General features: G+C 68.5%; 50 protein-coding genes (1 of these 50 running past the window's edge). 26 read left to right on the top strand and 24 right to left on the bottom strand.

The genetic code is table 11. The annotated features are described in order from the left end of the window. Positions 1-576: the 5' portion of a sterol desaturase family protein gene (locus tag KEG57_RS34435; RefSeq protein ID WP_272459218.1), read on the bottom strand. Its footprint begins 312 nt before the window's first position; 576 of the gene's 888 nt are visible here — the first part of the coding sequence; it begins with the start codon at positions 574-576; its stop codon lies off the left edge, out of view. 169 nt (positions 577-745) lie between these two features. Continuing rightward, on the bottom strand, positions 746-3,376 hold the full coding sequence (locus KEG57_RS34430) for a tetratricopeptide repeat protein (RefSeq protein ID WP_272459217.1): 2,631 nt from the start codon (positions 3,374-3,376) through the stop codon (positions 746-748). A 301-nt stretch (positions 3,377-3,677) separates the two neighbouring features. On the opposite strand from KEG57_RS34430, the gene KEG57_RS34425 reads away from it, so the two are divergent. Further along, positions 3,678-3,932, top strand: a complete 255-nt coding sequence (locus KEG57_RS34425; protein WP_272421726.1) for a hypothetical protein — start codon at positions 3,678-3,680, stop codon at positions 3,930-3,932. Here KEG57_RS34425 and KEG57_RS56190 read toward each other — a convergent pair. The 4 genes from KEG57_RS56190 to KEG57_RS34405 form a co-directional block, all read right to left on the bottom strand. Then, positions 3,898-4,095 carry a transposase gene (locus KEG57_RS56190; protein WP_372518267.1) on the bottom strand — a complete coding sequence of 66 codons (198 nt, stop codon included), beginning with the start codon at positions 4,093-4,095 and terminating at the stop codon, positions 3,898-3,900. The two genes, KEG57_RS34425 and KEG57_RS56190, sit on opposite strands and share 35 nt — an antisense overlap. Positions 4,096-4,276: 181 nt before the next feature. After that, complete coding sequence (locus KEG57_RS34415; protein ID WP_272421727.1) at positions 4,277-4,780, bottom strand: hypothetical protein; 504 nt, start codon at positions 4,778-4,780, stop codon at positions 4,277-4,279. Between the two features lie 135 nt (positions 4,781-4,915). Continuing rightward, on the bottom strand, positions 4,916-5,839 hold the full coding sequence (locus tag KEG57_RS34410) for a hypothetical protein (RefSeq protein ID WP_272459216.1): 924 nt from the start codon (positions 5,837-5,839) through the stop codon (positions 4,916-4,918). Positions 5,840-5,929: 90 nt separating this feature from the next. After that, entirely contained in the window at positions 5,930-6,295 is a 366-nt protein-coding gene (locus KEG57_RS34405; protein ID WP_272459215.1) for a hypothetical protein, read from the bottom strand. A gap of 367 nt (positions 6,296-6,662) precedes the next feature. Between KEG57_RS34405 and KEG57_RS34400 the strand changes: the two genes are divergently transcribed. From KEG57_RS34400 to KEG57_RS34390, 3 genes are all read left to right on the top strand, one after another. Then, positions 6,663-7,703 (top strand): hypothetical protein, encoded by a 1,041-nt coding sequence (locus KEG57_RS34400; RefSeq protein WP_272459214.1) that lies wholly within the window; start codon positions 6,663-6,665, stop codon positions 7,701-7,703. A 630-nt stretch (positions 7,704-8,333) separates the two neighbouring features. Next, complete coding sequence (locus KEG57_RS34395) at positions 8,334-8,999, top strand: hypothetical protein (RefSeq protein ID WP_272459213.1); 666 nt, start codon at positions 8,334-8,336, stop codon at positions 8,997-8,999. A gap of 373 nt (positions 9,000-9,372) precedes the next feature. Beyond that, entirely contained in the window at positions 9,373-10,845 is a 1,473-nt protein-coding gene (locus tag KEG57_RS34390) for a S28 family serine protease (RefSeq protein ID WP_272459212.1), read from the top strand. Positions 10,846-11,242: 397 nt separating this feature from the next. Here the strand turns inward: KEG57_RS34390 and KEG57_RS34385 are convergent, their stop codons facing one another. The 7 genes from KEG57_RS34385 to KEG57_RS34355 form a co-directional block, all read right to left on the bottom strand. Next, positions 11,243-12,211, bottom strand: coding sequence for a YegS/Rv2252/BmrU family lipid kinase (locus KEG57_RS34385; protein ID WP_272421734.1), 969 nt, complete (start codon positions 12,209-12,211; stop codon positions 11,243-11,245). A 104-nt stretch (positions 12,212-12,315) separates the two neighbouring features. Beyond that, positions 12,316-12,540 (bottom strand): type II toxin-antitoxin system MqsA family antitoxin, encoded by a 225-nt coding sequence (locus KEG57_RS34380; RefSeq protein ID WP_272421735.1) that lies wholly within the window; start codon positions 12,538-12,540, stop codon positions 12,316-12,318. Continuing rightward, the gene (locus tag KEG57_RS34375; RefSeq protein ID WP_272421736.1) at positions 12,537-12,821 is read right to left on the bottom strand and encodes a DUF4258 domain-containing protein; all 285 of its coding nucleotides are present in this window, start codon (positions 12,819-12,821) and stop codon (positions 12,537-12,539) included. Before KEG57_RS34375 ends, KEG57_RS34380 begins: the two co-directional genes overlap by 4 nt. After that, the gene (locus tag KEG57_RS34370; RefSeq protein WP_272421737.1) at positions 12,818-13,033 is read right to left on the bottom strand and encodes a hypothetical protein; all 216 of its coding nucleotides are present in this window, start codon (positions 13,031-13,033) and stop codon (positions 12,818-12,820) included. Before KEG57_RS34370 ends, KEG57_RS34375 begins: the two co-directional genes overlap by 4 nt. 20 nt (positions 13,034-13,053) lie before the next feature. Further along, the gene (locus KEG57_RS34365; protein WP_272421739.1) at positions 13,054-14,010 is read right to left on the bottom strand and encodes a hypothetical protein; all 957 of its coding nucleotides are present in this window, start codon (positions 14,008-14,010) and stop codon (positions 13,054-13,056) included. Beyond that, on the bottom strand, positions 14,007-14,312 hold the full coding sequence (locus KEG57_RS34360; protein ID WP_272421740.1) for a PadR family transcriptional regulator: 306 nt from the start codon (positions 14,310-14,312) through the stop codon (positions 14,007-14,009). The genes KEG57_RS34365 and KEG57_RS34360 overlap by 4 nt, the downstream gene beginning before the upstream one ends. An 84-nt stretch (positions 14,313-14,396) precedes the next feature. Continuing rightward, on the bottom strand, positions 14,397-14,795 hold the full coding sequence (locus KEG57_RS34355; RefSeq protein WP_272421741.1) for a hypothetical protein: 399 nt from the start codon (positions 14,793-14,795) through the stop codon (positions 14,397-14,399). Positions 14,796-15,383: 588 nt separating this feature from the next. Between KEG57_RS34355 and KEG57_RS34350 the strand changes: the two genes are divergently transcribed. From KEG57_RS34350 to KEG57_RS34325, 6 genes are all read left to right on the top strand, one after another. Then, the gene (locus KEG57_RS34350) at positions 15,384-16,520 is read left to right on the top strand and encodes a hypothetical protein (RefSeq protein ID WP_272421744.1); all 1,137 of its coding nucleotides are present in this window, start codon (positions 15,384-15,386) and stop codon (positions 16,518-16,520) included. A 137-nt stretch (positions 16,521-16,657) separates the two neighbouring features. After that, positions 16,658-18,604, top strand: coding sequence for a YgiQ family radical SAM protein (locus KEG57_RS34345; protein ID WP_272421745.1), 1,947 nt, complete (start codon positions 16,658-16,660; stop codon positions 18,602-18,604). Between the two features lie 15 nt (positions 18,605-18,619). Then, positions 18,620-19,021 carry a hypothetical protein gene (locus KEG57_RS34340; RefSeq protein ID WP_272421746.1) on the top strand — a complete coding sequence of 134 codons (402 nt, stop codon included), beginning with the start codon at positions 18,620-18,622 and terminating at the stop codon, positions 19,019-19,021. A gap of 9 nt (positions 19,022-19,030) precedes the next feature. Continuing rightward, on the top strand, positions 19,031-20,665 hold the full coding sequence (locus KEG57_RS34335; protein WP_272421747.1) for an adenylate/guanylate cyclase domain-containing protein: 1,635 nt from the start codon (positions 19,031-19,033) through the stop codon (positions 20,663-20,665). A gap of 416 nt (positions 20,666-21,081) precedes the next feature. After that, positions 21,082-22,167, top strand: a complete 1,086-nt coding sequence (locus KEG57_RS34330; protein ID WP_272421748.1) for an SPFH domain-containing protein — start codon at positions 21,082-21,084, stop codon at positions 22,165-22,167. 42 nt (positions 22,168-22,209) lie between these two features. Continuing rightward, the gene (locus KEG57_RS34325; protein WP_272421750.1) at positions 22,210-22,860 is read left to right on the top strand and encodes an NUDIX hydrolase; all 651 of its coding nucleotides are present in this window, start codon (positions 22,210-22,212) and stop codon (positions 22,858-22,860) included. Positions 22,861-22,875: 15 nt separating this feature from the next. Here KEG57_RS34325 and KEG57_RS34320 read toward each other — a convergent pair whose 3' ends face one another. Continuing rightward, positions 22,876-23,817, bottom strand: a complete 942-nt coding sequence (locus KEG57_RS34320) for a tetratricopeptide repeat protein (RefSeq protein ID WP_272421752.1) — start codon at positions 23,815-23,817, stop codon at positions 22,876-22,878. A gap of 209 nt (positions 23,818-24,026) precedes the next feature. Between KEG57_RS34320 and KEG57_RS55795 the strand changes: the two genes are divergently transcribed. Both KEG57_RS55795 and KEG57_RS34310 read left to right on the top strand, forming a co-directional pair. After that, positions 24,027-25,517, top strand: a complete 1,491-nt coding sequence (locus tag KEG57_RS55795; RefSeq protein ID WP_272459211.1) for a sigma-54-dependent transcriptional regulator — start codon at positions 24,027-24,029, stop codon at positions 25,515-25,517. Continuing rightward, entirely contained in the window at positions 25,514-26,695 is a 1,182-nt protein-coding gene (locus tag KEG57_RS34310) for a formylglycine-generating enzyme family protein (protein ID WP_272421754.1), read from the top strand. The genes KEG57_RS55795 and KEG57_RS34310 overlap by 4 nt, the downstream gene beginning before the upstream one ends. A gap of 3 nt (positions 26,696-26,698) precedes the next feature. Here KEG57_RS34310 and KEG57_RS34305 read toward each other — a convergent pair whose 3' ends face one another. Next, positions 26,699-29,134 (bottom strand): hypothetical protein, encoded by a 2,436-nt coding sequence (locus KEG57_RS34305; RefSeq protein ID WP_272421755.1) that lies wholly within the window; start codon positions 29,132-29,134, stop codon positions 26,699-26,701. A gap of 225 nt (positions 29,135-29,359) precedes the next feature. Here KEG57_RS34305 and KEG57_RS34300 point away from each other — a divergent pair, with 225 nt between their 5' ends. The 4 genes from KEG57_RS34300 to KEG57_RS34285 are packed head-to-tail and all read left to right on the top strand — an operon-like array spanning position 29,360 to position 32,494. Beyond that, a complete protein-coding gene (locus KEG57_RS34300; RefSeq protein ID WP_272459210.1) occupies positions 29,360-30,016 on the top strand; it encodes a hypothetical protein in 657 nt (218 codons plus the stop codon). Next, entirely contained in the window at positions 30,013-31,221 is a 1,209-nt protein-coding gene (locus KEG57_RS34295; RefSeq protein ID WP_272421758.1) for an ATP-binding cassette domain-containing protein, read from the top strand. Before KEG57_RS34300 ends, KEG57_RS34295 begins: the two co-directional genes overlap by 4 nt. Further along, positions 31,218-31,952, top strand: coding sequence for a hypothetical protein (locus KEG57_RS34290; RefSeq protein WP_272421759.1), 735 nt, complete (start codon positions 31,218-31,220; stop codon positions 31,950-31,952). The genes KEG57_RS34295 and KEG57_RS34290 overlap by 4 nt, the downstream gene beginning before the upstream one ends. Continuing rightward, positions 31,949-32,494 (top strand): hypothetical protein, encoded by a 546-nt coding sequence (locus KEG57_RS34285; RefSeq protein WP_272421760.1) that lies wholly within the window; start codon positions 31,949-31,951, stop codon positions 32,492-32,494. Before KEG57_RS34290 ends, KEG57_RS34285 begins: the two co-directional genes overlap by 4 nt. On the opposite strand, the gene KEG57_RS34280 is transcribed toward KEG57_RS34285, so the two are convergent. From KEG57_RS34280 to smpB, 3 genes are all read right to left on the bottom strand, one after another. Then, positions 32,472-33,995, bottom strand: coding sequence for a DUF362 domain-containing protein (locus KEG57_RS34280; protein WP_272421761.1), 1,524 nt, complete (start codon positions 33,993-33,995; stop codon positions 32,472-32,474). The two genes, KEG57_RS34285 and KEG57_RS34280, sit on opposite strands and share 23 nt — an antisense overlap. Positions 33,996-34,190: 195 nt before the next feature. Further along, complete coding sequence (locus KEG57_RS34275; protein WP_272421762.1) at positions 34,191-34,478, bottom strand: hypothetical protein; 288 nt, start codon at positions 34,476-34,478, stop codon at positions 34,191-34,193. A 2-nt stretch (positions 34,479-34,480) separates the two neighbouring features. Then, positions 34,481-34,957 carry an SsrA-binding protein SmpB gene (gene smpB, locus KEG57_RS34270; protein WP_272421763.1) on the bottom strand — a complete coding sequence of 159 codons (477 nt, stop codon included), beginning with the start codon at positions 34,955-34,957 and terminating at the stop codon, positions 34,481-34,483. Positions 34,958-35,170: 213 nt separating this feature from the next. On the opposite strand from smpB, the gene uvrA reads away from it, so the two are divergent. Both uvrA and KEG57_RS34260 read left to right on the top strand, forming a co-directional pair. Continuing rightward, positions 35,171-40,555: an excinuclease ABC subunit UvrA gene (gene uvrA / locus KEG57_RS34265; protein WP_272421764.1), complete on the top strand. Its 5,385-nt coding sequence runs from the start codon at positions 35,171-35,173 to the stop codon at positions 40,553-40,555. 3 nt (positions 40,556-40,558) lie between these two features. Beyond that, positions 40,559-42,220, top strand: coding sequence for a hypothetical protein (locus KEG57_RS34260; protein ID WP_272421765.1), 1,662 nt, complete (start codon positions 40,559-40,561; stop codon positions 42,218-42,220). 18 nt (positions 42,221-42,238) lie between these two features. Here KEG57_RS34260 and KEG57_RS34255 read toward each other — a convergent pair whose 3' ends face one another. Next, positions 42,239-43,096 carry a hypothetical protein gene (locus KEG57_RS34255; RefSeq protein ID WP_272421766.1) on the bottom strand — a complete coding sequence of 286 codons (858 nt, stop codon included), beginning with the start codon at positions 43,094-43,096 and terminating at the stop codon, positions 42,239-42,241. Between the two features lie 215 nt (positions 43,097-43,311). Continuing rightward, positions 43,312-44,082 (bottom strand): hypothetical protein, encoded by a 771-nt coding sequence (locus tag KEG57_RS34250; protein WP_272421767.1) that lies wholly within the window; start codon positions 44,080-44,082, stop codon positions 43,312-43,314. 236 nt (positions 44,083-44,318) lie between these two features. On the opposite strand from KEG57_RS34250, the gene KEG57_RS34245 reads away from it, so the two are divergent. The 3 genes from KEG57_RS34245 (at position 44,319) to KEG57_RS34235 (ending at position 47,285) form a co-directional block, all read left to right on the top strand. After that, positions 44,319-44,867, top strand: a complete 549-nt coding sequence (locus KEG57_RS34245) for a hypothetical protein (RefSeq protein WP_272421769.1) — start codon at positions 44,319-44,321, stop codon at positions 44,865-44,867. Positions 44,868-44,869: 2 nt separating this feature from the next. Beyond that, positions 44,870-45,967, top strand: coding sequence for a matrixin family metalloprotease (locus KEG57_RS34240; protein ID WP_272421771.1), 1,098 nt, complete (start codon positions 44,870-44,872; stop codon positions 45,965-45,967). A gap of 70 nt (positions 45,968-46,037) precedes the next feature. Next, the gene (locus KEG57_RS34235) at positions 46,038-47,285 is read left to right on the top strand and encodes a hypothetical protein (protein WP_272421772.1); all 1,248 of its coding nucleotides are present in this window, start codon (positions 46,038-46,040) and stop codon (positions 47,283-47,285) included. Here KEG57_RS34235 and KEG57_RS34230 read toward each other — a convergent pair. Together KEG57_RS34230 and KEG57_RS34225 are read right to left on the bottom strand one after the other, a co-directional pair. Continuing rightward, the gene (locus KEG57_RS34230; protein WP_272421773.1) at positions 47,275-47,676 is read right to left on the bottom strand and encodes a hypothetical protein; all 402 of its coding nucleotides are present in this window, start codon (positions 47,674-47,676) and stop codon (positions 47,275-47,277) included. The genes KEG57_RS34235 and KEG57_RS34230 overlap by 11 nt on opposite strands. 19 nt (positions 47,677-47,695) lie before the next feature. Continuing rightward, on the bottom strand, positions 47,696-48,385 hold the full coding sequence (locus KEG57_RS34225) for a DUF8685 domain-containing protein (protein ID WP_272421774.1): 690 nt from the start codon (positions 48,383-48,385) through the stop codon (positions 47,696-47,698). An 86-nt stretch (positions 48,386-48,471) separates the two neighbouring features. Here KEG57_RS34225 and KEG57_RS34220 point away from each other — a divergent pair, with 86 nt between their 5' ends. Then, complete coding sequence (locus KEG57_RS34220) at positions 48,472-49,944, top strand: thioredoxin family protein (protein ID WP_272421776.1); 1,473 nt, start codon at positions 48,472-48,474, stop codon at positions 49,942-49,944. Between the two features lie 114 nt (positions 49,945-50,058). On the opposite strand, the gene KEG57_RS34215 is transcribed toward KEG57_RS34220, so the two are convergent. After that, entirely contained in the window at positions 50,059-50,946 is an 888-nt protein-coding gene (locus tag KEG57_RS34215; protein ID WP_272421778.1) for a hypothetical protein, read from the bottom strand. Between the two features lie 26 nt (positions 50,947-50,972). Beyond that, positions 50,973-54,248 carry a TonB-dependent receptor gene (locus KEG57_RS34210; protein ID WP_272459209.1) on the bottom strand — a complete coding sequence of 1,092 codons (3,276 nt, stop codon included), beginning with the start codon at positions 54,246-54,248 and terminating at the stop codon, positions 50,973-50,975. Positions 54,249-54,732: 484 nt separating this feature from the next. On the opposite strand from KEG57_RS34210, the gene KEG57_RS34205 reads away from it, so the two are divergent. The 4 genes from KEG57_RS34205 to KEG57_RS34190 all read left to right on the top strand — a co-directional run bounded on the left by KEG57_RS34205 (position 54,733) and on the right by KEG57_RS34190 (position 57,281). Next, positions 54,733-55,500 (top strand): energy transducer TonB, encoded by a 768-nt coding sequence (locus KEG57_RS34205; protein WP_272421781.1) that lies wholly within the window; start codon positions 54,733-54,735, stop codon positions 55,498-55,500. A 93-nt stretch (positions 55,501-55,593) separates the two neighbouring features. Continuing rightward, positions 55,594-56,307, top strand: coding sequence for a MotA/TolQ/ExbB proton channel family protein (locus KEG57_RS34200; protein WP_272421783.1), 714 nt, complete (start codon positions 55,594-55,596; stop codon positions 56,305-56,307). A 90-nt stretch (positions 56,308-56,397) separates the two neighbouring features. Beyond that, positions 56,398-56,811: an ExbD/TolR family protein gene (locus KEG57_RS34195; protein ID WP_272421784.1), complete on the top strand. Its 414-nt coding sequence runs from the start codon at positions 56,398-56,400 to the stop codon at positions 56,809-56,811. Between the two features lie 41 nt (positions 56,812-56,852). Beyond that, entirely contained in the window at positions 56,853-57,281 is a 429-nt protein-coding gene (locus KEG57_RS34190) for an ExbD/TolR family protein (RefSeq protein ID WP_272421785.1), read from the top strand. Positions 57,282-57,671 lie beyond the last annotated feature (390 nt).

The raw sequence follows: 57,671 nt of genomic DNA, 5'->3' as shown, positions 1-57,671 counted from the left end.
CGCCATCAGCGCGAGCGGCTCATCACCGACGCCGAGCAACGAAAGCGGCGTGAAGGCGGCGACCGCGCTAATCAGGTTGTCAAGCGGGTGGGTGCGGGCGAAGTTCCACCAATAGATCCGACGCGAGCTGTGGTGCACCGAGTGCACGCGCCACAAGGGGGCCCAGATATGCTCGAGTCGGTGGATCCAATACCAGGGCAGCTCGAACACCACCACGGCGAGCAGCGCTTGCAGCGGGAGGGGCCAACCGTGCGGCCAGAGACGTGTGCCGAGCCGAGATGAAAGCGCCTCTCCGAGCGGGGCAAACACGCCGATGGCGACAAGTGTGCCAACGTCGAAGGCGCGATTGGAGAAGACGAGGTGCCAGAAATCGGTGAGCCGGTCACCGTGCGGCTTCGCCCAAACCCGCGAATACGGGATGATCCACTCGAGCAAGGTCACGAGCACCGCGGCCACCACGACGACCACAACGCCGACAGCCCAGGCTGGCCAATGTCGCGCGATGGCCCAGAGGCCAAACGCGACCGCTCCGCCCGTCATCGCCGGATATGCGAGATACGAGAGCGAGAGCCGCAATGTGCTCGTGAGCGACATCTTCTCAGAACCCCTTCACCCGGAGGAAAGAAGCCCCGATGGCCGGCGCCCTTCAGCGACGCCCGTTTGAGCTGCCATATCCTGCGCAGCGAGTAGAACATCGCACGGGGAGTGCGTCAAGCAACCTCATTGGTATCATGTCACTGAGCCATCACTCGGCGAGGGGGGCATCGCTGCCGGAGACGATGAAGCTTGCCCAGTAGTAGGGATGGGCGCGGTCGGGCCGGTCGAGCATCTCGAGCTGCCCGAGGCGCATCGCTTCACTCCGGCCGCACCCGGCAAGAAGCCTGTCATAGTAGGCCTCCATCAGCTCGCGCGTCGCTGCATCGTCGACGCTCCACAAACTCATCACCTGGGTCTCCGCGCCTGCCATGACCATGGCGCGCCGCAGGCCGTAGACGCCGTCTCCGATACGAACCTTGCCTACCCCGGTCATGCACGCGGAAAGCACCACGAGCTTCGTTCCAACCAGGTCGAGCTGCGAAACCTCCAGCGCAGTCAGGAGGCCATCGCCCTCTTCATCATGACCGCGATTTGCGCCGGCGAGCGCGATACCCGAGCGCAAAAGAGCGTTCTCCATGATAGCCAGCTTGGGTAGAGGGTCGAGGTCACTGGAAGGGGACATGTGAAGCGCAGGCAAGTCCGGGAGAAAAAAACCGTGTGTTGCGATGTGCAGCACGCGCGGCCCGGCGAGAGCTTTCACGGCATCCGTGGTCGCTAGAGCGCCCGTCAGATACCTGGAGCCGGGTAGCTTCGTCGAAATGGTGCGGCCTTCGTTTGCGGCAAAGTGAAGCGGGGAGAACCGCATTCCTCTTGCGTCCGCAGAGCGCTGCCTGCGGGTACCGGCTTGGCCCGCGGGCGTGGCACCTCGCGCGGTGTCATAGTCCGGCGCCGCGACGACGACCGGACCTTGCCGCGAGGGCACGCTGGTCCCAAGGCGCAAGAGATCTCGACCGCTCGCCAGATACGTCAATGCGTAACGCTCGACGAGGTAATGCCCATCCTCGTCCACGAGGACGCCAAACGGTACGAGGTTGAGAAAACCATCTGGACTTAGCAGGATCCGGCGGCCCGAACCGAGGAGACGGCGGATCGGTTGCATCACCAGCGCGTCCAGGTCACGGGCAGCGGGCCGCGGGTCGACGAACGGCTCGGCATGCGAGAGGAATTCGCGCGCCGTACCACGGGCGCCGACGGGGCCCGGTCCGGCGGCCCTCCGCGAGAGCGCCTGCCGCAAGCGAGTGACCGCCGCATGGATGGGCGCGGCGGGGCCGAGATCGGCCCAGGCGATCTCACCATTCCGATGCAATACATACGCCACATAACGTGGCTCGCCAACGCGATAGCTCCACGTATCCGTGTCGAATGGGGCATACACAAAAAACTCGACGAGCGTGGCTCCTTCCGGGATGGCAGCGCGCACCTCGTCGATCGTGAGGGGCCGCAAATCGCCGCGGAGCTCGGCGCTACGACGGCTGATGTCGGCCTCGAGCTCATGGCGCTCCGCCGCGAGGCGCAAAAACCTCGCGCGATACTCACCACGGGTCATCCGCGCCGGCTTTCGGTACACGAGCGCGCTGTACTCGGCGCTGATGGACCTCAGCTCTTCGAGTCGCCCCCGATCCGACGGGGCAAGGCTATGGCGCAGCGCCGCGAAGCTGTCCGTCATGGCGTCGAGCACCCGTCCCTTGCGGTTCAGAATCACGCCGAGCGCAAGGCGTTTTGCCTCCTCGGCATGAGGCGCGGCCTGCACATGCGAAGAGATCGCCTGATCGGTGGAGCCGCGCAGCGTGGACATGTACGCCTGCTTCTGCTCGTCCGAGCCCGTGTTCAGCAAAATCGCAGCATTGCGATTTTGGATGGCGACCGCGCGGCCGAGCCTGTCCACGGCCTTCGCGTGTTGACCGAGCGCCTGATACACCCTGGCGAGCTGCTGGAGCGCGTCCGCCACGTCAGGGTGGTCCGGCCCGAGCGCCTTTTCTCTGATCGCCAATGCCCGCTGCTGAAGCGGCTCTGCCGCTACGTGGTCTCCTCTTTGGCTTCGAAGCGTCGCGAAACCGAGGAGCGAGCCCGCCAGGCGGGGGTGATGGGGTCCCAGTACTCGCTCCTCGATGGAAAGCACGCGCTGATAGAGCGGCTCTGCCTCGGTGTAGTCCCCCCTCGCTTTGTACACCAAGGCGAGGTGGCGAAGCGCGAGGGCTACGTATGGATGCGCCGGCCCCAGCGCCTTCTCCCAGATGGTGAGCGCGCGCTGAATGTATCGCTCCGCCGTCGCGTGGTCCTTCTTCGCCAAACAGATCGTCGCGAGGTTGTTGAGAGATTCGCCCACGTCGACGTGGTCTGGCCCCAGAGCCCTCTCTTGGATGGCGAGCGCGCGCCGGTGGAGCGATTCGCTCTTGGAAGAGTCCCCCTTCGAATGGTACACCCTCGCGAGGTTGTTGAGCGCGGTGGCCACATTGTGGTCCTCTGGCCCCAGCGTTTCCTCGAAGATGGTCAGCGCGCGCTGAAGGATCGGTTCTGCCTTGACATAGTCCCCTTTCGCCTCGTGTAATGACGCGAGGTTGTTGAGCCCGGTCGCTACCATCGGGTGGTGCGACCCGAACGCGTCCTCCGCGATGGCGAGCGCGCGCTCGGCGAACGGAATGGCTGCGTCGAACTTACCCTCGCCGTACAGTTGATTGACTTTTTGATTGAACTGTTCAGCCTCCGCCCATGCGCTCTCGAGGGCCATCGCGCCGTGCCCACGCCTGTCGTCGGGTTTCCTTCCATCCCTCGCGCTCATCGTCTCTCCAAAGCTCCGTTTCACGCTCTGCGAGCGCTACCGCCCATGCTTTTCCGCTCGATCCGCGCTGCTCATCCGAGGTACCAGCATGGTAGCATTCACGATGTCGAGAGTTTAACGAAGGCTGCGTACGGTACACAATCAGCTTCCGCTTGCCGCTTCCGCTTCCGCTCCCGCTTCCGCTTCCGCTTCCGCTTCCGCTTCCGCTCCCAAACCCGTTTCCGCCCCGCTAGCGCTCCTATCGCATAAGGGGCACGCGGTTCAGCGGATCTTCCACGTGTCCGGATGACGCCGCATGTGCATGACCGCGACCAGCGCCTGCCGCCGGCAGGCTCCTCGTTGCGAGATCTCGCTGGCGATGGTGACCTCCTGGCACATCGCCAACATCGTCGAGCGCGACGTGTGCGAGCATCGCCTCGATCAGGCCTATATCAATCGGGGGAACGACGCCACGGTGCAAGACTGGCAGATCATGCGAGACATGGTGCGAGAGAAGAACCATCCTGCGGCATCGGCTGGGGTCACGATTGGGCCACCGCGCAGATCGCGGCCTTGAGGAGGGGGACGGTTCTCACTCTGAAGCCGCGGAGGGCGGCCTTGATCTTGGACCAGGCCAGCTCGATGGGGTTGAGGCCCGGCGAGTAGGGCGGCTGGTAGATGAGCCGCGCGTGACGGGGCGAGGCCGGCCACGTATCCTGCGGCGGCGCAGGAGCAACCATGAGCATCGATCTCTCGCTCGTGATCACATCGTCCTCGCGGCCGACCGCGAGGGGCAGGCAAGACGGGCGTCTGCTCGCGTGGCGGCGGGCGTTCGTCCCGCTCGCGTGGTCGGCGATGTTCGATGGCGCCACCGCCGCGGCAGTATCCCCAGCGACAATGGTCGCTCGTTTCAGAGCTGCTTCAAAGCTCGATAGAAACTGCCAGCGACTCCCAATCGATTTGCTGGAGCTGGCCGAGCACGGCTTCGTGCACGTGCCTGTGCTTTGGCTGGAACCAGATGACCGTCAGCCAGGATGGTTTGTCGGGGGCGCCATGCTTGGGCGCGCTCTTGAACGTTCCTACGCACTTCCACGGGGGCAAGAACTCGGGCACACCGAAGCGCTCGATCCAATCCTGCACCTCCCTTAAAAAACCCTCCACCTCGTCGGCCGTCGGTAGACGGTCGGGCTCATGAGGGACAGGGGCCCGATCTGGAGGGAGCAGGAGCGGCTTCGCCCCTCCCTTGGTGCAGGTCCAGCAGCGCCCCTCGGCGTCCTGCATGGCGTGCTCGATGATATGGTCGTTCATCTTCCGGGTTGGATACCCTTCGCCCAGGGAAGCATAAGTAGGCGCGCGGTCGAAGGCTGCCAGCAACACCTCTCGCCCCGACCGTAGCGTCAATACCAACCGTTGATGAACCGTCACGTTTTACTCATCCTAACACACCCTTTCAGCCATGAGGTGTCGCGAAGGCAGCGACCCTTGCCTGTGCGGTACGCAATCAGATTTCGCTCCCGCCCCCGCCCCCGCTCCCGCTTCCGCTTCCGCTCCCGCTCCCGCTCATGCCCCGGCGCCCGGGGATAACGTGACCGCCAAAAGACGCTCTCCCGCGGCCCAAACGACCTCGTCGCCCCGGAGCACGAGCCTCGTCCACAGCCTTGAACGATTGTACCACCGTGCCAGCTTGCGCTGCCCTCCATCCGGGCCCAGGCGAATGAGCTCCCCCACGTCCTCTCTGCCGACGACAACCAGGAGATCGTCGCCCACCGGGAGGGCGCACACGCTCTCGGCCCCGACCTCCACCGAGCGCCGCGCGCCCGTCACCGGGTCGAGCACGCTGATTCGTTGCCCGGAGATCCACGCAATCACCTTGCCGTCGGTGACCAACCCAAAAGCCTCCGCAGAGTCCCCTTCCTCCAGCACGGCGATGACCTCGGCGCGCCCCATGGTGGGATCCCAACGGTGGAGGTCCGTCCGGAAACTCTTCGCCCCTCGCCTTTCGCGCTGACGCCAAAACAGCGCCCCACTGCAGGCGATCAAATCCCCCACGCCATGGTGCTCGTGAATGGGTTCCTCCCTTCCTTCCAGCCGTACCCGGACTGGATGCCCGTCCTTCCATCGAGGTGGCGACGGGCCGTCGAGCCACGCAGCGCGCGCGTCCAGCACCACGGGCGACCTCGGTTCTTCCTGCCCACGCGCGACGACCTCGGCATCTCCGCCCTCGATGGGCACCCGCCACACCTCTTCATCGCTCAACGCCACGATCACGGCATGCGCACCGTCCGCCGCGAGCTGGGCGAGCCGCACGTCCCGGGCTTGCAACATCACTTCGTGCGTCTTCCCGGGGTCGAGGCGCCGTAATCGTTCGCCGTCACAAGCCACGAGGTGCTCCCCGCAGGCGACGACCGAGCCGAACCCCGGAGCAAACGCCGACTCTCCGAGCCGACGTGCCTTGTTCACGAGCTCCCACGTTTGCTCGTCCAACGTGCGCCTCCTGGCCGTGGCCACTGTCGCCACCGCCATTCTTCCCCGTTCCCGTTGTGAGCACAATCCGCGCGCCGCTGTCGTGCAATGCTATTCGCAGCCGCAGCCGCAGGCATTGGAGAAGTGCTGCTGCGGCGGCTCGCAGCGATACTTGATGAGCATGCATTTTTCCCTGTCGCCGAGGTATCTGCGGTGCGGCTCTTTGGCGGGGTCGCACCCGCTGGCCGCGGGGACCTGCGTGCCTGCTGTATTCGTGGGCGCGGTCTGCTGATCCCCGACCGTCGCGGTGGGCTGCGGCTCAGGCGCCTGGGTTGGCTGCGGGTCGGACGATGGCGGCGCGCTGGTTGACGCCCCGAGCGCTTGGGGCGTGGCGGGCGCCTGGTCGCTTACCGCTGGCGCCTGACCGCTGCAAGCGCCGGCCGTTGACACGGCGAACAACGCGAAGACGGCGTACATGGGGGAACGTCGGCAAGGGGAGAGCAAGCTTTTCTTCATTCGAGACCTCGATACGATCCGCGCGCCTCAGGGCGCTCCGCAGGGGTTCAGCGTATAACATCGCGCCCCCCAGGGAGAGCCTCCCAGGTAACGGTCGCCGTGAAACAGTTTCGAGCGCGTCGTGCACCTACCACCACGACCTCGAAACTGTTTCGAAGGCGTGCTGCACGGGGAAAGGTCTCCGCGCGGGAACCGACGCGCCGTGCGCCGTGTCGTTCGCCGCGCGATGGTCCCCTTGCTGCGTTCTCTCTCCCTTTTGTGCTGCACAGCGGTCACGTTTTCTGCCTGCGTGCGGCCCGTTGTCACGCACACCGCTCCGCCCGTGGTCGTGCTGCCCACCGTAACGCCCGTGCTCGACGTCACCGCCGAGCCCCCGGCCCCACAGCCCGCGCAGCCCGCGCAGCCCGCACCTCCCGCACCTCCCAGTGGAACGTACTGGGTGCGGCGGCTCGCCCGCGGGATCAACATCGCGTCGGGCGTGGGCCAAGAGCGCGAGTACTCGGGCGAGGTCGCGTGCGTGCCCGCGACGATCGATCGCAAGGCGAACGAGATCACGTTCACGCTGGGTCCGTTTTCGTTTGAGCTGCACGAGATGGGCGAGCAATGGACGTTGTGGTCGCCCACGCTCACGCACGCGTCGCCCGCGTTTTCGCTTCGCGGCAGCACACACCAGGAGATCGAGCTGCTCGATGGGAGCAGCGACGCGGTGGTACTCACAACGGCGGGCGCGCTGTTCCGTGAACGCGAAGCGTGCGCGCAGAGTACGCGCTTCATGCTGCGCTGCGCGGGAGACGAGTGCGAGGAGATCGCGCCCACCGAGCGACCGTTTCTGCTCCCCGCGTGCGAGCAGGAGATGGCCGAGGCGGAGCGCATGCGCGCGCGGGTGACCGACCTTCCGGACGCGGCGCTCGCGCGCACGCTCACACGCGCAGACGCGCTGATCGCGCACGGCGGGACGCTGTGGGAGTACGTGGCCGCCGAAGCGCAGTGCAGCACGCTCACGGCGCAGCCGCGCAAGGGCAACGGTAGCGGCGTGAAGCTCTCGCAGCGTTACACCACGCGAGACGGGCGGCGCGTGGAGCGCGACACCGAGTTCGAGTCGGTGATGCCGTCCGCACGGCAAGCGGTGCCCTATACCGACTCCAGCTCGGTGACGTTTCCCGACGGCAGCGTGAGCCGGGGCTCGAGCGGGATGACGATTCCGTCTCCGCCCGTGACGCTCTACTTCGGCGACCAGTTCATGCTCGTCGACAATCGCGAACTTTACCTCACCGCGGCGAGCTGCCGCGCGCGACAAGCCCAAGGCAGCGCGCCCGCGCTCCCGCTCCCGACTGCACTACTTGCCTCGCCGCCGAGCCCCCCGCCGTGATCGGACTCCGTCGGTTGCCTCGTCCGCGAGACCCCGGCCCTGATCGGACTCCGTCGGTTGCCTGGTCCGCGAGCCCCCCGCCGTGATCGGACTCCGTCGGTTGCCTGGTCCGCGAGACCCCGGCCCTGATCGGACCTCGCCGGGGCCTCGTCGACCAGGCACCCGACGAGGTCCGATCTCCTCCGGGGTCTCGTCGACGAGGGATTCCGGGTGAACTTACGTCGTGGTCGCGTGTAGGCACCACACGAGGCGTCCTTCGTGTCTTCGCCGACCCTCGGCGTGACGGACCTCACCGCTGTAGGGAAGTACGAGGAGAGAGGGAGGCCCCCGACCCATGGCGAGGGCTCAGCTTGAAAGCAAAAAGTATAGTTTGCGCAGGTGAGCTCGACTGTCGTCGAGGCAAAAGGGGGCCACGATGGCGCGTGATATTGTCGCAGTTGGGGAAATCAACTCGTCGATGAGGAACGGGAACGTATAGAGCCACAGCTCCGCGAAGCCCGACACCTCCCTGCTCAGGCCACGCCTCGGAGGAGGCGGACATCCTGGTTTACTTGTCCTCGATGCATCCCCTGCTGCGTACAATGCCCTCACCTCACGTTGCCAACGTGCCCCAAAGGAGGGGTTGGACCCTTGTCGTATGACGCCCCCATCTGGATGCTCCTGAACCTGCTGGGCTGCGGGCTCGGCGTCGCGCTCATCGCCGCGAAGAGACCTGGGTGGGGGGCCATCGCCGCTGGGCTCGTGGCCGCCGCGTATATGACCAAGCTGCGGTGGATGCCCGCGTATGCCTGGTCCTCGACGGCGTCCTATCCGGTCATGCCCGGGTGGTCCCATGAGCACAACATCGCGGCAGGGGCGCATGAGCGCGCCCGGTGGGCTCTGGAGTTGCTTGCTTGGGCGGTTCCGCCGCTGCTCGTGTGCGCGTGGGGATGCGTCGGGGCTGCGCGAAAGAAGAAGAGCCGCCGGCCGCTTTTCTGGATCCTTCCCACCTGCGTGCCCAGCGGTGTCCTTCTGTTCTGGATCGTCAGCGCCGCGTTTTATTGGTCGTCCGACGACCCGCGGTGGTCGATGGGGTACCTCGAGGAGTGGCGGGAAGGGGGCCGTCAGGCGGCCCATGGCGGGAGCTGCTACGGCTTCCTGGTGGACCAAGCCCGTTTGGTGGGGCTCGTCCCCGAGGACAACCTCGCGCGCGCTCGAAGTGAGTGTGGGGAGCTCTGCCGAGAACAAGCGGCTCGGCGCTCCTTCAACCCCGGCGTCCTGGAGGAGAAGTGTCGAGAAGCGGGGCTCCTCCCGTGAACGCCCCGGAGAAGACGGCTTCCGCTTCCGCTTCCGCTTCCGCTTCCGGTTCCGCTCCCGCCTCCGCTCCCGCTCCCGCTTCCGAATCGGAGATCCGCTTGGAGTATGGGATCGAGCTCGTCGTGGGCCTCAGCGTGTCAGGCCAAAATGCAGGTGCAGCGCTGGATGAAGCGGTACGGGATCGAGCCGGAGACATTCAAGAAATAGGGGTGCGAGCAGGATGCAACGGGTGCAACGGGTGCAACAGGGGGTGCAACCGGTGCAACCACCACGCAGCAGCCGGAAGCACGCGCGTTGCAGAGAGCAAGGCCACGAATCCTCGCGCCACGGCGCCCATTTTGGCCTGGCACGCCCGCTGCCATGGCTCCCCGCCATGCGCACTCTGCTTCTTCCGCTGCTCACCATCACCCTGGCCTCCCTGTCGCTCGTCGCCTGCGGCGGCGACGACACCCACCCCGATTCCGGCACCGGCGGTGCGGGCGGCTCCGGCGGCTCCGGCGGTGCGGGCGGCTCCGGCGGCTCCGGCGGCGCGACGTCGGCCGATATCTTCGAGAAGCTCCAGGACATCGAGGGCCTCACGGTCACGGAGGAGGAGACCGAGATCCCTGGCTACCGCTATTTCGTGCTCACGATTGACCAGCCCGCGGATCACGACGATCCCTCCGGCGCGCGCTTCGAGCAGCGCCTCGTGCTGCATCACCGCGACCCGACCGCGCCCGTGGTGCTCGCCACCCAGGGCTACAACCTCTATCCGGAGTACCAGTGGCTCGACGAGCCCGCCGAGCTGCTCGCCGCCAACCAGGTCCGGGTCGAGCACCGCTTCTTCACCCCCTCCCGCCCGGAGCCCGCGGACTGGTCGCAGCTCACCATCGAGCAAGCCGCCGCGGACCTGCACCACATTGTCGAGGTGATCCGGCCGCTCTATGAGGGCAAGTGGATCTCCACCGGCGGCAGCAAGGGCGGGATGACCTCCGTCTATCACCGCCGCTTCTATCCCGACGACGTGAACGGCACCGTCGCTTACGTCGCCCCGCACAACTTCGGCGACGCCGACCCGCGCTACCGCGACTTCGTGGCCCAGCGCGGCGACGCGGCCTGCCAGCAGGCCCTCCTCGACTTCCAGCGCGAGGTGCTGCTGCGCCGGCCGGAGATGCTGGTGCGCATGCAGGCCCAGGCCGCGGACGCCGGCCTCACCTATGAGCTGCTCGGCGAGGATCAGGCCCTGGAGACCGCGGTGATCGAGTTCATCTTCAGCTTCTGGCAGTACGGCGACGAAAGCCACTGCGCCGAGATCCCGCCCACCTCGGCGAGCGACGACGAGGTGTGGTCGTTCTTCGACCTGGTCTGCGGCCCCTCGTTATGGTCCGACGGGGCCACCCTCGCCTACGAGCCGTACTATTGGCAGGCGGCGGTGCAGCTCGGCTATCCGGGCTACGCCGAGGAGAACGTCGCTGATCTGCTCCTCTACCCCGGCTTTGACGTGGCCGCCTCGTACACGCTGCCCGGACGCGGCAAGAACCCGATCCTGGACCCCCAGGCGATGCAGGACGTCTCTGCGTGGCTCACCACCAAGGGCGAGCGGATGATGTTCATCTACGGCGAGAACGATCCGTACACCGCCGCCGCCTTCGATCTCGGGGGCGCGCAGGACTCATACCGCTTCTTCGAGCCGGCGGGGAACCACAGCGCGTCCATCGGCGGGCTGCCGCAGGCCGACCTGGAGGCGGCGCTCGCCGCGCTGCAAGCCTGGACGGGCGTCACCCCGGTCCAGAAGGCGCACGCGCTGGCGGCGTACCCGTCGACGCCCCGCTGGATGCTGTCCCAAAGCCGGCGCCGGATGCCCTGATCCCGCGCTTGCCAGCTCGTTCTGAAACAAACGAGTCCCAATACGCGCTGCACGATCCGGTAAAGTACCGTGTCCTCTGGTCGATGCCGCTCGTGCCGGTCGGCGCCATGCAATTCGGAAAGCGCGCTCGAAGGACCCACGCGCGGCGCCATCGCGCGCGTCGTGCCAAACGAAGGGCGCGCCGATTGCCGAGCTCTTCATCGATCATCCCTGACGGCCGCCACCCTCCGCCATCGCGCCCGCCACACCCGGCAACGCCCATGGCCCATCCGGCACTCGACCTACCCCCCTTCCTCAACAGCGGACACAATTAGATCTCGGTTGCCGCTTCCGCTTCCGCTTCCGCTTCCGCTTCCGCTTCCGCTTCCGCTTCCGCTCCCGCCTCCCCCCAAGGAGCTCACCCCTCCGACGCTTCGATTTCGACCTGCGCCTCCGGGCTCGTCGGAAGCTTGATCTCGGGCCCGACCTTTTCGGGCTCGGCGGAAGGTGGCGTGAGGACCACGAGGCTTGCCGGCCTGCATTCGATCGCGACGGGGGTCGTGCCTGCCGCCTCGCCGTCGATGAGTACGTGCTGCGCTGGGTCGGCGAGGATGCGCAGGCGGCGACACGGGAAATAGCCAACCTCGTCGCGCGTCGCGGGCTCGCCGCGCGCGGCCGTGAGAAAGAGGTGAATGCCTGTGGCCACGGCCGCGTTGAGCGTGGTGGCTGCGACGACTGTCACGTCGAGCATTCCGTCGTCGCCGACGAGCGCTGAAGGGCCCTGCGCGAGCACCGTGCGGAGCGGCGCCATGTTTGCCACGGTGACGGCCACGGCGCGGCACCGGACGATTTGCTCGTCGGTTTCGAGCTCGACCTCGAACGGCGCGAGCGTGCTGAGCTTGCGCAGCGCCGTCGCGACATAGGCGAGCACGCCCCAGCGATGTTTGTCCTCCCTCGCCGTATCGGCCACCGTGTCGGCGTGGAGGCCGACCGAGGCGTGGAGCACCATGCAGCGATTGCCGACGAGGGCGGTATCGATGACCCGGCGGTGGCCTGCGAGCAGCGTGTCGCACGCGGCGATCGGGTCTCCTGGGATGCCGAGGGCCGCGGCCAGCGAATTCGACGTGCCACACGGCAGGATCCCGAGCGGCACCTCGCTCTGTGCGAGCACGGCCGCCACGGACGAGACCGTCCCGTCGCCCCCCGCCGCGATCAGCATCTCCGCGCCCGCGTCGAGCGCCTCCCGCGCGCACGCAGACGGGTCCTGGTCGGGGCCCGTGCGCAGGACGTTCAGTTCGAAGCGGGGCGCGAGGATCGCGTGCACGCGGTCGAAGACGTCATCGGCGGCGCTGCCGGCAGCGGCGTTGTAGATGAGGCACGCTTTCATTCCATCGGCTTACCATCTCTCCTCCCTCCTTTGAAAGCGGAACACAACCGGACGGCGTTTGCCGCTTCCGCTTCCGCTTCCGCTTCCGCCGATGGCGGAACGCATCAGGCCGCGTACCGACGAATCTCCACCTCGGCGCCATCCTGAACTGCGCGCTCGGCCATCGCGTACACCTGGGAGGCGACGGCTTCGTCGAGGTAGTACTCACCGCAATTTTCACAAATCGACGCGGGAACGCCTTTGAGGATGACCGTGGTCTCTCCGCGTTGGAGCGTGACCGTGACGAAGCCGGGAGCCGTCTCGCCGTGCTTGCAGAGGATGCAGTTCACCGTGGTTTCCTCTTCCTGGTCTTGAAGTCGCTTTCCCAAAGTGCAGAGTCCGGGATGTACGCGGTGACGACGTGGGCGGTCTCGGTGGCCGAATCATACCCGAACACGACGTGGATGGCACGGCCGTCCACGAAGGCCAGCACGAGGCGGCTGGGAAACGGACGATCGTCCGGGTAGTCGGCGATCGGCTCGCCATGGTCGATGACCGTGCGCACGTCCTCAGGGCGGATACTGCGGGCGAACATCCGGTCCATCGCATGGCCCGAGAACTTTAGCTTCATGGTGGAGTCGGCGTTGTGGAGGGGGCTGCGCCGCGCTCTTTGATCAACTCGGTACGGCGGGTGATGAGTTGGTTGACGGTGCGGGTGACGGTCTCAAGGGCGGGGGAAGGCTGGAGGGTGCCGTCGGCGACGCGGGCGACGAGCACATCGAGGCATTTTTGGAGAACGTCAATGGGCCCTTTCATTTCTTCATGCGGGAAACTGAGCAGCATGCTAGCGGTATCTGCTGTCGTCAGGCAATCTCGCGGTCGCTTCGACCCCGGCCCGAGCGTGCAACCTGCCGACGTAGGACGCGCCAATGCACCCACGAAACCGCCACGACGAACGCGGTTCCGAGGAACACGAGCGGGTCGCCGGTCTGAATGAAGTCGCGTGCGTTCCAGCCGATCACCGCAACCCCTAGCGCGATGAACCAGCGGGGATCCGCGAACCCGGAGACGGTGCAAGCGACGAGCAGAAGAGCCGCGACCGCGGCCGCGCCCCGGTCGACCGTTCCGGGCACGAGGTGCCACGTCGTCGTCGCGAACCAAGCCGCGAGGCGCCACGTCGTCGTCGCGAACGACGCCAGCGCAAGCCCGACGAGCGCCGGCCGAACGGCGAGCGCGCGATCGGTCTTCCTCGCGGCTATCGTGAACGCAGCAACGAGGAAGGGGATCGCGCCCGGAACCGCCATGCCGAGAGCCCACCGGATGCCGATGGGTCCAGGGTAGCGGAGCGTCCCGAGCAGGCCGATGCCGCCGAGGGTGAGGGCTCCCGCCCAGATGAGCACGCGCCGCTGCTGCAGCATCGCGACCGCGAGCAGCACGTACACCACGAGCTCGAGCGCGAGCGGCCCGGCGTAGAGCGCGAGCTCATCGGACGGCACACCGGCGGCGCTGTTGACGGGAAGCCAGTGCACGAACCACCCGAAACGAAGCAGGAGGGCGCCGACGCGAACGCTGGCGAGGAGGGCCGCGCCCAGCACGATGCCCTGTGCGAGCACGACGCGGAACGGTTGGTTTGCGGGCGTCGTCGCGTGGGCACGAATCGCCGAGACGACGAGATCCAACACGTCGCGCGGGTGGGGCCAGGACTGCTCGGCCGTGCACGTCTCGAGCGTGGTACGGACGAGATCTTCCTCCCATCGCGCTCGAAACGACGCGGGAAAGAGGGAGATGAGCGCGCGGATGCGACGTTCGAGGGGGCTCATCGGTGCGCGAGCCTTTGCTTGGCGAGCCCCACGAGGGCCTCCCGCCGTTCGGTTTCTTCGACGAGGACGCGGCGCCCGCGCCGCGTCAGGCGGTAATAACGTCGCGGCCGCCCCTCCTCGATTTCCTCGCGATCGAGCTCGACGTGACCGGCTTCCTCCAGTCGCTCGAGGGCTCCGTACAAAGTCCCGGGGCCGAGCCGGATCGTTCCGCGGCTCAACTCGCTGACCTCGAGAAGGATGCCGTACCCGTGGCGAGGCCGATCCGAGAGCGCGAGGAGAATCAGGTACGTGGGGTCCTGCATCGGTCCTCAACCTATCGCCTCACGATGTATCGGTCAACGATATATGGAGTCCGCCCGCGGCTCCGGACGCGGCGTCGCGCGCGTCTACGTGGACGGAGGATGCTCGCTCTCCTCTATCTTGGCCTCGAGTCGCGCCAGGGCTTGCTCCAGGTTCGTGCGCTGCGAGCGACTCTCGATTCCATACTCGTAGAATCCGTCGTCTCCGCCCAGTTGTTCCGGGTAGCGCGAGCGGAGCCACGCACGCAATCGTTCGCTTACCGAGGCGTGCATGAGGTCGAGCCGCACGCATATGCCCGGTGAGACCCAGCTCCCTCTGTACACGCCGTCGTGGGGGGGTGCATTCGGGATGAGCGGGTGCTTGGGCGCCTGATCGTAACGGTGCGGGGTCCAGCCAACCTCCCAGATCGGACGCGCCGGAACCGCATCGAGCGCGTCAGCGAACGGCAGCAACGCGGGCGAGAGCTTGGAGGGAGGCATTGACATCGGATGCGAGTACCACGCCCTTACGCGCGCGTCGACGCGGGCCGGCAGTCACCTTGCTTCTCGAGAGCGGTACACAATCAGATTTCGCTTGCGGCCCCCGCTTCTCGGGAAGTTCGCTTTGGGGCCTCCCCAAATACCCTGCGAGCCGCCCACGCTTCGCAATGGGGCCTCCCCAAAGACGATCCCGACCGCCCGGACCTGGCGATGGGGCCTCCCCAAAGACGATCCCGACCGCCCGGACCTGGTCATGGGGCCTCCCCAAAGACGATCCCGACCGCCCGGACCTGGCGATGGGGCCTCCCCAAAGACGATCCCGACCGCCGGGACCTGGTCATGGGGCCTCCCCAAAGACGATCCCGACCGCGGGGACCTGGCGATGGGGCCTCCCCCAAGACGATCCCGACCGCCCGGACCTGGCGATGGGGCCTCCCCATGACCGATCCCGACCGCCCGGACCTCCCTTTGGGGCTTCCCCGCTCCATTTTGGAGCACTCAGCGCTCCGTTTTGGAGCACCTCGCACCTGCGGGAAAAACTCGAGAGAGAAACGTCCACGATGTCCGTGACGCGCCATCGTTTTCCGCAGCACCGTGGCAGCGTCGCTCGTGGTAGGCTCGTTCACCCCGGTGCGCAATCGCGACCCGCAATTTCTTCTCGCGGCAGCGCTGCTCCACGCGGCCGTCATCCTCGCGGTGTGGTTCACCGCGTCCTCGCCATCGCCGCGCAACGAGGGTTCGCAGACGGAAGCGCCGGGGCAAGAGCGCGACGAGATCGCTTTCGACCTCGTGTCCGATACGCCAACGCAAAAACCAGAGAAGGCTCCCGCGCCCATCGCCCGCGTCGCGCCGGCGAAAGCGCCGCGCGTCGGACACCACGCGCCGCGACGGCCGACGCACGATGCTCCCGGCGAGGACGCTCCGTATCCCGATCCCGAACCGCTGCCTGCCGCCGGCGCAAACGCGGGCTCACAAGAGGCGCCCGCCGAGCAGCCTCCGACCCTGCCGGGCCTCGACGGCAAGCCGATCTGGGCTGTGCCAGGCGTCCTTCCCGCGCCTGCCCTCGCCGGTCGCGTCTCGTCCGCCCCGCCGCCCGCCCCCGAGGAGCCCACGATCGCTCCCTCGCTGGGACAAAAAGCGCTCGATTACCTCGCTTCGCGCGTGCCGCCGCCGCCATCGGCGTACGAGCGCCGCGATCCCATCCAGCACTTCCCCGCAGCGGGCACGCTCGCCTCGGCCGTCACGGACGAGCTGCGATCTTCGACCACGCCGGCCGAATCCGATACGCACTTCGAGCTCGTCGTCGACGCCCAGGGGCACCTCGTGTCCGTGCACGTCGTCGCGGCGGACCCCGCGCACCGCAAGGCCGCGGAGCACGTGGCCCGCGCCATCGCGGAGCGCTTTTCTGGCCAAACGTTCCCGCTCCCCGATGCGTTCGCGGCGGGCAGCCGCATTCGCGTCGGCGTGAAGAGCGAGGTCGTCTTGCCCAATGGCGCGAAGCACCACGTCTCCGACCCTCGGCTGAGCCTGCCGGGCGTGAGCGTGCCGCTGGGCTCCCAGGAGTATTTGTTCGACGAGCGCTCTCGCCCCGGCTTGGCCGGGGTCCTGCCGAACCTGAATCTCGGGATCGAGCTCTCGTTCAAATTCGACCTCGCGACCCTCGGCTCGACACGCAAGCGCGTCTTGCACACCCGCGTCAACGCCGTGCCGCTCGCCAGCGCGACGCAATGACGCCGATCACGACGTCCGCCCGTTCGCGGGACTCGTCTGCGCGGCTGATGGTCGAAAGCACCCCCGGCTCGGAAAAACGCGAAGGCGTCGTCGTCGGCGCTGACGCGGAGCCCCCGGCAAGCTAGGGTCACGGCGCCGTGAACATCGTCCAGATTCGCAAGAGCGCCCATGCGTCGGGTCGTGATCTCCGCCGTTTCCTGCCCACGACCCGCGCCGAGATGGAGGCGCGCGGCTGGGACGAGCTCGACGTGCTGCTCGTGAACGGCGACGCCTACGTGGATCACCCCGCGTTCGGCGCGGCCCTGATCGGCCGTTTCCTCGAAGCGCGTGGCTTCCGTGTCGGGGTCATCTCGCAGCCGGACTGGCGCACGACGGACGACCTCTTGCGCATGGGGCAGCCGCGGCTCTTCGTGGGCATCACGGCCGGCAACATGGACAGCATGTTGAACAAGCTCACGGCGCAGAAAAAGATCCGGAGCGAGGACCAGTACTCGCCGGGCGGGCGCACGGGGCTCCGGCCGAACCGCGCGACGATCGTGTACGGCAACCTCTGCCGCCGCGCCTTCCCGGGCGTGCCGCTCGTGCTCGGCGGGATCGAGGCGTCGCTCAGGCGGATCGCCCACTACGACTACTGGTCGGACCAGGTGCGCCGGAGCGTGCTGCTCGACGCGAAAGCGGATCTGCTCATTTTCGGGATGGGCGAGCGGCCGGTCTGGGAGGTCGCCGATCGGCTCAGGCGGGGCGAGACCATCCGCGATCTCCACGACGTGCGGGGCACGGCGTACGTGCGGCGCAAGGGCGAATGGGAGGACCTCGAGCCGAGCCGGTTCGTCAGCGACGGCAAGGTGGTGATCCTGCCGAGCTACGAGGAGGTCGTCCGGGACAAGGAGGCGTTCGCCGAGATGAGCCGGCGCTTCCAGTACGAGACGAACCCGGGCAACGGGCGGCCGCTCGTGCAGCCGCACGGCGAGGAGGCGGTGTATTTCAATCCGCCCGCCATCCCGCTCGAGACGAAGGACATGGACGAGCTCTACGACCTGCCCTTCGCGCGCGCGGCCCATTACAGCTACAGCGAGCCGATCCCGGCCTTCGAGACGGTCAAGCATTCGATCGTGACGATGCGCGGCTGCTTCGGGGGCTGCACGTTCTGCTCGATCACGGAGCACGAGGGCCGGGTCATCCAGTCACGCTCGGCCGAGAGCATCCTGAAGGAGATCCGCGCGCTGCGCCGAATGGATGATTTCCGCGGCTCCATCTCGGACCTCGGCGGCCCGACGGCCAACATGTACATGATGAAATGCAAAGACCCCGCGATCGAGAGCAAATGCCGCAGGCTCTCGTGCGTGCACCCCGGGGTCTGCGAGAACCTCGAGACGGATCACGAGCCGCTGCTCGATCTGATGCGGGCCGTGCGCGAGAGCGAGGGCGTGAAGAAGGTCTTCATCGCCTCGGGCATCCGTTACGACCTCGCCGAGCGCTCGCCGGAGTTCATCGAGGAGCTCGCGAAATGGCACGTGGGCGGCCAGCTCTCCGTCGCGCCCGAGCACTCGAAGAAGGACGTGCTCGACAAGATGAAGAAGCCGGGCATCGAGAGCTACGAGCGCTTCGCCGAGCAATTCCAGTGCGCGAGCGAGGAGGCGGGGAAGAACCAGTTCCTCGTGCCGTACTTCATCTCGGGCCACCCGGGATCGGCGCTGAAGGACATGGTGGACCTCGCACTCTGGCTCAAGAAAAAGGGAATGCGTCCGCGCCAGGTACAGGATTTCATCCCGACGCCGATGTCCATGGCGACGTGCATGTATTACACGGGCATCGATCCTTTCACGAAGGCGCCGGTGTACACGGCGAAGGAGATGCACGAGAAGCGGCTGCAGAAGGCGCTGCTCCTTTACTGGGATCCGGCCCATCACGACGAGGCGCGCGAGGCCTTGATCAAGGCGGGGCGCGGGGACCTCATCGGGTCGAAGCCGCATTGCCTGGTGCCGCCCGCCTCCGGGAAGGGCGCGATGCCCATCGCCATGCGGCGCGCCCGCGCGGAACGTGGCAAGCCGAAGGGGCGCAAGCCGACCGAGGTACGGCGCTAGCCTGGAGTGGGCCCCTTGCAGATCCGTTCGTTCAAGCTGCGCGTCGCGGATCGCCACGTGCGCGTGGTGCCGAAGACGGATGCCGAGGGATGCCCGTTCGCAGGCCCCGGGGTCGATCTGCGTGGTGAGCGCGCCGAGCAAGCCCTCACCGCGGCGAGGCCGGTCTTCGAGGCGCTCGCCTCGTTCGAGCCTGGCGTGGTGATCCGCTCGCTCTCCTTCGACTTCGACCGGGAGCGGCTCCTCGCGACGCTCGAGCCGACGACGCCGGAAAGCGATCCGCGGCCGCGCGTGGTGCGCATCGACGGGGGTCCGGCATTACGAACGCTCTTGCCCCTGGCGGCCGCGCTCGCGACATCCCTCGCCGAGCTCGCGAAGCCAGTGCTGGCAGAGCGCCCGAAGGATCACGTCGAGGCGTAGGGAGGAGCGATGACGGAGGCCCTGGCGACGACGCCCGAGAAGACGGACCCGGCGCGCGCCTGGGACGCTCTCGGCCGACTTTTGCATCGGCGCCTGATCCTGATCTACCTGACCGCCTCCGTCGCCGTGACAGGCACCGGGGCGCTCTTCTTCCTGTTCGGTCTCGACTTCAGTGCCTACCAGAAGCAGCTCGTCCTCGGTCTGCTCGCGCCGCTGGCCGCATTGCCGCAGGTGATCGCCGACATCTCGGTGATCGGGCGGCACGTCGCGCCGATCCGCGCATTCTTCGCAGCGCTGCCGGGGCCTTCGGCGAAGTCGCTGGCGGCGCCAGCGCTCGCGCGCGCCTTGAATTTGCCTCTTTACACGGCCGCACGCGTGCTGTTCCTGCACGCGCCGATCCTCGCCGTGTCCCTGACGGTGCTCTGCTCGCTCGCGAACGCGTGGCTCGGGCTGGGGCTCGCGCCGTGGCAGTTCGCCCTCGTCTACGCGACGATCGTGGTCTTCGCCTCAGGCCACGCGATCTACGAGTACCTCGCCGTGAAGTCGGCCGTGAAGCCCGTGCTCCCGCACATCCGCGCGCACGTGGACGAGGCCGCGCGCGACTCCGTGCCGCGGGTGCTTCCCCTCAAGATGCGCTCGCAGCTGCTCTTCGTGTTCGCATTCGTGGCGTGCGTGCCGCTCGCCGCGCTCGGGTTCACGGTGATGCTGAAGCTCGGCCGTCTGCTCGAACGCGTAGGAATGCACGAAGCCGCGTCGATCGAGGGGCCACTCGAAGTGTGGGTGCTCCTGCTCGTGATCGGCGGATCGAGTCTGGCGCTGTTTCTCGCGACGATGCTTTCGCGCGACATCGCAGCCTCAGCCGAGGGGCTCGTCGAGGCCATGCAGCGCGTGGAGCGAGGCGAGGTGTCAGCAGAGCTCGTGGTGGCCTCGACAGACGAGTTCGCCGAGGCATATCGCGGCTTCAACCGGATGACGCACGGGCTCATGGAGCGCGAGCGTCTGCGCGACGCGTTCGGTCGATACGTCGCACCCGAGCTCGCCGAGGAGGTGATGAAGCACGGGGTGTCGATGGGCGGGAGTCTCGTGCACGCAACCGTGATCTTCGCCGACATCCGCGGCTTCACGTCCCTCTCGGAGGCAATGTCGCCCGTGGAAGTCGTGAGCCTGCTGAACCGCTACTTCGCCGCAGTGAGCCCGCCGATCCGCGCCGAAGGCGGGTTCATCAACAAGTTCGGCGGGGACAGTCTGCTCGCCGTGTTCGGCGCGCCGGTACCAGCGTCAGATCACGCCGAACGCGCAGCCCGCGCAGCACTCGGGGTGCGCGCAGCGCTGGCCCGCTTCAACGAGCACGAGGTAGCCGAGGGTCGAGCAGCGCTGCGCATCGGGATCGGCGTGCACACAGGCGAGATGGTAGCCGGGAGCGTGGGGAGCCCCGATCGAATGGAGTACACGGTGATCGGCGACGTCGTGAACGTGGCAGCGCGGATCCAAGGTCTCACGAAGGAGCTAGGGACGGACATCCTGCTCAGCGAGGCCGCGCACGAGCCGGTAAAGGACATCGTAGCGGCGCAGCCAATGCCAAAGGTGGCAGTACGCGGCAAGGCCGAGCCAATCGTGGTGTACGCCGTCGTCGATTCAGCCTGACCGGACCGGGGTTTCACCCCGGACCCCGACCAGGGGTTGTCCACCCCTGGACCCGGACCAGCGCAAGCGCTGGACTCGTGGTCGATGAACTGCGCGATGCGCAGTTCATCGAACGGGCCCGTTGGCAAGACCAGCGACGTCAGCCCTGCTGCCTCGGCTGGCAACGCCGCTTGTGGTCTTGCCCCGTTCCTGTCCGAGAAACCGCGCATCGCGCGGTTTCTCGGCCCTCGGTCCAGGCCGTGGCCTGGTCCGGGGTGCAGGGGGCGGACAGCCCCCGCTGGGGTGCGGGGCAACGCCCCGCTCCGAAACGGATCGACCGCGCGCCGGAATGGAGCGCGCCGCGCGACGGGGCGCCTCGCAAACGGCTGGAACTGCGCGAGCTCGCGCTGGCGCGGTGATTGCTGTTTCAGGGCGGCATGCGAACGATCCCGAACTTTGGCCGTGTCACCGCAGAGCCGCATGAGTTTCTCATTTTGATCCGCGACGGGAAGGTGAAGCGCTCGGGTCAAGGCGTGAGTGTCTTCAAGTGGCCTTCGGACAGCGTCACGCTGATCCCTACTACCATCCAGAAGCTCCAGTTCCGCGCCGATCAGGTGACGCTGGAGAAGGCTGGCGTGGAGGTGACGGGACTTGCGGTTTACCGCATCGTCGAGCCGCTCCTCGCGTATCGGATGATCGATCGGGATCGCAACGGCCTCACCGACATCCTGCGCGAGATGTTCGTTGGGGCCACGCGGCGCATCGTCGCGGGCTTGCGCCTCGAAGAGTGCATCACGCACCGCAAGGAGCGTGTTGCGGCCGCGCTCATGGATGAGATCGCGCCGGTGCTGGCGGGCGAGGGGAGTCTGCAGGATGGAACGAGCGCGGGCTGGGGTGTGGTGATCGACACGATCGAGATCCAGGACGTGAAGGTGCTCTCGCAGGAGGTCTTTACGCGATTGCAGGCGCCGTATCGCGAGAAGCTCGCGCTCGAGGCGCTGCGCGCGAAGGAGGAGGTCGCGGTGGAGGAGAACCGGCTCGCGTTCGAGCGCAAGCGCGCGGCCGAGGATGCGCGGCGCGCGATCATGGCCGAGGAGGAGGCGCGCATCGCGGCCGAGCGCAGACGCGAGATGGAAGCGCTCGAGCACAAGCAGGCCCTCGCGCGGAGGGCGCACGACGAGGAGCTCGCGCGCGCCCGCGAGCGGGCCGAGGCTGAGCAGGCCGAGGCGCGGATCGCGCTCGAGACGCGAAGGGCGGCGGCCGAGCTCGAGGCCGAGATCGAGGCGAAGAAGCGCAGCGTGCCGGAGCTCGGCGAGGCGCGCTTGCAAGAGATCATGCTGACCGAGACCTTGCCCTCGATCGCGAACGCGTTCCGCGCCTCGTTTGATCGCGTCAACGTGACGACGACGGACGGGAGCTTGTTCTCGTTCCTGTCGGCGGGCCTCGATCAGGTGATGGACGTCGCCCGCGCGCGCGGCGCTGCGCTGCCGGGTGTCGTGAAGAGCGAGGCCAAGAAGGATTGACCGCGGGACGGTCCTGCTCCCTTGAGGTATCTCCCTCGAAGCATGCGGCTCTCCCCCGACGACGTTCGCCGCTCCCTCGCCGGTTTGCCGGCGAAGGACAGCCCCTGGATCTCGATGCTGCAGACGAACGCGCGCGCCGCGGCCGTCGCGATTCCGATCCGCTTCACGCCCGATCCGGTGGTGATCGCGATCCTGCGATCGGCCGAGCTGCGCGAGCACGCGAGCCAGGTCGCGTTTCCCGGCGGCAAGCGAGAGCTCGGCGACGTGGATCTCTACGCGACGGCGCTGCGCGAGATGGACGAGGAGGTTGGGCTCGCGGGGGAGGGGATCACGCGGCTCGGGGATCTCACGCCGACGCCGACGTACAACGGCCGGTACTTGATCCATCCGTACGTCGTGGCTGTGGACGAGACGCTCGCGCCGGAGGCGTGCTCGGGGGAGATCGCGCGCATCCTCGAGTTACCGCTCGGCGCGTACCTGCGTGGGGAGGCGCCGCGGGGCGGGGTGATCGTCCCGTGGAACGGCGCGGAGCTCTTCATGCCGCACTTCCGGCTTGATGCGTGCGTGCTTTACGGCGCAAGCGCGGTGATCTTCCACGAGCTCGTCGAGCAGATCGCGACCGGGATCGGGGCGACGCTGCCGCCGCCGATCCTGGAGCACGAGATGCCTTGGGGGGATCGAGAGCCCGTTTGAGGGCCAAGAGGTTCGTTAGAACGAACCGTGGACGAGGACGCCGCTCATGCCGGGACCGACGGTCGGCGTGACGCGCACGCGGCTCGACTTCTGCTCGTCCTGGGGCACGGGCTTGTTGAAGAGCAGCTCCCACACGAGCCCGCCTGCGACCGCCGCGCCGCCGACGCCGAGCGCGATCTTGCCGATGAGGACCTGCGTTTGTCCGAGGACGGCCTGGTCGTACGACGCCTTGTCGTAACAGAACCACTGGCCACCCGAGGTCGCGAGCTGGCCTTCCGTGAGCGGGTTCGTCGCGGTGCTGGGGTCGTTGACCCGGAAGCACCCGTTCTGGCCGTTGATGTCGGCCACGCCCTTCTGCACGCCCGACACGTTGCCGAGACCGACGGGCAAGAGGATCGCGCCCGCGATGAGCGCCGCGCCGCCGACGCCGACCGTGATCCACGGCGCGATGCCGAAGGGTTTTACGGGAGGAGGCGGCGGGAGCTCAGGGCGCGCCGAGCTCGCGGGAGGCGGAGGCGTCGTCGCCGACGCGGAAGCCGTGGACGCCTGGCTCTGCTGAAGATCCTTGAGGTTCTTCACGCGTGTCTGGATCTTCGCCGCGTCCGGCGCATCCGGCGCGCGTTCCAGGTACGCCTCCAGCGCGAAGATCGCGTTCTGCCGATCGCCGAGCTTCTCGTACGCGTTGGCGATGTTCAGCAGCGTGCCGACTGCGTTGCAGTCGAGGTTGAAGACATCCCGCCAGTACTGGATCGCGCGGGCGTACTCGCCACGCTCGTAAAACTGCCTAGCTGCCTTGTGAGCGCCCTTGGCGCCTTCGACGTCCTCTTCCGTTGCCGTCCGGTTGCACTTACCGGCGAACGGATTCTGCGGGCCATCGGCCATGGCCATGCCCGTCGCCAGGGTCACCCCGACGACGAGCCCGACCAGAGATACCCCCTGCGCGCGCGTTCCCCACATGCGGTATTCGTCCTTCGTACCGAGCATAATGGCATGGGCCGCCGTCCGTGAAAAAAAGCGCGAGCACGGTGAGCAGGATGCCGGCGATCCCGGCTCTTCCCCCCTCTTCCCCCCCACCCTCCGGCCCCCGGGCCGGGTCCCGCCCTGCCCGATCCCGGGCCTTTGCCGCCGGTCCCCCCCGCGCCCCCGGGCTCTGGTAACCTCGCCGCGTGCTACCTGAAAAGAAGCAGATCCTAGTCGTGGACGACGAGGCGAACCTGCGCCGCGTGCTCAGCGCGCAGCTCGGTCGGGACGGCTACGAGGTGCACACCGCCGAGGACGGGGAGGAAGCCCTCGCCTTCCTCAAAGAGCACCACATCGACCTCGTGATCACCGACCTCCGGATGCCCAAGGTGGACGGGATGGATCTGCTCCGCGCCGCCATGCGGGACGATCCGACGCGCCCCGTGGTCATGTTGACGGCCCACGGGACGGTCGACAACGCCGTCGAGGCCCTGAAGACCGGCGCCTTCGACTACATCACGAAGCCCTTCGACCAGCACGAGGTGCGCCTCGTGGTCCGCAAGGCGCTGCGCACACGCGACCTCGCGAGCGCCGACGCCTCGCGCGACGTCGCCGTCTCCGCGTCCCCGCGCGAGGGCACCGCGCGCTTCGGCATCATCGGCGAGAGCCAGCCGATCCACGACCTCTACGCGATCATCGAGCGCGTCGCGGATACGCCCACGACGGTGCTCATCACGGGCGAGAGCGGGACGGGCAAGGAGCTCGTGGCGCGGGCGCTGCACGAGAACTCGAGCCGGCGCGACAGGCCCTTCATCAAGGTGAACTGCGCCGCGATCCCGAAGGACCTGATGGAGTCGGAGCTCTTCGGCTACGAGCGAGGCGCGTTCACGGGCGCCGTCGCCTCGAAGCCGGGCCGCTTCGAGCTCGCGTCGGGCGGGACGCTTTTCCTCGACGAGATCGGCGAGATCCCGAACGAGATGCAGGTGAAGCTCCTGCGCGTGCTCCAGGAGAGCGAGTTCGAGCGCGTGGGCGGCATCAAGACGATCCGCGTCGACGTGCGGCTCGTGGCGGCGACGAACCGCGACCTGAAGCGCGAGATCGGCGCGGGCTCGTTCCGCGAAGATCTGTTCTACCGCCTCAACGTGGTGTCGATCGCGCTGCCCGCGCTGCGCGAGCGCAGGACCGACATCCCGCCGCTCGTGTCGTACTTCATCGCGAAGTTCAACGCGCGGCTGCGCAAGAACATCGAGGGCGTCGAGCCGGACGCGCTCGAGCGGCTCTCGTCCTACGGCTGGCCGGGGAACATCCGCGAGCTCGAGAACGTGATCGAGCGCGCGGTGCTCTTCGCGGACGGCGCGCGCATCCGGCTCGAAGATCTCTCGGAGGAGGTGCGTTCGAACGTGGCGCCGGTAGGCGCTGCGACGGCGAGCGCGTCTTCGTCTTTGGAGGGCGCGCGCGCGCCGTCGCCGTCGTCGCCCGATCCGCAACAAGGCGAGACGGGGTCGATCTCGGACGGCCTGAAGGAGCAGGTGAAGGCCGCGATGAGCCGGCTCGAACGCGACCTCATCGTGCGCGCGCTCAAGCAGACGCAGGGCAACGTGACGCACGCGGCGCGGCTGCTCAAGATTTCGCGCAAGGGCCTGCAGCTCAAGATGAAGGAGCTCGGGCTCCGGGAGCGCGAACACGAGTCGACGTGAAGAGAGTCCTCGTCGCCGCCGCCCTGCTCGCGCTCGGCTGTGAAGGCAAGAAGCTCGCGCCCGAGCCGACCGACGCGGGCGAGGAGGCCGATCCGCCGTGGGTCACGGCGGATCGAGAGCCCGAGCCGCGGCCGGGGATGACCTGGATCCCGCCCGGATCGCTCATCGCAGGCACGCCGCCCGAGAAGCTGCCGCGTGTCCCCGACGAGGAGATGGCGGGCGAGCAGGTCGTGATGTCGGGCTTCTACATCGACCTGTTTCCGTACCCGAACGAGCCCGGCGCGATCCCGACGACGAACGTGACGCAGGCCGAGGCGGCCGAGCTCTGCGAGACTCAGCAGAAGCGGCTCTGCACGGAGCTCGAATGGGAGCGCGCGTGCAAAGGTCCGCAGAACGCGGCGTACCCGTACGGCGACACGTACAGGCCGACGACGTGCATGACGGGCTCGATACGGACGCTCGTGCCGAACGGCGTGAACGCGGGATGCAAGAGTGCGTTCGGCGTCCACGATCTGCACGGCGGCGTGTGGCAGTGGACGGCGAGCCAGTGGCGCCGCGACGCGACGAAGACGAACCTCGGGACGACGCGCGGCGGGAACGCGCCGCAGGGGGAGCTCGTGGGCCGGTGCGCGAACGGCCGCGGCGTGCGGTCCGACGTGCGTCGCGCCGACGTGGGCTTCCGCTGCTGCGCGGGCGAGCCGAACAGCTTCGAGGTGGTGCTCAACGTGAGCCGCGGCGCGCCGCTCACGTTCCACCCCGCGGACACGAAGGCCGAGCTCGCGCGCGCGCTCGCGCCGCTCGTGCCGGACGAGATCCGCGCGGTGAAGAAGCGGAAGGCCGACGATCAGTTCGAGATCGAACGGATCTGGATGTGGCACCCGCTGGGCAACGAGGAGCTCGTGCTCGGCGGCGGCTGCGTGAAGGCCGCGGATCACGCGCACTGCGGGGTCGTCGTGGCGCGCATGCGGTTCGATGCGCCGGTCTCGATGGCCTTCGTGCCGACCGAGCTCTGGCAGCCGACGGTGGGCGAGACGGAGACGTCGCGCGAGCTCTTCGTCTACGGGGGCGACGACAACGGCGCGTTCCGCAGACGCGTGTCGTACGAGTGGGGGAAGATCGGGATCGGGAACAAGGAGCGCAAGAGGAAGCGCAAGGGCAAGAAGGAGCCCACCTGGTGAAGGTCACTGCGGCGCGGGCGGGACGAGGAAGAGGATCTCCTTGGGCGCGCCGAGCAGGAGCTCCGAGGGCGCGATGCCGTTCTGCGCCTTGATCGTGAGCGTGGCCTTGAAGATCTGCGCGGTCGCGTTCTGCGGGATCGTGGTGTTCGGCGTGGGCACGATCTTGAAGCAGATCTTTTGACCAGGAACGATCCCGAGGGCGGTCTCGTTCACGCCGTCCTGCGCCTTCACGAGTCCCTTCGCGCCTGACCAGACGTCCTTGAGCTGCTGGACGGCGTTCAGCGAGAAGCACGGTACGCCGGGCTCGGCCGCGTCGTTGCCGCCCGACGCGTTGATCGAGATCTGCGTGACGAACGTGTCCACCGAGTCGATGGGATCGGCGAGGCTCGCGGTGGCGAGGGCGCGGATGTCGAAGCGGATCGACTTGAGGAGGGCCTTGATCCCGTTGTCGAGGGTGATGTCGTTGAGGCCGCTGCCGTCGGTGCTGATGTCGAAGATGAGGCGGCAGGTCCCGCCAGGGTTGTCCGAGGTCGCGGGGCCGTCGGGGACGATGAACGCGCCGTTCGGGCCTGTGCCGCACTGCATGCCGCCGAACGCGGAGGGCGGGACGAGCGAGCTCGTCTGATCGGCGATGTACGCGAGGTCCTCGTAGGGATCGCCGCCCATGCGCACGCCGTTCGACGAGGAGATGCCGATGATTCGCGCGCCGCGTTGCTTCATCGCGCCGACGAGCGTGTCGACCGTGGGCGTGGGGAAGGGGGCTTGGCCGTTGAAGTCGTAGGGATCGTGGAGGCTACTCGCATCGAGGGAGCGCCGACCGTTGTGGAACGGAGCATCGGTGATCGGCACGAGGATCGGGAGCGCGCCGTCGCGGAAGCGTAGCGATCCATAATGGCCGCTGGGCGCGCCCGCGGGCGTGAGCTGACCGCCCGGCCAGAGGAGGTAGGCGTCGGTGAGCGCGCGGTACATCGCGGCGACGTGTGACTCCGGACCGTCGCCGCCGTCGTGCACGTTGAGCGAGAGGACCGCGGCGAGGTTGTCCGCGAGGACGGTGCTCACGTATCCCGAGGCGCCCGCGACGTAGAACGGCTGATCGACGCCGGCGGTGCCGTACGTGCCCGTCGGGAAATCGTCGAAGCCCGCGATGCCGACGGCGAGGTCGGGGATCGACGCCTTGAGCTTGGTGATGATCGCGCCGAGGTTGCTCTTGAGGTTCTGGATCTCGCCGCCCATCGTCGCCGTCGTGTCGACGAGGAAAGCGACGTCGCCCTGGTTCAAGTTCGTACGAAGTGGAACGATGTTCTCGGCCGGCGAAGGCGCGCCGAGGTAGGGCAACACGAAGTAGAACTTGCCGAGCGTGCCGGGCGTGACGAGCTGATCCCGCGGATCCGAGCCGAGCTCGCGCTCGATCAGATCCGAGGTGCCGTCGCCGTCCGTGTCGGCCTTCGTGCGATCGGTCTCGAGCGGGTCGAGCAGGCAGTTGAGGTTTTTGTCCTCGTCCTTGTCGAGGATGCCGTCGGCGTCGGCGTCGAGGTCGAGGAAGTCGTACTTGCCGTCGCTGTCGGCGTCGGGCGGCGGATCCGCGACCATGTGCAGCGGCCCGGCCTCGCAGAAGTCGGAGAGCCCATCGGCGTCGCTGTCGTTGTCGCGGAACGCGGGCTTGCCATCGCCGTCGGGATCGGCGAGCCCTTCGAACGCATCGCCGATCGTGTCGTTGTCGCTGTCGGCGTCGCACAGATCGGGTAGCGCGTCGCCGTCCGTGTTGATGGCGACGCCCATCGCGAGCTCGACGGTGTCCGGGAGCGAGTCGTCGTCGTTGTCCGGATCGGCGTAGTCGGGGACGCCGTCGCCGTCGGTGTCCGCGGGGTTCGGCGCGGGCTTCTGCGGATCGTAGGGCGTCTGGTCGGGGTAGATCTCGAGCGCGTCGGGCAGGCCGTTGTCGTCGCTGTCCGTATCGCGGAAATCGGGCGGCGCGGTGCCGTCGGAGTTCTGCGGATACGCGCAGCCGACCGAGGCCGTTTGACCTTCGAGCGCGTCGGGGAGCGAGTCGTTGTCGCTGTCCGTGTCGAGGTAGTCGGGCGTGCCGTCGCCATCCGTGTCGACGCCCTGATCCTTGCCCTCGACGATGTCGGAAATGCCGTCGAAATCCGCGTCGGGCGGGCAGTTGCTCATGGGGGCGCCGCCCATGCCGCCGGCACCACCAGCGCCGCCTGCGCCGCCTGCGCCGCCTGTCCCGCCGGCACCACCTTCGCCGCCAACGCCGCCGCTGCCGCTGGACGAGCTCGAGGACGAACTGCTCGACACGCTCGAACTGGAGGAGGCGCCGGCATCACCGCCCGCGCCGCCCGCGCCGCCGGTGCCGCTGCTGGACGCGCCCGTGGGCCGATCGATGCCCGAGTCCGGCGTGCAGGCGACGCCGAGCGCACCCCCCGCTAGCAAGAGCCCGAGAACAGAAGCCCATCGCCCCCGGCGGATTTTCAGGTCAAGCACTGGACTGCGTACAGGATATCCTTGCCGCCGCCCGCGCGAAAGGGCAGCGGGCATGCGAAGCCCTTCGCGTTCACCCTCGAAACCATCGTGACGACGTCGACTCCACCGAGCCTCACCGGTGCGCCAGCAGCGCGCCGCACTCCCGGGCCGCCTCGTGGGCGTCGCAGGAGACGCTTGCTCGCCGCGGTCGCGTTGTCCCGGACCCGGCTCGGGCGCACGGCGCTTTCGCGCATCGGCCTCGTGGGCGGAGCGCTGCTCGGCGCAGCGTTCGCGAGCCTCGCGATCGTGCTTCGCGTAACGGAAGGAACGAGCGCGCCGCTCGAAGGTCTCGTCGGCCTCGGGGCCGCGTCGATCACGCTGGTGGCGGCAGCGCCGACGACGATCGCCGCTGCGAGTGATCGGACCGCCGAGGATCGCGAGGCCGGGATCGAGGCGCTCGCGGCGACGCACGGGGTGCACGCGCAGAGCCTGCACGTCGTGCGGTGGATCGCGTCGATGGTGCAGATCGCGAGGGCGATCGCGCTGCCGCTCGTCGGGCTCGCGCTCGTGACGGTCGCGCTGTCGAGCTCCGGATCCATGGCGATGCGGAGGATCGTGTTCGCGCTTGGGCTGTTCGCTTTCTCGGCGATCGCCGGGGCCACGCTCGGGACGATCGCCACGTTCGCGGCGCGCATGGGCGGGCGCCGCGGCAGGGTCCTGCTCGCGGCGATCGTGATCGTGCCGTGGATGCTCGCGGAGCTCGCGGGGCGCGGCTCGTACTCGATCCCGGGCGCGCTCTCCGCGCTGCTCTCGCTCCTCGTCGACGCAGGCCGCGGCGGAGCAGGCGCATGACGATGCCGCGTTCGCCCATGATGCCGCCGCCGCGGCTTTTGCTCGAAGGCATCCATGCGCGTGATGCGGCGGCGCCGCGGGGGGCTTCCCGCGGGAGCCTCGCAGGTCTGAACCTCGCGCTCGGTGCAGGGGTGTTTGCCGTCCTGGGGGCGCCCGAGGACGGCACGCTCGCGCTTTCCGAGGTGATCTCGGGTGCACGCGCTCCCTTGCATGGACGTGTCTTGATCGAAGGACAATCGCCCGCGCGTTCGCCTTTGCTGCGGGCCCGGATCGGCGCGCTCGCCGCGGAGCCGACGCTCCCGGATGCGCGCACGGTCGAGGCGTGCGTCGCGCTCTCGCGGAAGGCGCGTGGCGAGTCGACGACACACGCCGGCGACGTGCTCGATCCGTTCGGCCTTGGTCACCTCGCGCGCCGGGAGCCTCGATCGCTCTCGTTCGCCGAGGCGCGCGCGGTGGAGCTCGCGCTCGCGCTCACCACGCCGTCGCCGCTCCTCGTTTCGCTGCACGAGCCGCTCTCCGACGTCGCGCTCAACCTGCTCGGCCTCGTGCGCGAGCGGATCCGGGCGCTCGCGCTCGGCGGCGCGTGTGTCGTGGTGACGACGTCCTCGCCCGCGGATGCGCGCGCGCTCGGGGATCGGGTCCTCGTGCTGCACAAGGGGATCGTGCTTGGGGAGGCCGACGCCGCGGAGCCTCTGCCGGGCGGCGAGCCCGCGCTCGTCGCGTGGGTGCGGCCCGCGGACGATGCGAGCGAACGATCGCCGGTGCGTGTGCTCGCGCGCTTGCTCTCCGATCGACCGGAGGTGCGGGCCGTCGCGTGGAGCGAGGCCGCGGGGCCGTATCCGCAAGCCGCGGAGCTGCGTTTGTCCGGGGAGGACCTCGACGCCTGCGCGCTCGCGCTCACGGACGCCGCGGTGGAAGCAGGCGTCGTGATCGAAGCCGTCGCGCCGGCGTCGCCTGGCATCGTGCAGGTGCGCGCCGCGGCCGAGGCGCTCTTGACGTTCCGCCGCGCCGCGGGGCTCGCGCAGAGGCCACCCGTCGCGCTCCCGGCTGCGAGGAGTGCGCGGGTGCCGGGAGCCCTCGCGCCCGTCGCGCCGGAGGCGGTCCAGGCCGTCCCGAGCGAGGCGCCGGCCGCGGAGGCGCCTCCCGTCACGACCGACATCGCGGAAAAACCGGGTGATCCCGGCGAACCACGGGGAGGATTATGACGTCGCAGCAAAGGCCAGAGGCCACGTTGCCTCGCGGCGCGAGCGCCTTCGTGGGCATCTCGCTCGGGGCCGCGATGGGGGCTCGCAGGCTCATGGGGCGCGGCGTCGTGCTCACGGCGATCCTCGCGCTCGCGCTCGCGCTCGCCGGCGGGCTCATCGAGCGCCGCGTGACCACGGCCGCCGCGGTTGATCGTTCGCTCGCCGCGACGTTCCGCCTCGTCGTCCCGCTATTCTGCTTCGCCCTCGCGGCGCGCGCATGTGATCGCGTGAAGCTGCGTGACGCGGCCTGGCCCGTCGCGCGGTACGGCGCTTCTCGTCGCGACGTCGCGCTCGGGATCGGCGTGGCGCTCGTGATCGCTTCGGCTGTGAGCTCTGCGCTGCTCGCCCTCGTCGCCGTCGCGTCCGCGCAGTCGGCCGCGGCGCCGCCGTTCGCGCGGGATGCCTTCACGAGCGGCTGGATCGGCGCCCTCGTCGGCGCGGCGTACGGCGGCTGGTTCGCGTTCGGCGCGACGTTCCTCGAACGTGGCCGCGGGCGCCTCGTGCCGCTCGTCCTCGACTTCCTCTTCGGCAGCGGCGCGGGCCTCTTCGCGGCGCTCCTGCCACGCGCGCACGGACGCAACCTGCTCGGCGGTGAAGGACCGCTCGGGCTCTCGCAGCCGCAGAGCTCCGTGGCTCTTCTGCTCATGGCGATGCTGCTTCCGGTGTTCGCTGCGTCGAGGTGTCGCGAGTGATTGTGTCCGCGTTGATCGTCGATCGTTCGTCCTCCAAGCTTCTCGTTCACACCCGCGCGAGCGGGATGCTGGCGCGTCTCGCGCACGACCTCGAGATCACGGCGTCCGTGTTCTCCGGTCGCGCCACGCTCGAAGGCGAGGGGTTTTCCGCGGAGCTCGTCGTGCCGGTCGCCGCGCTGCAGGTCGTGGGGACGTTGCATGGAGAGCGCGTCGATACGTCGGCGCTCTCGTCCTCGGATCGCTCGGACATCGAGCGGAAGATCCGCGACGAGGTGTTCCCGGGGACGAAGGAGGTGCGTGTCCACGCGAAGGGCACGTCACGGGATCGCGCGGAGGTGACGGTCGAGGTTTGGAGGGGTCGGAGCTCGCTGCCGGTCTCGCTGCGCGTGACGGAGGAAGCGGGCCGGACGCGTGTCTCCGGACGCACCGCGCTTTCGATGATGCGGCTCGGCCTTCGTGAGGTGAAGGGGCCGCTCGGCGCGTTCCGGATCCGCGACGAAGTCGAGGTTCTCTTCGACGTTACTCTGCGTCCGGAAGCGTAGGCGGCGAGACCTCGGGCGCGGCTTGCCCGCGCTCGCAGGGCCCGTGGATCTGGTAGGGCTTGCCGGAGATGCGCTTCATGAGCGCCTTGCCTTGCCAGCCGAGGTAGCCCTTGCTGAAGCGCACGGCGTCCGCGGGCGAGAGGTACGGGTTCTTCGTCTTGCCGATCTCGACGAGCGTGAGCACCTGCTCGGCCACGCTGACGGGACAGCCTTCGAGGCGCAGCGGCTCGCTCGGATCCGTGGTGGCCATCTTCCGCATCACGGTCACCGCCTTCGCGAAGATGTCGTCGTGTTTGGCGTGGTACGGGTCCTTGTGGGCGCGGTCCTTGTAGAGGCTCTCGACGTTCACGAGGCGGCCGTGGAGGTTGCCCGACCACTTCGCGCAGTCGCCGATGAACACCACGCGCTCGCCCGGCGCCGCGTCGATCTTTCCTTCGTAGGCGCCGAAGACGATGTGCATGCGCGGCATCTTCTCGTCGCACTGCTCGTCGTAGAGACGCAGGATCTCGATGGCCTCCTCGAGCGCGCCCGGACAACCGCCCCAGCAGTAGTCGGTGCGCTCCGGCTCCGGCGGCGGGCCGGCGTACGCGGTGATGTGCGAGCCCTCGAAGTACTTCTCGACGCGCACGAGGCCGACCTTGAAGCCCTTGGCCATCGCCTGCGCCTCTTCGAGCGTCACGTCGCCGCTGATCTCCAGCGCGTCGAGATCGAGCGAGCCGAAGCCCCGCTCGGACGCGAGGCGGAGGTGATCCACGGTGTAGGGATCGACGCCGATGATGTGACAGCAGAGCGCGTCGAACGCGGCCTGCGAGTTGCCCATGATGACGAGCCCGAGCTTGCGCGGGATGGGCGTGAGCATGCGGCCCTCGCCGGCGACAATCGCGTCGATGGCGATGAACTGCGGCTGAACGATGTACTGGAGGTCCGCGATCTTCTCGTCGAGCCGGTGGTCGTGGTCGATGAGGCGGTGCCGATCGTCCTGGATGCCGATGTAGTTCTTCATGGAGAACGTCACGGTGGTCCAGGGGTGGCTCTTGAACTTGGGGCAGTTGACGAAGAAGTCGGCCTTCGCGACGGGCTCGGGCGTGAAGAGGTAGTCGCGCAGCCGCTCCTTGTGGGTGAGTCGGATCTCGACCTGCGGCTCCTCCTCGAAGTGGTAGTGCTTCACGCCGGTGCGCTGGAGCATCGGGTAGTAGCCCGCGCCGTCGAAACTCATGCGCGTGGGGAGCGTGATGCCGCAGCGCTCGCCGAGAGCGAGCTCCTTCACGCGGCCGTCGTTCCGGTCCTGCAAGGCGCGCAGCACGCCCTCCAAAAACTCCGGCCGCGTGTACGCGTGCGGGAACGACGGGCCCGACGCGACGCAGTTCGGCTTGACCAGCGTGCGGCCGTGCGGCCGGAGATCCAGCTCCTCGAGCCCCTCCCGAACGATCCGGCGGATCTGCTCGACGTCGTAGGTGGGGCAACGGCGAATGATGACCCGGGGGCGCGACGCGATCTTCATGTCTTCGAGCCTAGGGGGGCCCGTCGGATCGGGCAATGCCGTCAGCCAGGCGACGCGAACCCCTGGAAATGTCGCGCGATCGAGGAATCGCTTTACATTTGTTCATGGGTCTGGAATACAGACCCCGGGTGGACACGAAAAACCTCGATCCGGCACGCAGGGCGACGGCGTTGGCCCGGGATTGTGGGGCGACGTTTACGGCGAGCCTGCGTCGCCCGAGCCCCCGCCTGCAGGGGGAGGGAGCAGGGCGGAGAGCTCTTCGCGAAGGCGCCGCGTCGCGTCGACGAGGCGGCCTTCGACCAGGAAGGCGTCGTCCTGCCTTCGGCAGCGGTGCACCTTCACGCGCACGAGCGAGCTCGTCGCGAGGTTGCCAGCGAGCGGCGCTCCCGGCGCAAAGGCCTCGGTGGATCGAAGGCTCACCCGATCGCCGTCGAGGGCCACGAGATCGGCCGAGCCACCCTTCACGAGCGTCAGATGCGGCATGTTCACTCCGCCCGGCGGCCCCGGCCCATCGCGGCGCGGGCTTCCCGCTCGGCCTCGCGTTGCTTGACCGTCTCGCGTTTGTCCGCCTGCTTTTTGCCCTTCGCCAGCGCGAGCTCGACCTTCGCGCGTCCCTTCTTGAAATAGAGCCGCGTGGCCGCGACCGTCATGCCCTCGCGCTCCACGGCCTTGCGGATCTGATCGATCTCCGTGCCGTGCAGGAGGAGCTTGCGCGACCGCTTCGCGACGTGCCCGAACGCGGCGCCCGGCATCTCGGGGATCAGCATGCCGTGCAGGAACGCCTCGTCGTTCGTGATGGCGCACCACGCGTCGGAGAGGTCGGCCTTTCCGTCGCGCAGCATCTTGACCTCGCTGCCGACGAGCACGATCCCGGCTTCGAAGCGCTCGCCGAGCTCGTACTCGAAGCCGGCCCTCCGGTTTCGCACGATGAGCTTCTCGTCGCTCGCTTCTTTCCCGCTCACGTGGTTGACACCTTTGATCGCTGTCGCTACGGCCAAACGCCGCCCGAAGAGCCGCTCTCCCGGCAGACGCTCGTGTAGGGCTAGCGCGCCGTGCGTCCTGCGTCCATAGGCGGACGAGCGTCCGTTCCGCGACAAACCCGCGCGCCGTGCTAGTACGCCCGCGCCTCTGTCCGAGTCTTTCCCGCATCACCCCTCACCGCAGAGAGCGAAGCCATGCAACCCATCCGCATCCGCGGCGCGCGCACCCACAACCTCCAGGGCATCGACCTCGAGCTCGTGCCCGGGCAGCTCGTTTGCTTCACGGGCGTCTCCGGCGCGGGAAAATCCTCCCTCGCGCTCGATACGCTCTACTCGGAAGGGCAACGCCGCTTCGTGGAGAGCTTCAGCCCGTACGCGCGGCAGTTCCTGGAGCGGCTCGAACGGCCGCCGATCGACGAGCTCGATCCGGTCGCCGCGGGCGTGGCCGTCGATCGACGCGCGCCCGTGAAGAGCTCGCGTTCGACGGTCGCCACGATGGCCGACCTCGAGCCGTACCTGTCGGCCGTGTTCGCCCGCGAGGCCACGCCCGTGTGCCCCACGTGCCAGGTTCCGGCGGTCCGCGTCGATGCGGTGACGGCCGCGTCGAAGGCCGTGGAGAGCCACGAGGGATCGACCGCGCTCGTGACGTACCGTGTGCCCGTCGCCGGCACCGAGGAGCTGCTCGACGTGCGCGAGACGCTGCTCGAAGCGGGCTACCGGCGTCTGCTCGTGCGCGGCGAGGTGCGGGACATCGACGAGGTCGGGCCGAGCGACGCGCTCGGCGCGGGCGGCGGGGTCGAGGTGATCGTCGACCGCGTGAAGATCGGCGCGCGGGATGCGCGGCGCCTCGGATCGGCGATCGAGGAGGCGTGGCAGCGGGCCGAGGGAGGCGTGGCGCTCTACGTCGGCGGCTCGGGCGCGAACGGCGCGGGACGGCGCGTGCTCGTGCCGCGTGGGCTCGCCTGCCCGTCGTGCGCGCGGAGCTTCGACGCCGCACGGCCGGGCCTGTTCTCGTACCAGTCTCCCATCGGCGCGTGCCCGGGGTGTCGCGGGTTTGGCCGGACGATCGGCGTGGACTGGGGCAAGGTGATCCCCGACGAGGAGAAGACCCTCGAAGGCGGGGCGATCCGGCCGTGGACGGGGTCGAGCACGTCGTGGGAGCGGAAGGTCCTCAAGAAGTTCTGCGAGAAGAAGGGCATCCCGCTCGACGCGCCGTGGAAGGAGCTCACCGAGGCGCAGCGCGCGCAGGTGCTCGACGGCGAGGGCAGCTTCCGCGGTGACAGGTACCCCGGCGTGCGCGCGTGGTTCAAGTGGCTGGAGACGCGCACGTACAAGATGCACATCCGCGTGCTGCTCGCGCGGTACCGCTCCTACGATCCGTGCGCGACCTGCGACGGCAAGCGCCTGTCGCCGGAGTCCTTGCTCTACCGCGTGGGCGGGCTCGATCTCGCGAGCTGGCACGGGCTCGAGCTGCGCGAGGCGCGGGCTCTGCTCGAGCGCTTGAAGGCGACGACGGGGCAGGGGGAGATCGCGCGGAAGGAGCTCGCGCAGCGGCTCTCGTACCTGGAGCGCGTGGGGCTCGGGTACCTGACGCTCGATCGGCAAGCGCGGACGCTCTCGGGCGGTGAGGCGCAACGCGTGACGTTGACGGGCGCGCTCGGGACGTCGCTCACGGGCGCGCTGTTCGTGCTCGACGAGCCGACGGTAGGGCTGCACGCGAGCGACATCCCGCCGCTCATCGAGGCGATGCGCGAGCTCGCGGCGCGCGGGAACGTCGTGGTGGTGATCGAGCACGAGCCGCTCGTGATCCGGGCCTCGGATCGTGTGGTCGAGCTCGGACCCGGCGCGGGCAAGCAGGGCGGTCGCGTGGTGTTCGACGGCGCGCCGGCGGAGCTCGCGCGAAGGACCGATCTGCCGACGGGGCGCGCGCTCGCGCGAGGCGCGGCGAGCGTTGCATCGGCGGAGGAGCGGCCTGCGGCGCGTGGATCGATCTCCATCGTGGGGGCGCGCGCGAACAACTTGAAGGACGTGAGCACGCGCTTGCCGCTCGGGCAGGTCGTGTGCGTGACGGGCGCGAGCGGATCCGGCAAGAGCACGCTCGTGGAGGACGTGCTCTACCGCGCCCTCGCGCGGGCCCGCGGCTACAAGGACATCGAGCCCGCGGGACCGCACAAGAAGATCGAAGGCACGAGCGGGATCAAGGTCGTCACGCTCGTCGATCAAGCCCCGCTCGGACGCACCTCGCGCGGCAACCCCGCGACGTACACGGGCGCGTGGAACCGCATCCGCCAGAAGTTCGCCGCGGAGCCCGAGGCGGCCGCGCGAAAGCTCACGGCGGGGCACTTCTCGTTCAACGTCGCGCTCGGACGATGCGAGTCGTGCGCGGGCGAGGGCGCCGAGACGATCGAGATGCAGTTCCTCGCCGACGTCTCGTTGACCTGCCCGGTTTGTCAAGGAAAACGATTCCGTGACGAGGTGCTCGCGGTCAAGGTGGACGGCCGCTCCGTGGCCGACGTGCTCGCGCTGTCGATCGACGAGGCGCTCGAGGTCTTCGCGCGTGAGCCGGCGATCGTGCGCGCGCTCGGGCCGCTCGCGCGTCTTGGTCTCGGTTACCTCGCGCTGGGTCAGCCGCTCTCGACGCTCTCCGGCGGCGAGGCGCAGCGGCTCAAGCTCGCGCGCGCCCTCGGCGAACGGACGGCGGGCTCGCTCTTCCTGCTCGACGAGCCGAGCGCGGGTCTGCACGCGGAAGAGGTGCTGCTGCTCAACCAGGCCATGCGCGACCTCGTGCGCGGCGGCGGGAGCGTCATCGTCGTCGATCACGATCTCGATGTGATCGCGGCCTCCGACTGGGTCGTGGATCTCGGCCCGGGTGCGGGGAGCGACGGCGGGCAGATCGTCGCCGAGGGGACACCCGAGGAGGTCGCGCGCACGAGCACGCGCACGGGACGCGCGCTCGCGGCGCATCTCGCGAAACCTTCGTCGCCGCCGTCGTCATCGCGGCGGAAGGAGAAGGCGAACGGAGACGCGTCGCGCCGAGGAAAGTCGGCCTATCCGCCCGCGCCGTCGGCGATCGAGATCGTGCACGCGCGCGAGCACAACCTCGCGGAGGTCTGCACGTCGATCCCGCACGGTCAGATCGTCGTCGTCACGGGGCCGAGCGGCTCGGGCAAGAGCACGCTCGCGTTCGACGTCGTCTTCGCCGAAGGACAACGGCGCTTCCTGGAGACGCTCACGCCGTACGCGCGCCAGTTCCTCCCCTCGATGCCGCGCCCCGACGTCGATCGCGTCACGGGCGTGCCGCCTGCGATCGCGCTCGAGCAGCGCACGACACGATCGGGGTCGAACTCGACGGTCGCGACCGTCACCGAGATCGCCCACTATTTGCGGCTCCTCTTCGCCAAGGTGGGCGATCCGCACTGCCCGACGTGCGACGTCCCCATCACCGCGCGCGCGCCCGACGAGGTGTACCGCGCGCTGCTCGCCACGCGGGGCGCGCGCACGCTGCTCGCGCCCGCGGTCGTCGCGCGCAAGGGCACGTACCTCGACGTGTTCACGGCCGCGGCGCGCGCGGGCATCACGGAGGCGATCGTCGACGGCACGCGGGCGAGCACCGACGATCCGCCGCGCCTCGACAAACGGCGCGAGCACTCGATCGATCTCGTGATCCACGAGGGCAAGCTCGACGCCCTCGATCGCGCCACGTTCGACCGCGCGCTCACGTTCGGCAAGGGCTCGCTCAAGCTCGTCAATTCGCGTGGGCAGGAAGAACTCCTCTCCACCACGCGCACCTGCCCTCGTTGCGGCGCGGGCGTGCCCGAGCTCGATCCGCGCTGGTTCTCGTTCAACACCAAGCAAGGTCGCTGCGAGGCCTGCGAGGGGACGGGCGTGCTCGGCGGGAGCGAAGGCGCCGATCTCACCGACGCATCGAACGAGCCGTGCACCACGTGCGGCGGCTCGCGCCTCGCGCCCGTCCCGCGCTCGGTGCGCCTCGCCGGCGATCGGTACCACGAGGCGACCGCGCGCTCGGTGTCCGAGGCCGTGCGCTGGGCGAAGGCGCTCCGCTTCGAAGGCGACCGCGCGCTCGTCGCCGAGGCGCCGCACCGTGAGCTTGCGCGGCGGCTCGCGTTCGTCGAGGAGGTCGGCCTCGGCTACCTCGCGCTCGATCGCCGCGCGGCCACGCTCTCGGGAGGCGAGATGCAACGGCTCCGTCTCGCCGCGCAGCTCGGCAGTGGCCTCACGGGCGCGCTCTACGTGCTCGACGAGCCCACGATCGGCCTGCATCCGCGCGACACGCATCGGCTGCTCGACAACCTCCGCAAGCTCGCCGGCATGGGCAGCACCGTGCTCATGGTCGAGCACGACGCGGACACCATCCGCGCCGCGGATTACCTCATCGATCTCGGCCCCACCGGCGGGCGCGGCGGCGGTCGCATCGTCGCCCAGGGGACGCCCTCCGAGGTGCTTCGCACGGCAAACTCGCCCACCGCGAAGGCCCTCTCCGGCGAGCGCGCGCTCGCCTCGGCGCGCACGCGGCTCGGCCCTGCTGACGAGTTCCTGGAGATCGAAGGCGCGCGCGCCCACAACCTCCGCGTCGACGCGCTGCGTGTTCCGCTCGGGCGCATGACCGTCGTCGCCGGCGTCTCCGGCTCCGGGAAGAGCACGCTCGTCCGTCACGTACTCTACCCCGCCGTGCGGCACGCCCTCGGCCTCGCGGGACCCGATCCCGGCCCGCACGACGCGCTTCATTTGCCGCCCTCGCTCGCGCGCGCCGTCGCCGTGGATCAATCCCCCATCGGGCGCACGCCGCGCTCGATCCCGGCCACCTTCCTCGGCGTCTGGGACGAGGTCCGCAAGCTCTTCGCCGCGACGCCCGACGCGAAGATGCGCGGCTACGACCCCGCGCGCTTCTCGTTCAACACGGCGAAGGGCGGTCGCTGCGAGGTGTGCGAAGGGCAGGGGGTCATCTCGCACGAGATGTCGTTCTTGCCCGACGTCGTCACGACCTGCGAGGCTTGCGGCGGAACACGTTTCGAGCCGGCCACGCTCGACGTACGTTACCTCGGCATGTCGATCGGCGATGTCCTGCTCCGTACGGCCGAGGAGGCGGCCGAGCTCTTCGCGGCGCACCCGAAGATCCGCGAGCCGCTCGCCACGATGTGTGATCTCGGCGTGGGTTATCTCCGGCTCGGCCAGGGTTCGCACACGCTCTCGGGCGGCGAGGCGCAGCGCCTCAAGCTGGCCGACGAGCTCTGCAGCGGCTCGCGCGCCAAGCCCACGCTCTACGTGCTCGACGAACCCACGACGGGCCTGCATCTCTCCGACGTGGCGCGCCTCGTGAACGTCCTCGATCGCCTCGTGCAGCGTGGCCACTCGCTCCTGATCATCGAGCATCACCCCGCCGTGATCGCGGCCGCCGATCACGTGATCGAGCTCGGACCCGAGGGCGGCAAAGGCGGCGGTCGTGTCGTGGCCGAGGGATCTCCCGAGGCCGTGGCGCGGCGCGCGACCGCGACGGGACGTGTCCTCCGTGCGCTCTTCGAGCGACCCGCGGCGGACATGGCCCTCGCGGCGGAGGCATGACGCATGGCGGGCACGTTCACCGTTGGAGCCCTCGCCCTCGCGGCCGAAGGTGCGAACGCGGTGGGCGCCGTCCGCTTGACGCTCCTGCCTGACGTCCTCGAGATCGAGCTCGTGCGCGCGGCCGGCTTTCGAAGTGGCTTCGTGCCGGGCAGTGTCGCGGAGTCCGTGGACATGCGCGTGCCGTACACGGCCGTGCGTGGCCTCGTTCGGCGCGGCCGCGCGCTCTGCCTCGCGCTCGATCCCTCGATCGCCGCGCCCTACACGCGCTTCACGCTCGCGCGCTTCACGTACGACCCACGCGAGGCCCTCGCGCGCGCGTACGAGGCACGGAGGCGCGCCGCGCTCTCCGTCGCGCTCCTGCCCGCGCCGCTCGGCCTCATCGCTGCGCTTGCTTCGCCCGCTTCGCTCGTGACGGGCCTCCTCGGTCGGCTCGCGGTCGGGCTCGTCGTCGCGGCGGGAAGCTTTTTCCTCCTGCGTGAGCTCCTTCGATTCGCGACCTGGGGCGGCCCTGGTTCCGATCGCCTCGCGGAGACGTTCGAGCTCGCGCTTTGCCAGCGCCTCGGCTTCGTCCCCGTCGCGACCGCGCCCTTTGCTCCACCGCCCGCGCCGCCCATCCCCGAGGCATCCCTCCCTGCGTGGGCGCGCGCGCCGCTCCTCGTCGCGCTCGTGGCCGCGCTCTCCGTGCTCGGCATCTCGTTCTTCCAGCGTTACGGCAAACCCCCCGATCCCGCGACCGTCGCGCCGAACGTGCCGCTCCTCGTCGCGCACCTCGCCTCTGCGTTTCCCGCGCCTTCCCCCGCGGAGGCATCTGCCGGCGAACCACGCCTCCCTCGTTGCGTGTGCGCGCATGCCGCTTCACCCCTCTGGAACGACGGGCTCCCCGTGCTCGAAGTCCTGCTCGCGTCACGACCTGAGGATGGCTCCGGCCGCGTGGTCCCCTCGGAGCGACGTGGTTACAACTTCGATCTTTCGGTCGTGAACAACGGCAGCACGCGGCTGCCCGACGTGAGCGTCCTCGTCACGTTCGCGCGCCGCGACGATCAGAACCGCCGCGTCGGCGCTACCGATCGTGGTCTCTACTGGGGAAAGCCGCTCTATCCGGGCCGCGCGATCAAGTGGCACCTCAAGGCACCGGGCACCGAGATGCGTATCGATCCGCCGCGCCTCGGCCTCCTCGAAGCCGGACGCGAGCCTGCCTCTCCCGACGCCTTCTTCGAGCTCTCGCACGCGCGCCAGCGTGTCGTGCGTATCCACGCCGCGAAGATGCTCGCGTACCACCGTGATCCGCGCGCGCTCGAGGTGCTCGCCTCGCTCGGCCCGCCGAGCCCCGACGAGGAGACCGTCCTCGCGCGCATCACGCGCGCCGCGCGTCCCGTCATCGCGTGCGACATCACGCCCGCGTCCGAGTCCCTCGAGGTTTGTCTCTTCAACGACTCGTTATCGCCGCAGCGCGTCGTCGCTGCGCGCACCATCGCCGATCGCGACGCGCCGTCCCAGCGCGCACCCTTGCCAGTCGTCGTCCCGGTGCACGACGGCGTGCGCGTGTCGGTGCCGCTGCCGCCGCGGCCCGTCCCGTCCGAGCTCGATCTCGAAGTTGACGCTCGGGGCTCCGGGTCGCCTGACGGCGCCCTACGCCCCGAACCCCAGCTCGAAGCCTCGCCTTGAGCGTCGAGAAGTTGCGCGTCAGGAACTTGCGCGCGCGCGTTTGCCCACGATGAACGCGAAGCTCATCGAGTCCTCGCACTGCGCCACGCTCACCACGCCGCGCGACTGCCAGGCCACGAGGTACTCGCCCGGCTCGACGAGCGTCGCTGCGATCCTCGCGCGCGCGCTGTAGGCGTTGCACACGTCGAGCGCGGAGAACGCCCACCGTCCGAGCGACATCACCTGGCGCAGCGTGAAGTACGCGCCCGGCGATCGATAGATCGGCACCGGCGTGTTCGCCTGCGGCGCGCGTGCGAACGACACCGCGTACACGCCCGACCGGAGGAGACCGTCGAAATCCAGACGCGCGCGCCCCGCGAGATCCGGGTGGAACACGCCGCCCACGCTCACGATGAGCTCGCACGGATCGAACGTGAACTTCGCGTCGTAGCCTTGGTGCTTGTGCGGCGCCCAGTTCGGCGCTTCCCGGAGCGGCTCGCGCGTGAGGGCGATCAGCGCCTCCGACGTGTGCTGCCGGATCACCTCTTTGAGCCCGTCGAGCGACACGAGACCGCTGTCGACGAGCGCCTTGACGACGGGGATCTGATCACGCTTGCAGCGCTTGTAGACGTCCTCGATCCGCTTCGACTCCGGGGGTTCGTCGGCGTAGGCCCGGAGCAGCTCTGCGAGCCTGCGCTCCATGCCGGACGCAGCGGCCCAGCAGATTCGACCGTTCTCGACCAGCACCGTGCCTTGCGTCGGGGGGCCGAAGACGAGCGCGCCGGTGGCGCTCTCGGGCAGCGCTTCGATTTCCTCCAGCAGAGGGATCACCGCCGCGGGATCGCCGGAGATGCCTGCCGGGTCGGGCATCAAGCGCAGACTCTTTCCACTCTGCATGGCTCGTTCCTGGGTTCCTCGAGAGGAGGCGGCCGCATGGCTCCTGGTCCAGCGGGTGCCTCCGGGTCCTAGGATATCCCCGTTCGTCGCACGGCGCGAGGGCCGCGGGTTTGTCCCGTGAACACGCGTTCGCGGGGCCCCCCCCTCGAACCACCCCGGCCCTCGTGCCTCGAACGCACGTCGCGGGATGTGCGATATTTACCTACTAGGCAAGTTCAGGGGCGGCAGATGCTGTAGCCGTCCGGGAGGATGGTGCTCGGCTGGCAGGTCGTCTGCACCTGGCCCTGCCCGGTCTGGACCACGGGGCAGTCCGTGTCGGGCGCCTGCGGGTCGCAGACGACGCGCTGCTCGGGGTACGTACAGGTGGCGGCGCAGCGGAGGAGCGGATACCAGTTGCCGTTTTGCGTCTGCATGAGGTCGCCGCAGCAGACGGTGCCGGCGGGGCAGTGCTCGGGGAGCTGGCATTCGATGCGCGACTCGAAGCCCGGTTGGCCGTTGCCGCCGAAGTCCGTGGAGCAGTTGTCGTTGTCGTCCGGCCCGCTCACGCACTCGCCCTGGGGCGGATCGTTGAAGTCGTATTCGTCCCAGCAGCAGGCGCTCTGGCCTTGGACGGCACAGGACACGTCGCCACACGCGACCATGACGGCCGGAGGCATCGGCCCCGACGACGAGCTCTGCACGCTGCTGCTCGACGACGAGGCGTTGCCTGCGCCGCCTTGACCCGAGCCGCCGTTGCCTGCGCCGCCTTGACCCGAGCCGCCGTTGCCTGCGCCGCCCTGACCAGAACCGCCGTTCCCCACGCCGCCCTGTCCTGCGCCGCCGTTGCCTGCGCCGCCCTGTCCTGCGCCGCCGGCGCCGCCCGAGGCGCCGGTCGCTTGCCCGCCGGAGGCAAACAGTCCCGTGGTGTCCGTCCCACAAGCGGCCATCGCGGTGCCCAAGACGAAGAGCGAGGCGAGGCCGAACGATCGCAACGAAGCTCGTTTCATCGATGACTCCTCAGATACCCGAAAGGTACACGCCGGAGGTAGCCTGAGGGGCGCGAAACAGCCACCCAATTTCGTCATGACGGAGACGCGGCGGGCGCGCGGACTTCCAGCCTGCAATCAAAATTGGATCGTCGCTGGACGTGGACGGGCTCCACGAGGGGGTTGCTTTACACGCCGAGCGACGCTTGGCATGGTGGATCGAAAGGCCAAAGCGGCCCGGATCGAGGAGGCACTTCATGAGCTTCAGAAAGTATTTGGCCGTGCTCGCGGCCATCGTCCTGCTCGGCGTCAGCGCCGTGGCGGACGCGACGACCATGCTCTTCCTTTCACGCGAGGAGCTCGTAAACCGTTCGGACCTCGTGGTCCGCGTGCGCGTGGGGAAGGCGGTCACGGCCGAATCCGAAGACGGACGGGGCCTCGTGACCCGCACCGAGCTCGACGTGGTGCAGCTCCTCAAGGGCAAAGTCGAGGGACGTGTCGTCGTCCAGCAGTTCGGCGGGACACACCGGGGCAAGACGCAGAAGGTCCTCGGTGACGCGGCGCTCAAGGCGGGGGAAGATGCAGTGGTATTCCTGCGTCGCGACGAGAAAGGAACCATGTATTTCACGGCGCTCGCGCTCTCCGCGTACCACGTGGACGCCAAAGGAATGGCGCACCGCGAGCTCGACGGTGTCGAGCTCGTCCGCTACGTGGGCAAGAAGCTCGAGCCCTCGGGGCACGTGGAGCGGCCCGAGCCGGTCGAATCTCTCATGACGGACGTGGTCCGCCTCGCTGGAGGAAAGTGAGAATGAAATCGTTCCTCCGAAAAGCCGCCCTCGTCGCCGCATGCGCGGCCGGCATTCTCTCCGCGCCGACCGAGGCGCGCGCCTGGACCGGCCTCGAAGGCCCGCCCTATCCGGTCTGGGGCATCCTCCCGGTCAAATTCTACGTCAATGCATCCACGTTCCCGCCCGAGATCGCCGACACCGCGCAGCAGCGGCTCGTCGATGGGTTCGGCGCCTGGGCGACTCCCGAGTGCACCGATTTCTCGACGCAGCTGCTCGGCGATCTCCCGGACGGCACCTGGAATTCGAACGACAACAAGAACGTGCTGCTCTGGATCAACAAACCGGATCCCTGGCCGCTCGAGCTCGGTCCGGTGGATTCGGTCATCGGCGTCACGCTGCCGGTATGGTCGCCCGACGGCGACAACATGATCATCTCCGACGCGGACATCGTCTTCAACAACGTCGGGTTCTGCTGGTACGACTCCATCACGAATCCGGGCGGCAATTGCGTCGGCGGCAGCCCCGTCGATACGCTCTCCATTGCCACGCACGAGGAGGGCCATTTCCTCGGGCTCGGGCATACGGACGTCGCGGGCTCGACGATGGAGCCGTTCTATGACGGCGGCAATGCCATTGCCTCGATCGAGCAGGACGACATCGACGGCGTCTGCGCCCTCTATCCCCCCGGCTCGGGCATCCCGAGCTGCAATGCCTGCACCACGAACGCCGCGAAGACCGAATGCAACGGGCTCGCCATGGGATGCAATGGCCAGTGCGTCGGCATCTACAACTGCGAAGCGTCCTGTCCCATCGCCAAGACCCCCGCCGACTACAAGGCCTGCCTCGACGCCTGCAAGATGCAATTTCCGGACGGCGTGAAGGCCTACGAGGCGTACGCAGGCTGCATCTGCAACCTCTGCTCGAAATCGTGTCCCATCGAATGCCCCGGCGACTCCGGCGCAGGCGGCAGCGGTTGGGGCGAGGAGCCCGAGGGGCCCAAGATCGAGGAGTCCGGCGGCTGCGGCTGCTCCGTCGAGGGCCAGCGCGGCAAGCTCGGCGCCCTCGCCGCCCTCGGCCTCGGCCTCGCCGCGATCGCCCGCCGGCGAAGGCGGCGCTGAGCGGCCTCCCCGAACGCCACCAATTCCAACACTTTACGCCTCTCCCGATCCCTGGCATGGCTCGCCGGTCATGCCGCTCCACCCTCGAACGGATCTCGATGCGGACGTAGCCCGCGCGCTGTCCGCTCTCGGCGCGGAGACGTCCGAGCCCGCCCTCGACGCCGTCGCGGTCCCCGGCGCGGTCGCCGCCGCCCTCGACCGCCTTCCGCCCTCGGCCCCCTTCCTGCTCCGCGCCGCGCCGCCCCTCGGCAGCGCGTCGAGCCGCCACGGGCCCGAGCCCGAAGCACCCGTCTGGATCCGCGGCACCCTCGGCGGCGCCGACGTCCGCATCGCCCCACTCCGCCTCGCCGAAGGGGAGCGCCCCACCGCCGGCCGCGTGGCCCGGTTGGTCGTGACCGCCGAGGAACGTCCCTGCTGCGACGCGCCCGCGTGCACGAACCGCCGCACCCTCGCCGCGGCCTGGGTCGAGCTCGAACGCACGGACGCCGAAGCTACGCCGCGTCGCCTGCTCGTCGCGGCCGTGGTCGATCTCGACGGGGACCGCGCCCGCGCCCGTGTCGTCCGCGCGGCGACCCCGCTCGCCCGCGCCTTCGCCGCGCCGCTCGAAGCCGCCGAGGGCGCGCTCCCTCCGCCCGCCGAGCCGGAGCCCCAGCCCGAGGGGCCCGTTTTACCGGCCGGCAAGCTCGCGCGGTTCGCCCTGCGCCCCGAGGGCGAACGCCTCGTCCTGCGGGATCACGACAGCCGGGGGCCCCGGACGAACGCCCGCCGTGACACCGTCCTCGGCACGATCCTGCTTGCCGTCTCGCTCGCCCTGTGGCTCCAGGCCGCGCGCGCCTTCCGAGCGGGCGATCGCAACCTCACGATCGGCTTCACCGCGGCCGCCGCGCTCGTGACGCTCAGCGGCTACGCCTTCGTGAGCGTCGCGCGCTTCGGCGCCCGCTACCGCGCCCTGTCCGCGCCGCTCTTCTGGGCCGGCCGCGATCGGTTCGTCATCGCCCCGTGGGTGAGCCGCACGGGCGCGGTGGATCTCCTGCCGGAAGGGCGGCTCGGCGCGGCGATCGCGATGGAAGAGGTCCGCGGCGTCTCGACGCCCCGGCGCGACGACCTCGTGGCCGTGGAGATCGACAGCGATCACGGGCCGATGGACGTCTTCCTCACGGACGACGCGGCGCTCGCCTCGTTCTGGGCCGCGGCCCTGCGCCGCGCGCTCGGCGACATGGCGCACCCGGGGACCCGCGCCTCCGCCCGCAAACGCGCGCGTGAGCGCGCAGCCGGAGAGGCCCCGGCCGCCGCCGCGTTGAAAGAAGTCACTCGATGAACGGATTCGCGGACAGCGTGTTCGACCAATCCGACGCTTTCTCGCCGCGCACGCATCGCAGCCGATACGTGTAGGCCTGATCCTCGTTCGCGCCCTCGTCGACGTGATCGGTATCCGTGCCCTCCGCGGTGAAGGCCGGCGCGAACGTCTCGGCGTCGGTGCGCCGCTCGGCTTCGACCTCTTCGCAGGGCGAAACCAAGCTCCAGCGCACGCGCAAAACCTTCGACATCGGGATCACGTCCTCGAGCACGGGCGCTTCGAGCGAGCCGCTCGTCGAAGGACCTCCCGTCGCGTAGCCCGTCGGCTCCAGATCCGGGGAGTCCACCTCGCTCGCACACGCGCCCGCGAGGAGGAAAAACACACACGAGAACGAAGAAGCAAAGCGTTTCATCGGTCCCTCTCGATGCTCGTCAGTCGCCGCCGTCCTTGCCCGCGCCGACGAACCAATCCTCGCGATCCGCGAAGAGGACGTTGAACGTCGTGAGCGAGCCATAACAGGCCGTGATGTACGCCTGGAGCTGCACCTTGTCCGCGGCGGGGAGCCCATCGTGCGCGTTGAGCTTCGCCTCGAGCAGGCGGAGTTTGTCCCGGACCATCACGACCTTGTGAAAGAACGTGTCGAGCGGGATGCGCTTCTCCGCGGTGCCCGCCTTGCCCGGCTTGAGGACGATCTCCCCGCCTTGCCAGCGCGCCCCCATCTCCGTACCGCCGAGGCCGAGCTCCTCCGAGAGCACCTCGCGCAAGACCCGCCTGAACTCGTCGATATCCATGTCGATGTCGATCTCCCTGGGCAACGAGGTGCCGGCATTCGCGGCCCGCGCGCCCTCGGTGGTCTCGGACGATGACGGCCGCGTGACGTCCGTGTCACGGCGCCGTGGCTCGATGGCCGAGGAGCGCGCCCTCCGAGGCTCGCCCGCCGCGCGCGGTGGAGGCGGCGGCGCCGCGGCGCCCTTCGGCCGGTAGCGCGAGCACGTCGACGTCTGTCGGATCGGCGAGGGATACACCTCGAGCGCACAGTCCCCCACGCGCCCGAGGCGCGAATCCTCGCGCGGACGCATGAACGCCGCACAGCTTCCGCAGCGCCCCTCGAGCTCGCTCATGAGGGCTCACCATAACGCAATCCGTCGCCGGGGCGAGCACGCTCTCGTTCGGGCGAACGCGCCCGCTCGGCACTACACTCGGCCGCATGGCCCGCCCTCGCACCTGGATTCCCGCGCTCCTCTTCGCCCTCGCCGCCGGATGCGGTACAGCCCCGCCGCCCGGCCCCGACGCGCCCACGGACGAGGCCGTCCGCACGAACGGCGCGGCCGGGACGAACGGTACGAAATCGGGCGAGCCCACGAAGCCGGACGGCGCGGCCGCCGGAAAGGACGCGGCCGCGGCGCCGCTCGTGTTCATCGAGGACGACCTCGACGGCGCGATGGCACGCGCGCGCGCCGAGAAGAAGGCGCTCTTCGTCGATGCCTGGGCGCCGTGGTGCCACACGTGCCTCAGCATGAAGAACTACGTGCTCGTCGATCCGGCGCTCCGCCCGCTCGCCGATCGCGTGGTGTTCGCGGCGATCGACACCGATCGCCCCTCGAGCGCCGCATTCCTCGAGCGATACAAGATGACCTTCTGGCCGACGTTCTTCGTGATCGATCCCGCGAAGGGCGACGTCGTGGCTTACTGGCCGGGCGCGGCCTCGGCGCGCGAGATGCGCAGCTTCGTCGAGGACGCGGTGCGCGTGATGGATGCCTCGGCGCCGCCCTCGGATCCGCTCTACACGCTTTCGCAGGCGAGCGCCGCGCGCGCGGCCGGCGATCATCGCAAAGCGCTCGCGCTCTACGACGAGCTGCTCGCGAAGGTCGACGCACGCTGGCCGCGCCGGGACGACGCGCTCGCCGGAAAGCTCTCCGCGCTCGCCGGCAGCGGCGACGTCGACGGATGCGCGCGATTCGGCACGGCGCACGTCGACGAGATTCGTGGCGCCGCGGCCCCCGCCGATTTCGCGTCCGTGCTCTTGAGCTGCGCGAGCCGGCTCGCGAAGAGCCCCACGCAAGAACAGGCGCGTCGCAAGGCCATGGCGAGGCTCGAAGCACTCGTCGCCTCGCCGCCGCCCGAGTCCACGGTCGACGATCGCGCCGACGCCCTCGCGATCCTGGCGGGCGTGAAGAGCGAGCTCGGCGACGCGGAGGGCGCGCGCGCGGCGCACGAAAAACGGCTCGTGCTCATGGAGAAGGCCGCGGCCGAGGCGAAGACGCCGGAGATCGCGGCGACGTACGATTACGGCCGGGCGATCTCGTACGTGGCGCTCGGCCGCGGCGAGGAAGCCGTGCGCATGCTCGAGCAACGCGAGCGCGAGATGCCGAAGTCGTACGATCCGCCGGCGCGCCTTTCGAGCGTGCTCGCGAAGATGGGGCGCTTCGACGCCGCGCTCGCGGCGAATGGCCGCGCTGTGGCGCTCTCGTACGGGCCGCGGCGGCTCGCGTACCTCAAGCAACGCGCGGACCTGCAGGCGAAGATGGGCGACAAGCAGGGGCAGATCGCCACGCTGCGTGAGGAGGTCGCGGGGCACGAGGCGCTCGGCCCGGGGCAACGCAATGAAGCAGCGCTCGCAGACGCGCGGCATCGTCTCGAGGAAGCGCTCGGCAAAGGGAGCGCGGCGCCCAAGCGGTAAAGCGCCCACGGGCGCAGGCGTTTTCCCGGCGTATGGAAGACGAAACGAGGCCTCCCGCCGCGGGTCGCGCGGGCGGGAGGCTCGTGTCGTTTCTGGAGGGAACGAGAGGGAGGGTTACGGCCTACCGGTGAGCGGATCGCCGGTGAGGGTGCAGTGGAGCGTCTCCGGATCGCAGGCCACCGGGAAGTCCGGGTTGATGCCGGAGCCGACCTCGATGCCGAGATCGGGATGCGCTTTCGGATCGCAGTAGAGCGGTTCGGGGACCACCATCGGCGTATCCTTCTTGGCCGGGTCGGCGTCGTCGTTATCGGACGGCGTTTCCGGGTTGTTGTCGTCGTCGGTGTGAACGTCTTTGCCGCAGTACACCGACGGCGAGAGCCCGATGAACTTGTACGTGGCTTCGCAGCCCGCCATCACATCGCGGAACACCATCTCGCCGACAGCCTGCGTGCCGGGCACGCCTGCGGTCACGTACACCTTGACGTTCCGCCACTCCTGCTGGAGGTGCATGGCCGGGAGGATGACGGGGTTGCCCATCTCATCCACCTCGCCCGTGTCGAACTCCTCGACGTTCATGTCCGCAGACGCGAGCGCCGCCGTGCCGTTCGCGCCGCCCGCGTAGCAGATGTTGTTCGCATCCGGGGCGGTCGTGTACTTGCCGAACGCGTACGCCTTGTCCTTGCCGAGGTCGTAGCCCGCGCCTTCGCGCGCACGCGCGATCTCACCGAGGGTGGTCGACTGGATCGCGATGCTGCGGTCGTCGTAGTTCGCGAGCGTCTTGTCGGCGTTCGGCGCGAGGTACGTGGACATGCCGATTTCCTCGCCCTTCAGCCCGAGGCACGCCTCGTCACCGCTGACGAGCTCGTACTTGGCGAAGAACGCGAAATGGCTGGCGATGCACTGGATGGTGGGTTGCGAGCAGGACGCCCCGGAGAACGCGAAGAACGCCGCGCTGGCGAGCCCCATCGCGCCGACCAGGACATTGTGGATTCGGTGCTTCATGGTGAGCTTCCTTTCCCGTCCAACCATCAGAAGGTCACGCGCGCGTTGATGCGGATCTGCCGCGGCGTCTGATAACCGGTCGGGTTCTTCCAGTTGGGATTGACGTCCTTGGCATCGAACTCCGTGCCGTCGGAGTAGAGCAGCTTCTTGCTCGTATCCGTCGGCGCCTCGCCCTTCTTGCCGAAGAGGTTCGCCTCGCTCCCGTTCTCGACGGGCAGGACGTCCGCCAGGGTGTACCGCTGGTCGAAGCCCGTGGCCTGCTGGAAGTTGAACAGGTTGAAGACGTCCACGCCGACCGTGAGCGTGCTGTCCTTCGAGAACCGGTAGCCGAAGGTGACGTTCGTGTCGATGCTGTGGAGCCACGGCGTACGACCGCCGGCGCCGCGGGGCAGGATGAACACCTCGGAGTCGCCGTACTGGACGTGCGAGCCGAGGACGTTCAGCGGCGTGCCGCTGCGGCCGAGGTAGCCGAGGCCGACGTTGATCGTGACGTTCGCCGGGAGCTGGAACTCCTTGGCGCCGAACACCTTGATCACGTGGCGACGGTCGCCGGGCAGATCGCCGGTCCGGTTCGCGAGGATCGAGACCAGGTCGAAGTCCGAGTTGATGTTCGGATCGAGCTGGCCCGTCTCCGGCCGGAACAGACCCGCGAGGTTACCGCGGTTCCACGAGACGGTGTAGTTGACCTGCGCGAGCCACTGGTTCGAGAAGGCCTTCTGGAAGTACACCATGAAGGAGTCGTAGTCGCGGATGGCCTTGGGGAAGTCCTTCGCGATGCCGTACCCCGGGTTTCCGATGAAGTACGTCGTCGCCTCGTCGCGGCTCATGTCCTCGATGGCGTAGTTCAGCCACTGGCGCGTGTAGGCACCGCCGATGCGCGAGTCCGTGATGATCTCGTACTCGCCGCCGATGACGATCTGATCCGACGACTGCGGCTTGAGATCCGGATCGACCGGGACGCGATCCGAGCCGGTGATGACGTACTTGAGGTTCGGATCGTACGGCGTGGGTCCGGTGAGCGTGAGCAGGTTGTCGACGCTGTTGCACTCGGGTCCGCGCGCCTGGAGCGGGTCGAGCGGGTTGCAGACGCCGTTCTTGGGCGGGTTGCCGTCCGGGTAGTTGAGCGAGCGGCTCTTCTGGAGGCCGAGCTCACCCGGGAACGAACGATCGACCATGTTCAGCGTGATCGCCTGGTAGAACCGGGCGAAGTTCGCCGTGATCTTGGCCCGGCCCTCGCGGGTCGGATCCCAGATCGCGCCGATGCGCGGCGACCACTGGTTCGGCAGCGCGATGCCGACGTTGCCGTCGTTGCCCGTCACGATCTGCGCGTCGTAACGAACGCCGAGGTTCACGGTGACGCGGTCGAGGATGTTCCACGAATCCTGGATGAAGCCGCCGACCGTCGTCGAGGTCGAGTTCGCCTCGAAGACGTCGAGGTTGACGACATCGTCGGGCCCCTGGAGGAAGCCGTAGCGGCGGAAGTCCGCCACGTTGTTGCCGTTCGTGCTCTCGCGGAAGAACACGCCGCCGCCGAAGGCCTTCGTGTTCGTGTAGCTCAGGACCTCGAAGTCCACGCCGGCCTTGATGACGTGCTGCCCGAGCGCGCTGAGCAGCGCCGTCGCGATCACGCGGCCCTGGTAGCGGTTGCTCGTGGCGATGTTGATCTGGCCGGGGCCGCCGGTGCGGTACGTCGCCACCGGGCAGTTCACCGCCGCGAACTGAGCGCCGCCCGTGTTGCAGTCCTGAACGGCCGCATCCGGGAGCGTCTCGAAGTCGGTGATCGGGTGGAGGCCGGGGTTCGACGTACGACGCCACGTCATGCCCGGCATGTAGGCGAGCTTCGTGGGGTCGTTGAGGTCGTTGACGTTCGAGCCGTCCGCCGCGCCAATCGCGACGCTGTTGTAGACCCAGCCGAGGGTCGCATCGATCAGGAACTTCTTGTTCGCGAACGCCGACGAGCTCTTGATCACGACGCTGTTGTTGAAGACGTCGGTCGTTTGCCCGAGCGAGTTGTACGTGCCGATCAGGTTCGTGACGCCGACGTCGCCGTCCTGCGCGTCGAAGCCGTACGTGCCGTTGCCGCCGGAGGTCGAGGGAGCGCCGAACACCGTGACGCTGATGTTGTGGTCCTGGTTGATGTTCCAGGTCAGCTTGCCGATGTACTGCATCACCTGCTGATCGGCGTAGTAGATCTGCGGCGCGATGCCCCGGAGCGGGGTCGCCGTCTGGTAGCCGGTCGCGTCGTCGGTGACCGGGGTCGCCACGTCGTTGACGCCGTCCTGCCCCGGGATGAACTCCTCACTGTTCGGATCGTCCGGATCGTAGTCCGGGTTCGGCATGAGGGTGTCGGCGTACGTGTGATTGAGGCGGCTCAGGACGCGCTCGAGGCGGTAGCGCTGCAGCGCCACGCTGAAGCCCGCGAAGAACCAGAGCTTGTCCTTCACGATCGGGCCGCCGATCTCGAAGCCGAAGTCGCGGACCGAGCCGAGCGTCCGATTCGTGTTGATCGTCTGTCCCGCGCGCGGGATCAGCGTACGCTGTCCCTCGAACGCGCCGGGCGTGATCGCCCCGAAGACGGAGCCATGGAACTCGTTCGAACCGCTCTTCGTGACGACGTCCATGACGCCGCCGACGCTGCGGCCGTACTCCGGCAGGTAGCCGGCCGTGATGACGTTGACCTCCTTCACGAACTCGGCCGAGAGCGGCACCGCGAGGATGCCGAACGCCGGGTCGTTCGCGGAGACGCCGTCGATGACGAAGCCGTTCTCGGGCGACGACGTGCCGTTCACGGACACGCCGTACGCGTCGGCGTTGGCGCCGGGAGCGACCGCCGCGAGGCTCTCGAACGAGCGCGTCGCGCCGCCCTTGGATGCGGGCGGGTTCACGGCCACGCGACGCGTGAACTCGCTGTCGATGGTCACTGCGACGCGCGAGGAGCCGACGTCGATGACCGGCGGCTTGCCGACGACGACGATCTCTTCGCCCGCCTGGATGTTCTCCGGCAGAAGCTCCAGGTTGACGCGGATCGTCGAGCCGCTGGTGAGCTTGATACCGCCGCGCGAGAAGGGCTTGTACTGCTCCTTGTCTGCGCGGACGGTATAGCCCTCACCGGGGGCCAGCTGCGGAATGCGGAAGTTACCGCCCGCATCCGTCACGACGATCTGCTCACCCTGCAGCGCGGGGGACGTCACCGTGATGACGACGTCCGCAACGGGTGCTTTCGTGGCCGCGTTACGCACCTGGCCGGTGATCACGCCGTCGGCTGCATACGCCGAGCCGGCGACCATGACGACTGACGGCACAATCGCGGCCAATAGGCCTAGTCTGTCTCTGAGTATCACGAGCCCTCCATCCCTCCAGAAGTGGGCCAAGTGTCGAAAAGGCGGCCGACTATACTCATGTTCCGTGACCGTCAACAACACTTTCTGCGGGCTCCGCGTAACTCTTTCTGAGGGACGCCCGGACACACCCCCCCCGGCGAACCCTCCGCGTCGACGTTCCGGGACGCACCCTGACGCGGCCCGTCGCGCGCCGCCGACATACCCGTCGGGCGTGACGCACCCGCGCGCTCGTCACTCGGCTGGTCACTCGGTTGGTCACTCTTTTACGAACCCACCCCGTTCGAGGGGCGTCCGGAAGTGGGAAGGACGCGGTAACGACCCATGCCTGGACCCGGGCTGGGGGAGCTCTCTAGAATTCGTTTCCCTCCCAACCGCAATTTGTGCGGGGTGTTGTCTTCTTTGGCTCGCGCCGGCAGACGATTTCGACTACTAGGGCTCAAGGCTCATGTTCGACTCGGTTCTAGGCCGCGACAACATTCCGAAGAGCCGCCTCGGCACGGGCGCCGTGCTGTCGGTGGTGGTTCACGCCCTCATCTTTGCGCTCGTCCTGTACATCACGACGAGACCTGTGGAGAAGAAGGTGGATCTCCCGGAGGTGACGTTCATGGCGGCAGCCCCGCCACCACCTCCGCCTCCTCCGCCTCCTCCGCCCCCCGCGGGTGGAAAAAAAGTCAAGCCGATCGAGAAACCAAAGCCGGTGAAAAAGCCGGACACGATCGTCGAGACCAAAGAGGAGCCCAAACCGGAGGAGAAGCCGCCTGAGAAGGCGCCCGAGCCCGAAGCCGAAGAACCGGAAGGCGAGGGCGAGGAAGGCGGCGTTCCCGGCGGCGTACCGGGCGGCGTTCCCGGCGGCGTGGTCGGTGGTGTGGTCGGTGGCGTGCTCGGCAATCCGCCGCCGCCTCCTCCGCCTCCGCAGAACGTGACGATCCCGTTCGGCGCGGGTATGACGCGTCCGTCGAAGGTCTCGGGCCCCGAGATCCGCCACACGTCCGAGGCCCTGGCCGCGCGCGTGGAGGGCGTCATGATCGCGCGCTGCGTGATCACCGAGTCGGGCAGCGTGGAGGGGTGCTCCGTCATCAAGGGGTTGCCCCACATGAACGATGCCGTCCTCCGGACGCTCGCCGCGCAGCGCTATACGCCGGTCATGTTCAACGGCAAAGCGCAGAGGGTCAACTACACCTTTACGATTCGCCTGGTGATGCCCACCCGCTGAAAACACGGGGCCCGCACGGCCGTGCGGGCCATCTCCAGAGCACCGAACACTCGAGTCACCAAGAGAACGCGCGAGGGAGGCGCGACCGAAACCATGGATTTTTCACTGAGTGGACTTTGGCGTGAAATGGGGCTTTTTGCCCGCCTGGTCGTGATCGTGATGGGCGTCATGAGCCTCACGTCCCTCCTCGTTCTGGGCGAGAGGCTCGTGATGTCTTTCAAGTCGATGTCCGACTCGAAGGTGTTCGCTGCGAAGATGGCCTCCCTCCTGGCGAGCGGCGATCTCGACAGCGCGGCCGACGCGAAGTTCGGCAAGGACATCGGATACCTCGGTCGCACGATCCGCTCGGGCCTCGTGGCCTACAAGGGCTCGGTTCACGGTGACAAGGACCTCTGCTTCGAGTCCGTCGCGCGCGCCCTCGAGCGTCAGCAGGCCCGCGAGCTCGCGGTCCTGAAGCGTGGCCACGGCTGGCTGGCGACGGTCGGCTCGACGGCGCCGTTCGTCGGTCTTCTCGGTACCGTCATGGGTATCGTCACGGCCTTCGAGAAGATGGCCGCGAGCGGCTCCGGTGGTCTCGGGACGGTCTCCGCCGGTATCGCCGAAGCGCTCATCACGACGGCCTTCGGCCTCCTCGTCGCGATTCCGGCCGTCATGGCCTTCAACTTCCTCGCCGGCTGGGTCGACGCGCGTGCAGTCGACATCTCCGAGTCCTCGAACGAGTTCCTCGATCTCGTGGCGCGTCGCCTCGCCGAGGGGCCGCGCGAGGAGGAAGAGGAAGAGGGCGAGGAGAGCGAGGCCGCGGCCTAGAAAAGCCCGCCCTCGCGGAAGCGGGCGCGCCTCTCGGGGCGCGCGCGCAGCTCCGGCGAGGGCGACCCCTGAGAGGGAGTAGGTGTTCTCATGGGAATGGCAGTCGGCCCGAAGAAGGGCAGCGTAAAGAACGACATCAACGTCACGCCGCTCGTCGACGTCGTGCTCGTTCTTCTGATCATCTTCATGGTCATCACGCCCATGCTCCAGCGTGGCAAGGACGTGAAGCTGCCCCAGTCCAAGTCGATCGACGAGGAAAACAAGGAAAGCGATCCGATCATCCTCTCGGTCACGAAGGACAAACACATCTTCATCGAGAGCAGCGAGTACGACAAAGAGGGCTTTTCACCTGCGCTGAAGGTGGTCCTCGACGAGAAGCCGGGGAGGAAGATCCTGCTCAAGGGCGACGACTCGCTGACCGTGGGCGACGTGCGTGAGGTCATGGAGATGTCGCGGAAGGCAGGCGCGAAGAGCGTGGCCCTCGGCGTTGAAGAGCAGAAGTAGAGCCAGCGGAGCCGAACGAGATGAGCAGAAAGACGAGAAGGGTGGCGATCAAACCCGCCAATCCGCCGAACTCGGACATCAACGTCACGCCCCTCATCGACGTCGTGCTCGTGATGTTGATCATCTTCATGGTCGTCACGCCGCTGCTCGAGAAGAACCTCGACGTACGCGTGCCCGAGACCGAGAAGGTCGAAACGGTCACGGAAGTGCCGCCCGATCAGCTCGTGGTTCGTATCGGGACCGAGGGTGATTTCCGGATCAACTTCGACAAGGTCACGAACGAGGAATACGTCGACAAGCTGAAGGTGAAGCTCGAGCGGCGCAAAGAGGACGACAAGATCGTCTTCTTCATCGCCGACGACAAAGCGAACTACGCGCGTCTGATCACCGCGCTCGACGGGGCCAAGCAAGCCGGCGCGAAGGTGCTCGGCATGATGACGACGCCCCCCGAAGAGGAAGAGAAGAAGTAAAGCGTCTTCGTGCAGTTCGCGAAGAGCCCCGGCGTGCCCGTGCACGTCGGGGCTTTTTCTTTTTCAGTCCCCACTGCACGAATCCACATTTCAACGGGTGGTCATTGCAGCGCCCATCCCCGCCAAACCGCTCATTACAGGATATTTACGGTATACCGGTCTTTCTCGTGACCAGCATATTTCATTCCGGACGAAAACGCTCAATGATCGCGCGAAGAAAAGGATTGACACACGTCTGTCACACGTGGTTGGCGCGATCGTCACGGGCTCTCCCCCCCATCGCGAGGCGTCGCGCCGGGGCGCTGCCCCGGACCCCGCGGGGGCTGTTCGCCCCTCGACCCGAACCAGGGCAAGCCCTGGACTCGTGTTGGAAGAACTGCGCGATGCGCA

This window comes from Polyangium jinanense (assembly GCF_028435365.1).
Note: the sequence above shows the minus strand (reverse complement) of the source record. Positions and strands in the feature narration are given on the sequence as shown.

Bases quoted from the DNA above. Each gene is read 5' to 3' on its own strand.
- KEG57_RS34205 (WP_272421781.1), top strand. From the start codon at position 54,733: ATGTTCGACTCGGTTCTAGGCCGCGACAACATTCCGAAGAGCCGCCTC.
- KEG57_RS34195 (WP_272421784.1), top strand. From the start codon at position 56,398: ATGGGAATGGCAGTCGGCCCGAAGAAGGGCAGCGTAAAGAACGACATC.
- KEG57_RS34255 (WP_272421766.1), bottom strand. From the start codon at position 43,096: ATGCAGAGTGGAAAGAGTCTGCGCTTGATGCCCGACCCGGCAGGCATC.
- KEG57_RS34280 (WP_272421761.1), bottom strand. From the start codon at position 33,995: ATGAAGATCGCGTCGCGCCCCCGGGTCATCATTCGCCGTTGCCCCACC.
- KEG57_RS34235 (WP_272421772.1), top strand. From the start codon at position 46,038: ATGCCGCTCCACCCTCGAACGGATCTCGATGCGGACGTAGCCCGCGCG.
- KEG57_RS34260 (WP_272421765.1), top strand. From the start codon at position 40,559: ATGGCGGGCACGTTCACCGTTGGAGCCCTCGCCCTCGCGGCCGAAGGT.
- KEG57_RS34330 (WP_272421748.1), top strand. From the start codon at position 21,082: ATGCGAACGATCCCGAACTTTGGCCGTGTCACCGCAGAGCCGCATGAG.
- KEG57_RS34230 (WP_272421773.1), bottom strand. From the start codon at position 47,676: ATGAAACGCTTTGCTTCTTCGTTCTCGTGTGTGTTTTTCCTCCTCGCG.
- KEG57_RS34360 (WP_272421740.1), bottom strand. From the start codon at position 14,312: ATGCAGGACCCCACGTACCTGATTCTCCTCGCGCTCTCGGATCGGCCT.
- KEG57_RS34215 (WP_272421778.1), bottom strand. From the start codon at position 50,946: ATGAAGCACCGAATCCACAATGTCCTGGTCGGCGCGATGGGGCTCGCC.
- KEG57_RS34245 (WP_272421769.1), top strand. From the start codon at position 44,319: ATGAGCTTCAGAAAGTATTTGGCCGTGCTCGCGGCCATCGTCCTGCTC.
- KEG57_RS34365 (WP_272421739.1), bottom strand. From the start codon at position 14,010: ATGAGCCCCCTCGAACGTCGCATCCGCGCGCTCATCTCCCTCTTTCCC.
- KEG57_RS34290 (WP_272421759.1), top strand. From the start codon at position 31,218: ATGACGTCGCAGCAAAGGCCAGAGGCCACGTTGCCTCGCGGCGCGAGC.
- KEG57_RS34250 (WP_272421767.1), bottom strand. From the start codon at position 44,082: ATGAAACGAGCTTCGTTGCGATCGTTCGGCCTCGCCTCGCTCTTCGTC.
- KEG57_RS34225 (WP_272421774.1), bottom strand. From the start codon at position 48,385: ATGAGCGAGCTCGAGGGGCGCTGCGGAAGCTGTGCGGCGTTCATGCGT.
- KEG57_RS34425 (WP_272421726.1), top strand. From the start codon at position 3,678: ATGACCGCGACCAGCGCCTGCCGCCGGCAGGCTCCTCGTTGCGAGATC.
- KEG57_RS34200 (WP_272421783.1), top strand. From the start codon at position 55,594: ATGGATTTTTCACTGAGTGGACTTTGGCGTGAAATGGGGCTTTTTGCC.
- KEG57_RS34240 (WP_272421771.1), top strand. From the start codon at position 44,870: ATGAAATCGTTCCTCCGAAAAGCCGCCCTCGTCGCCGCATGCGCGGCC.
- uvrA (WP_272421764.1), top strand. From the start codon at position 35,171: ATGCAACCCATCCGCATCCGCGGCGCGCGCACCCACAACCTCCAGGGC.
- KEG57_RS34220 (WP_272421776.1), top strand. From the start codon at position 48,472: ATGGCCCGCCCTCGCACCTGGATTCCCGCGCTCCTCTTCGCCCTCGCC.
- KEG57_RS34390 (WP_272459212.1), top strand. From the start codon at position 9,373: ATGCGCACTCTGCTTCTTCCGCTGCTCACCATCACCCTGGCCTCCCTG.
- KEG57_RS34320 (WP_272421752.1), bottom strand. From the start codon at position 23,817: ATGTGGGGAACGCGCGCGCAGGGGGTATCTCTGGTCGGGCTCGTCGTC.
- KEG57_RS34375 (WP_272421736.1), bottom strand. From the start codon at position 12,821: ATGAAGCTAAAGTTCTCGGGCCATGCGATGGACCGGATGTTCGCCCGC.
- KEG57_RS34275 (WP_272421762.1), bottom strand. From the start codon at position 34,478: ATGCCGCATCTGACGCTCGTGAAGGGTGGCTCGGCCGATCTCGTGGCC.
- KEG57_RS34335 (WP_272421747.1), top strand. From the start codon at position 19,031: ATGACGGAGGCCCTGGCGACGACGCCCGAGAAGACGGACCCGGCGCGC.
- KEG57_RS34430 (WP_272459217.1), bottom strand. From the start codon at position 3,376: ATGAGCGCGAGGGATGGAAGGAAACCCGACGACAGGCGTGGGCACGGC.
- KEG57_RS34295 (WP_272421758.1), top strand. From the start codon at position 30,013: ATGACGATGCCGCGTTCGCCCATGATGCCGCCGCCGCGGCTTTTGCTC.
- KEG57_RS34370 (WP_272421737.1), bottom strand. From the start codon at position 13,033: ATGCTGCTCAGTTTCCCGCATGAAGAAATGAAAGGGCCCATTGACGTT.
- KEG57_RS34325 (WP_272421750.1), top strand. From the start codon at position 22,210: ATGCGGCTCTCCCCCGACGACGTTCGCCGCTCCCTCGCCGGTTTGCCG.
- KEG57_RS34405 (WP_272459215.1), bottom strand. From the start codon at position 6,295: ATGTACGCCGTCTTCGCGTTGTTCGCCGTGTCAACGGCCGGCGCTTGC.
- KEG57_RS56190 (WP_372518267.1), bottom strand. From the start codon at position 4,095: ATGGTTGCTCCTGCGCCGCCGCAGGATACGTGGCCGGCCTCGCCCCGT.
- KEG57_RS34385 (WP_272421734.1), bottom strand. From the start codon at position 12,211: ATGAAAGCGTGCCTCATCTACAACGCCGCTGCCGGCAGCGCCGCCGAT.
- KEG57_RS34355 (WP_272421741.1), bottom strand. From the start codon at position 14,795: ATGTCAATGCCTCCCTCCAAGCTCTCGCCCGCGTTGCTGCCGTTCGCT.